This window comes from Mycobacterium sp. (genome assembly GCF_036273375.1).
Classification (GTDB): domain Bacteria; phylum Actinomycetota; class Actinomycetes; order Mycobacteriales; family Mycobacteriaceae; genus Mycobacterium.
Map to the genome: position 1 here is coordinate 1 of NZ_DASUHS010000002.1, position 57,097 is coordinate 57,097.

58 protein-coding genes and 1 pseudogene (1 of these 59 cut by a window edge) are annotated in these 57,097 nt (G+C 67.5%); 41 read left to right on the forward strand and 18 right to left on the reverse strand.

Annotation, left to right across the window (positions count from 1 at the left end; all coding sequences use genetic code 11):
- On the reverse strand, positions 1-1,623 hold a 1,623-nt coding region (locus VFW69_RS00030; protein WP_526496879.1), incomplete at its 3' end, for an NAD(P)/FAD-dependent oxidoreductase.
- A 254-nt stretch (positions 1,624-1,877) separates the two neighbouring features.
- Between VFW69_RS00030 and infA the strand changes: the two genes are divergently transcribed.
- The 8 genes from infA (at position 1,878) to truA (ending at position 6,538) form a co-directional block, all read left to right on the forward strand.
- Positions 1,878-2,099, forward strand: a complete 222-nt coding sequence (gene infA / locus VFW69_RS00035; protein ID WP_003418601.1) for a translation initiation factor IF-1 — start codon at positions 1,878-1,880, stop codon at positions 2,097-2,099.
- 51 nt (positions 2,100-2,150) lie between these two features.
- The gene (gene rpmJ / locus VFW69_RS00040) at positions 2,151-2,264 is read left to right on the forward strand and encodes a 50S ribosomal protein L36 (protein ID WP_003879483.1); all 114 of its coding nucleotides are present in this window, start codon (positions 2,151-2,153) and stop codon (positions 2,262-2,264) included.
- A 207-nt stretch (positions 2,265-2,471) separates the two neighbouring features.
- Entirely contained in the window at positions 2,472-2,846 is a 375-nt protein-coding gene (gene rpsM, locus VFW69_RS00045) for a 30S ribosomal protein S13 (RefSeq protein ID WP_221044380.1), read from the forward strand.
- 6 nt (positions 2,847-2,852) lie between these two features.
- A complete protein-coding gene (gene rpsK, locus VFW69_RS00050) occupies positions 2,853-3,272 on the forward strand; it encodes a 30S ribosomal protein S11 (protein WP_067101453.1) in 420 nt (139 codons plus the stop codon).
- A gap of 9 nt (positions 3,273-3,281) precedes the next feature.
- The gene (gene rpsD / locus VFW69_RS00055; protein ID WP_526496882.1) at positions 3,282-3,887 is read left to right on the forward strand and encodes a 30S ribosomal protein S4; all 606 of its coding nucleotides are present in this window, start codon (positions 3,282-3,284) and stop codon (positions 3,885-3,887) included.
- Between the two features lie 74 nt (positions 3,888-3,961).
- Positions 3,962-5,005 (forward strand): DNA-directed RNA polymerase subunit alpha, encoded by a 1,044-nt coding sequence (locus VFW69_RS00060; RefSeq protein ID WP_526496884.1) that lies wholly within the window; start codon positions 3,962-3,964, stop codon positions 5,003-5,005.
- Positions 5,006-5,064: 59 nt separating this feature from the next.
- Positions 5,065-5,697, forward strand: coding sequence for a 50S ribosomal protein L17 (gene rplQ / locus VFW69_RS00065; protein ID WP_526496886.1), 633 nt, complete (start codon positions 5,065-5,067; stop codon positions 5,695-5,697).
- Entirely contained in the window at positions 5,684-6,538 is an 855-nt protein-coding gene (truA, locus tag VFW69_RS00070) for a tRNA pseudouridine(38-40) synthase TruA (protein WP_526496983.1), read from the forward strand. Before rplQ ends, truA begins: the two co-directional genes overlap by 14 nt.
- 4 nt (positions 6,539-6,542) lie before the next feature.
- Here the strand turns inward: truA and VFW69_RS00075 are convergent, their stop codons facing one another.
- The 3 genes from VFW69_RS00075 to VFW69_RS00085 are packed head-to-tail and all read right to left on the reverse strand — an operon-like array spanning position 6,543 to position 8,742.
- Positions 6,543-7,193, reverse strand: coding sequence for a cutinase family protein (locus VFW69_RS00075; RefSeq protein ID WP_526496888.1), 651 nt, complete (start codon positions 7,191-7,193; stop codon positions 6,543-6,545).
- Between the two features lies 1 nt (position 7,194).
- Positions 7,195-7,830 (reverse strand): cutinase family protein, encoded by a 636-nt coding sequence (locus VFW69_RS00080; RefSeq protein ID WP_526496890.1) that lies wholly within the window; start codon positions 7,828-7,830, stop codon positions 7,195-7,197.
- A gap of 42 nt (positions 7,831-7,872) precedes the next feature.
- Positions 7,873-8,742: a cutinase family protein gene (locus tag VFW69_RS00085; protein WP_526496985.1), complete on the reverse strand. Its 870-nt coding sequence runs from the start codon at positions 8,740-8,742 to the stop codon at positions 7,873-7,875.
- Between the two features lie 196 nt (positions 8,743-8,938).
- Between VFW69_RS00085 and eccB the strand changes: the two genes are divergently transcribed.
- Positions 8,939-10,315 (forward strand): type VII secretion protein EccB, encoded by a 1,377-nt coding sequence (gene eccB, locus VFW69_RS00090; RefSeq protein ID WP_526496892.1) that lies wholly within the window; start codon positions 8,939-8,941, stop codon positions 10,313-10,315.
- On the opposite strand, the gene mycP is transcribed toward eccB, so the two are convergent.
- Together mycP and eccD are read right to left on the reverse strand one after the other, a co-directional pair.
- Positions 10,280-11,593, reverse strand: coding sequence for a type VII secretion-associated serine protease mycosin (mycP, locus tag VFW69_RS00095; protein WP_526496894.1), 1,314 nt, complete (start codon positions 11,591-11,593; stop codon positions 10,280-10,282). The genes eccB and mycP overlap by 36 nt on opposite strands.
- Positions 11,590-12,975, reverse strand: a complete 1,386-nt coding sequence (gene eccD / locus VFW69_RS00100; RefSeq protein ID WP_526496896.1) for a type VII secretion integral membrane protein EccD — start codon at positions 12,973-12,975, stop codon at positions 11,590-11,592. Before eccD ends, mycP begins: the two co-directional genes overlap by 4 nt.
- Positions 12,976-13,118: 143 nt before the next feature.
- Between eccD and eccCb the strand changes: the two genes are divergently transcribed.
- The 9 genes from eccCb to VFW69_RS00145 all read left to right on the forward strand — a co-directional run bounded on the left by eccCb (position 13,119) and on the right by VFW69_RS00145 (position 23,231).
- Positions 13,119-16,793 (forward strand): type VII secretion protein EccCb, encoded by a 3,675-nt coding sequence (gene eccCb, locus VFW69_RS00105; protein WP_526496987.1) that lies wholly within the window; start codon positions 13,119-13,121, stop codon positions 16,791-16,793.
- Entirely contained in the window at positions 16,790-18,031 is a 1,242-nt protein-coding gene (locus tag VFW69_RS00110; protein WP_526496898.1) for a type VII secretion-associated protein, read from the forward strand. Before eccCb ends, VFW69_RS00110 begins: the two co-directional genes overlap by 4 nt.
- A 43-nt stretch (positions 18,032-18,074) precedes the next feature.
- The gene (locus VFW69_RS00115; protein WP_526496900.1) at positions 18,075-18,392 is read left to right on the forward strand and encodes a WXG100 family type VII secretion target; all 318 of its coding nucleotides are present in this window, start codon (positions 18,075-18,077) and stop codon (positions 18,390-18,392) included.
- A gap of 14 nt (positions 18,393-18,406) precedes the next feature.
- Positions 18,407-18,703, forward strand: a complete 297-nt coding sequence (locus VFW69_RS00120; RefSeq protein ID WP_526496903.1) for a WXG100 family type VII secretion target — start codon at positions 18,407-18,409, stop codon at positions 18,701-18,703.
- Positions 18,704-18,965: 262 nt separating this feature from the next.
- Entirely contained in the window at positions 18,966-19,409 is a 444-nt protein-coding gene (gene rplM / locus VFW69_RS00125; RefSeq protein WP_526496905.1) for a 50S ribosomal protein L13, read from the forward strand.
- Positions 19,406-19,984, forward strand: a complete 579-nt coding sequence (gene rpsI / locus VFW69_RS00130) for a 30S ribosomal protein S9 (RefSeq protein ID WP_526496907.1) — start codon at positions 19,406-19,408, stop codon at positions 19,982-19,984. The genes rplM and rpsI overlap by 4 nt, the downstream gene beginning before the upstream one ends.
- Positions 19,985-20,133: 149 nt before the next feature.
- Entirely contained in the window at positions 20,134-21,471 is a 1,338-nt protein-coding gene (gene glmM / locus VFW69_RS00135) for a phosphoglucosamine mutase (protein WP_526496909.1), read from the forward strand.
- Between the two features lie 42 nt (positions 21,472-21,513).
- The gene (locus tag VFW69_RS00140) at positions 21,514-21,843 is read left to right on the forward strand and encodes a type VII secretion target (protein ID WP_526496911.1); all 330 of its coding nucleotides are present in this window, start codon (positions 21,514-21,516) and stop codon (positions 21,841-21,843) included.
- Positions 21,844-21,845: 2 nt separating this feature from the next.
- Positions 21,846-23,231: a hypothetical protein gene (locus VFW69_RS00145; protein WP_526496913.1), complete on the forward strand. Its 1,386-nt coding sequence runs from the start codon at positions 21,846-21,848 to the stop codon at positions 23,229-23,231.
- Positions 23,232-23,235: 4 nt separating this feature from the next.
- Here the strand turns inward: VFW69_RS00145 and VFW69_RS00150 are convergent, their stop codons facing one another.
- The 3 genes from VFW69_RS00150 to VFW69_RS00160 form a co-directional block, all read right to left on the reverse strand.
- Positions 23,236-24,276, reverse strand: a complete 1,041-nt coding sequence (locus tag VFW69_RS00150; protein ID WP_526496915.1) for an LLM class F420-dependent oxidoreductase — start codon at positions 24,274-24,276, stop codon at positions 23,236-23,238.
- 31 nt (positions 24,277-24,307) lie between these two features.
- Entirely contained in the window at positions 24,308-25,147 is an 840-nt protein-coding gene (locus VFW69_RS00155; protein ID WP_526496917.1) for a dienelactone hydrolase family protein, read from the reverse strand.
- An 82-nt stretch (positions 25,148-25,229) separates the two neighbouring features.
- Positions 25,230-25,427 carry an Rv1535 family protein gene (locus tag VFW69_RS00160; RefSeq protein ID WP_526496919.1) on the reverse strand — a complete coding sequence of 66 codons (198 nt, stop codon included), beginning with the start codon at positions 25,425-25,427 and terminating at the stop codon, positions 25,230-25,232.
- 591 nt (positions 25,428-26,018) lie between these two features.
- Between VFW69_RS00160 and glmS the strand changes: the two genes are divergently transcribed.
- The 11 genes and pseudogenes from glmS (at position 26,019) to tsaD (ending at position 37,847) form a co-directional block, all read left to right on the forward strand.
- Complete coding sequence (gene glmS / locus VFW69_RS00165; protein ID WP_526496921.1) at positions 26,019-27,893, forward strand: glutamine--fructose-6-phosphate transaminase (isomerizing); 1,875 nt, start codon at positions 26,019-26,021, stop codon at positions 27,891-27,893.
- Positions 27,894-28,012: 119 nt separating this feature from the next.
- The gene (locus VFW69_RS00170; protein WP_526496923.1) at positions 28,013-28,921 is read left to right on the forward strand and encodes a DUF4436 domain-containing protein; all 909 of its coding nucleotides are present in this window, start codon (positions 28,013-28,015) and stop codon (positions 28,919-28,921) included.
- 69 nt (positions 28,922-28,990) lie between these two features.
- Positions 28,991-29,707 carry a rhomboid-like protein gene (locus tag VFW69_RS00175; RefSeq protein ID WP_526496925.1) on the forward strand — a complete coding sequence of 239 codons (717 nt, stop codon included), beginning with the start codon at positions 28,991-28,993 and terminating at the stop codon, positions 29,705-29,707.
- A gap of 126 nt (positions 29,708-29,833) precedes the next feature.
- Positions 29,834-31,255 carry an NAD(P)H-hydrate dehydratase gene (locus VFW69_RS00180; protein ID WP_526496927.1) on the forward strand — a complete coding sequence of 474 codons (1,422 nt, stop codon included), beginning with the start codon at positions 29,834-29,836 and terminating at the stop codon, positions 31,253-31,255.
- A 40-nt stretch (positions 31,256-31,295) separates the two neighbouring features.
- Entirely contained in the window at positions 31,296-32,660 is a 1,365-nt protein-coding gene (gene gad / locus VFW69_RS00185; RefSeq protein WP_526496989.1) for a glutamate decarboxylase, read from the forward strand.
- A 194-nt stretch (positions 32,661-32,854) separates the two neighbouring features.
- Positions 32,855-34,021: pseudogene (alr, locus tag VFW69_RS00190) on the forward strand (alanine racemase).
- Positions 34,022-34,073: 52 nt separating this feature from the next.
- Entirely contained in the window at positions 34,074-35,123 is a 1,050-nt protein-coding gene (locus VFW69_RS00195) for an alpha/beta fold hydrolase (protein ID WP_526496991.1), read from the forward strand.
- 40 nt (positions 35,124-35,163) lie between these two features.
- The gene (gene tsaE / locus VFW69_RS00200) at positions 35,164-35,664 is read left to right on the forward strand and encodes a tRNA (adenosine(37)-N6)-threonylcarbamoyltransferase complex ATPase subunit type 1 TsaE (RefSeq protein ID WP_526496993.1); all 501 of its coding nucleotides are present in this window, start codon (positions 35,164-35,166) and stop codon (positions 35,662-35,664) included.
- Positions 35,661-36,284: a tRNA (adenosine(37)-N6)-threonylcarbamoyltransferase complex dimerization subunit type 1 TsaB gene (gene tsaB, locus VFW69_RS00205; RefSeq protein ID WP_526496929.1), complete on the forward strand. Its 624-nt coding sequence runs from the start codon at positions 35,661-35,663 to the stop codon at positions 36,282-36,284. The genes tsaE and tsaB overlap by 4 nt, the downstream gene beginning before the upstream one ends.
- The gene (gene rimI / locus VFW69_RS00210) at positions 36,281-36,748 is read left to right on the forward strand and encodes a ribosomal protein S18-alanine N-acetyltransferase (protein WP_526496931.1); all 468 of its coding nucleotides are present in this window, start codon (positions 36,281-36,283) and stop codon (positions 36,746-36,748) included. Before tsaB ends, rimI begins: the two co-directional genes overlap by 4 nt.
- 73 nt (positions 36,749-36,821) lie before the next feature.
- On the forward strand, positions 36,822-37,847 hold the full coding sequence (tsaD, locus tag VFW69_RS00215; protein WP_526496933.1) for a tRNA (adenosine(37)-N6)-threonylcarbamoyltransferase complex transferase subunit TsaD: 1,026 nt from the start codon (positions 36,822-36,824) through the stop codon (positions 37,845-37,847).
- Here the strand turns inward: tsaD and VFW69_RS00220 are convergent.
- Entirely contained in the window at positions 37,844-38,446 is a 603-nt protein-coding gene (locus tag VFW69_RS00220) for a C39 family peptidase (protein ID WP_526496935.1), read from the reverse strand. The genes tsaD and VFW69_RS00220 overlap by 4 nt on opposite strands.
- A 318-nt stretch (positions 38,447-38,764) precedes the next feature.
- Between VFW69_RS00220 and groES the strand changes: the two genes are divergently transcribed.
- The 4 genes from groES to VFW69_RS00240 all read left to right on the forward strand — a co-directional run bounded on the left by groES (position 38,765) and on the right by VFW69_RS00240 (position 43,065).
- The gene (groES, locus tag VFW69_RS00225) at positions 38,765-39,067 is read left to right on the forward strand and encodes a co-chaperone GroES (protein WP_007773431.1); all 303 of its coding nucleotides are present in this window, start codon (positions 38,765-38,767) and stop codon (positions 39,065-39,067) included.
- 80 nt (positions 39,068-39,147) lie between these two features.
- Complete coding sequence (groL, locus tag VFW69_RS00230; RefSeq protein WP_526496938.1) at positions 39,148-40,773, forward strand: chaperonin GroEL; 1,626 nt, start codon at positions 39,148-39,150, stop codon at positions 40,771-40,773.
- 94 nt (positions 40,774-40,867) lie between these two features.
- Positions 40,868-41,290 (forward strand): Rid family hydrolase, encoded by a 423-nt coding sequence (locus VFW69_RS00235; RefSeq protein ID WP_526496940.1) that lies wholly within the window; start codon positions 40,868-40,870, stop codon positions 41,288-41,290.
- Between the two features lie 254 nt (positions 41,291-41,544).
- Entirely contained in the window at positions 41,545-43,065 is a 1,521-nt protein-coding gene (locus VFW69_RS00240; RefSeq protein WP_526496942.1) for an adenylate/guanylate cyclase domain-containing protein, read from the forward strand.
- Between the two features lie 34 nt (positions 43,066-43,099).
- Here VFW69_RS00240 and VFW69_RS00245 read toward each other — a convergent pair whose 3' ends face one another.
- Positions 43,100-43,933: a mycofactocin-coupled SDR family oxidoreductase gene (locus VFW69_RS00245; RefSeq protein WP_526496944.1), complete on the reverse strand. Its 834-nt coding sequence runs from the start codon at positions 43,931-43,933 to the stop codon at positions 43,100-43,102.
- A 143-nt stretch (positions 43,934-44,076) separates the two neighbouring features.
- On the opposite strand from VFW69_RS00245, the gene VFW69_RS00250 reads away from it, so the two are divergent.
- Both VFW69_RS00250 and VFW69_RS00255 read left to right on the forward strand, forming a co-directional pair.
- A complete protein-coding gene (locus tag VFW69_RS00250; protein ID WP_526496946.1) occupies positions 44,077-45,600 on the forward strand; it encodes an adenylate/guanylate cyclase domain-containing protein in 1,524 nt (507 codons plus the stop codon).
- Positions 45,601-45,694: 94 nt separating this feature from the next.
- Complete coding sequence (locus tag VFW69_RS00255) at positions 45,695-46,903, forward strand: FAD-dependent oxidoreductase (RefSeq protein ID WP_526496948.1); 1,209 nt, start codon at positions 45,695-45,697, stop codon at positions 46,901-46,903.
- 7 nt (positions 46,904-46,910) lie between these two features.
- On the opposite strand, the gene VFW69_RS00260 is transcribed toward VFW69_RS00255, so the two are convergent.
- The 6 genes from VFW69_RS00260 to VFW69_RS00285 all read right to left on the reverse strand — a co-directional run bounded on the left by VFW69_RS00260 (position 46,911) and on the right by VFW69_RS00285 (position 50,260).
- Complete coding sequence (locus VFW69_RS00260) at positions 46,911-47,312, reverse strand: styrene oxide isomerase (RefSeq protein ID WP_526496950.1); 402 nt, start codon at positions 47,310-47,312, stop codon at positions 46,911-46,913.
- A gap of 13 nt (positions 47,313-47,325) precedes the next feature.
- Positions 47,326-48,087: a superoxide dismutase family protein gene (locus VFW69_RS00265; RefSeq protein WP_526496952.1), complete on the reverse strand. Its 762-nt coding sequence runs from the start codon at positions 48,085-48,087 to the stop codon at positions 47,326-47,328.
- A gap of 38 nt (positions 48,088-48,125) precedes the next feature.
- Positions 48,126-48,263 carry a hypothetical protein gene (locus VFW69_RS00270; RefSeq protein ID WP_526496954.1) on the reverse strand — a complete coding sequence of 46 codons (138 nt, stop codon included), beginning with the start codon at positions 48,261-48,263 and terminating at the stop codon, positions 48,126-48,128.
- Between the two features lie 129 nt (positions 48,264-48,392).
- Positions 48,393-48,878, reverse strand: coding sequence for a hemerythrin domain-containing protein (locus tag VFW69_RS00275; protein ID WP_526496956.1), 486 nt, complete (start codon positions 48,876-48,878; stop codon positions 48,393-48,395).
- Positions 48,875-49,792 carry a Rieske (2Fe-2S) protein gene (locus VFW69_RS00280; RefSeq protein ID WP_526496958.1) on the reverse strand — a complete coding sequence of 306 codons (918 nt, stop codon included), beginning with the start codon at positions 49,790-49,792 and terminating at the stop codon, positions 48,875-48,877. Before VFW69_RS00280 ends, VFW69_RS00275 begins: the two co-directional genes overlap by 4 nt.
- A gap of 159 nt (positions 49,793-49,951) precedes the next feature.
- Complete coding sequence (locus tag VFW69_RS00285) at positions 49,952-50,260, reverse strand: WhiB family transcriptional regulator (protein WP_526496960.1); 309 nt, start codon at positions 50,258-50,260, stop codon at positions 49,952-49,954.
- Positions 50,261-50,621: 361 nt separating this feature from the next.
- Between VFW69_RS00285 and VFW69_RS00290 the strand changes: the two genes are divergently transcribed.
- From VFW69_RS00290 to VFW69_RS00300, 3 genes are all read left to right on the forward strand, one after another.
- The gene (locus VFW69_RS00290) at positions 50,622-51,446 is read left to right on the forward strand and encodes a hypothetical protein (protein ID WP_526496962.1); all 825 of its coding nucleotides are present in this window, start codon (positions 50,622-50,624) and stop codon (positions 51,444-51,446) included.
- Positions 51,447-51,536: 90 nt separating this feature from the next.
- On the forward strand, positions 51,537-52,115 hold the full coding sequence (locus VFW69_RS00295) for an RNA polymerase sigma factor (protein WP_526496964.1): 579 nt from the start codon (positions 51,537-51,539) through the stop codon (positions 52,113-52,115).
- Positions 52,102-52,899, forward strand: coding sequence for an anti-sigma-D factor RsdA (locus VFW69_RS00300; protein ID WP_526496966.1), 798 nt, complete (start codon positions 52,102-52,104; stop codon positions 52,897-52,899). The genes VFW69_RS00295 and VFW69_RS00300 overlap by 14 nt, the downstream gene beginning before the upstream one ends.
- 7 nt (positions 52,900-52,906) lie before the next feature.
- Here the strand turns inward: VFW69_RS00300 and VFW69_RS00305 are convergent, their stop codons facing one another.
- Positions 52,907-53,320, reverse strand: coding sequence for a DUF5319 domain-containing protein (locus VFW69_RS00305; protein WP_067101334.1), 414 nt, complete (start codon positions 53,318-53,320; stop codon positions 52,907-52,909).
- 216 nt (positions 53,321-53,536) lie between these two features.
- Between VFW69_RS00305 and guaB the strand changes: the two genes are divergently transcribed.
- The 3 genes in view from guaB to VFW69_RS00320 are tightly spaced (at most 51 nt apart) and all read left to right on the forward strand, a layout consistent with a single transcriptional unit that may run on beyond the window.
- Entirely contained in the window at positions 53,537-55,132 is a 1,596-nt protein-coding gene (gene guaB / locus VFW69_RS00310) for an IMP dehydrogenase (protein ID WP_526496969.1), read from the forward strand.
- A gap of 8 nt (positions 55,133-55,140) precedes the next feature.
- Positions 55,141-56,268: a GuaB3 family IMP dehydrogenase-related protein gene (locus VFW69_RS00315; RefSeq protein ID WP_526496971.1), complete on the forward strand. Its 1,128-nt coding sequence runs from the start codon at positions 55,141-55,143 to the stop codon at positions 56,266-56,268.
- A gap of 51 nt (positions 56,269-56,319) precedes the next feature.
- A protein-coding gene (locus VFW69_RS00320; RefSeq protein ID WP_526496973.1) for a GMC family oxidoreductase N-terminal domain-containing protein crosses the window boundary here: on the forward strand, positions 56,320-57,097 show its 5' portion. The gene runs 959 nt beyond the window's last position; the window shows 778 of its 1,737 coding nt (coding positions 1-778); it begins with the start codon at positions 56,320-56,322; its stop codon lies off the right edge, out of view.

The window sequence follows — 57,097 nt, forward strand, 5'->3', positions numbered from 1 at the left end:
CGTCGAGCGGACGTCGCCGGTGGCGAACACCCCGGGCACGCTGGTCTCGAGGTGATGCGGCGGCCGTTCCAGCGTCCAGCCGCACACGTTGCGCAGGTCTGGACCGGTCAGGATGAAGCCGTGGTCGTCGCGTGCCAGCACCCCGTCGAGCCAGTCGGTGCGCGGGGCGGCGCCGATGAAGATGAACATCCGGCCGCAGGTGACGTCTTCGGTTTCGCCGGTGCGGTTGTTGACCAGGGACAGCTGCTCCAGGTGGCCGGCGCCGCTGGCGCTCTGCACCTCGGTGCAGGTCAGCACGTTGATTTTGGGGTTCGCCTCGATCTGCTGGATGAGGTAGTAGGACATCGACGCCTCCAGCGAGGGGGCGCGCACCACGATGTTGACCGTCTTGGCGCTCCGCGACAGATACATGGCGGCCTGGCCGGCCGAGTTGGCCCCGCCGATCACGTAGACCTCTTCGTCTTCGCACTCCGAGGCGACGGAGACGGCCGCGCCGTAATAGATGCCGCAGCCCGTCAGCTCGGTGCAGCCCTCGGCCTGCAGCTGGCGGTAGGCGACGCCGGTGGCCAGGATGACCGCGTGCGCGTCGATCGAGCCGCCGTCGGCGAACCGCACGGTGCGCTTGGACCCGTTCACCTCGAGGGCGATGGCCTTGCGGGCGGTGATCAGTTCGGCGCCGAATTTCTCCGCCTGCCGGCGGGCGCGGTCGGCGAGCTGGCCACCGGACACCCCGTCCGGGAAGCCCAGGTAGTTCTCGATGCGCGAGCTCTGCCCGGCCTGACCGCCGGTGGCGGTGTGCTCGATGAGCACGGTGCGCAGCCCCTCGGACGCGCCGTACACGGCCGCGGCCAGGCCCGCGGGCCCGCCGCCGACCACGATCAGGTCGTAGAACTCCTGCGACGGCGTGGTGGTCAGGCCCAGGGTCTCGGCCAGCTGCGCGTCGGTGGGTTCGACCAGGGTGTCGCCGCGCTGGGTGACCACCACCGGCAGCCGCAGGCCGTTCTCGCCGGCCGCGGTGAGCAGCCGCTCGCCGGCGGGTTCGTCGGCCATGAACCAGGTGTAGTACAGGCCGTTGCGGGCCAAAAAGTCGCGGACCTGCCAGGACCGCGCCGACCAGCGGTGGCCGATCACCTTGGTGTGCGGGATGGGGTGCTCGGGTGCGGCCCGCCAGGCGTCCAGCAGCCCGTCGATGACGGGGTAGAACTTCTCCTCCGGGGGGTCCCACGGCTTGAGCAGGTAATGGTCCAGGTCGACGACGTTGATCGCGTCGATGGCGGCGTGGGTGTCGGCGTAGGCGGTCAGCAGCACGCGACGCGCCGCCGGATACAGGTCCATCGCCTGCTCGAGGAACTCGATGCCGCTCATCTGCGGCATCCGGTAGTCGGCGATGAGCACCGCCACGGTCTCGCCGCGCAGTTTGAGCTCCTTGAGCGTGCCCAGAGCGTCGGGCCCGGATTCCGCGCGCACGATCCGGTGGTCCTCGCCGTAGTGGCGGCGCAGGTCCCGGGCGACGGCGCGAGAAACCGAGGGATCGTCGTCTACGGTCAGCATGACGGGCTTGCGCTGTTGCGCTGCGGCGCCGCCGGCGTCTGCGGGGCTCGAGGTGCCGGAAGGGTTGGTCATCGGCGTTAAGTATGCGCTCGTCAGCGGCCATGTGGGAGGTCGAGGAGGCGGGGCCGCGTTCCGCCGACAGCGATTTTGGTGGAGCGGAATAACCAGGTATCGTGGAACAACGGTGCGGCATCCGCGCCGACTTTTTGTGTGCCAAGTCCCTAGGAATTTCCTGTCACCGGCTCACGTTCCAAGTCGGTGGGCAATGTCGCGTCGACCAGGCGCAGACGATTACGAAACTATACGGCGAGGATTCTTAATTAGTTATGGCCAAGAAGGACGGCGCCATCGAGGTGGAAGGCCGGGTGGTCGAGCCTCTGCCCAATGCGATGTTCCGCATTGAGCTGGAGAACGGTCACAAGGTGCTTGCGCACATCAGCGGCAAGATGCGGCAGCACTACATTCGCATCCTGCCCGAGGACCGGGTGGTGGTGGAGTTGTCTCCCTACGACCTGTCCCGTGGCCGCATCGTGTACCGGTACAAGTAACGCGCCCGATCTCCAACAACCTACGAATAGACAGAACAGGATCGAACAGCCGTGAAGGTGAACCCGAGCGTCAAGCCAATCTGTGACAAGTGCAGGGTGATCCGTCGGCATGGGCGGGTCATGGTGATCTGCTCCGATCCGCGCCACAAGCAGCGCCAGGGCTAACCCCTCAGGGCGTAGGCGGCCCCGCAGTACCAACACAACTGAATGCAGACCTCCCAGCACCAGTGAGCGGCTGGCATCTACTAGAGATGGGCTAGCTCATCCACGCCCGGACGGAGGCCGGGCCCCGCGAGATATAACCACCCCTACCGGGGTTGCGGGAACGGGCTGGGAACAGACCTCCGCCTAGAAAAAGAGGAAACGCCACCTATGGCTCGACTAGTAGGCGTCGATCTGCCGCGTGACAAGCGGATGGAGATCGCGCTGACCTACATCTTCGGCGTCGGCCGCACCCGGTCGAACGAGATCCTGGCAGCTACCGGCATTGACCGGAACCTGCGCACCCGGGATCTGACCGATGACCAGCTGACCCACCTGCGTGACTACATCGAGGCAAACCTCAAGGTCGAGGGTGACCTCCGCCGCGAGACGCAGGCCGACATCCGCCGCAAGATCGAGATCGGCTGCTACCAGGGCCTGCGGCACCGCCGCGGCCTGCCGGTGCGCGGCCAGCGGACCAAGACCAACGCGCGCACCCGCAAGGGCCCCAAGCGCACCATCGCCGGCAAGAAGAAGGCCAGGTAACCCCCGATGCCACCAGCAAAGAAGGCAGGCGCGGCGGCGCCCAAGAAGGGCCAGAAGACCCGCCGGCGGGAAAAGAAGAACATCCCGCATGGTGCCGCCCACATCAAGAGCACCTTCAACAACACGATCGTCACGATCACTGACCCCCAGGGCAACGTCATCGCCTGGGCGTCGTCGGGTCACGTGGGCTTCAAGGGGTCCCGGAAATCAACCCCGTTCGCAGCCCAGCTGGCCGCCGAGAACGCCGCGCGCAAGGCGCAGGAACACGGCGTCAAGAAGGTCGACGTGTTCGTGAAGGGCCCGGGTTCGGGCCGGGAGACCGCGATCCGGTCGCTGCAGGCCGCCGGCCTGGAGGTCGGCGCGATCTCCGACGTCACCCCCCAGCCGCACAATGGCTGCCGCCCGCCGAAGCGCAGAAGGGTCTAGGAGACAACCATGGCTCGTTACACCGGACCCATCACTCGCAAGTCGCGCCGGCTGCGCACCGACCTCGTCGGTGGCGACCAGGCCTTCGAGAAGCGTCCCTATCCGCCCGGCCAGCACGGTCGCGCGCGGATCAAGGAAAGCGAATACCTGCTGCAGCTGCAGGAGAAGCAGAAGGCCCGCTTCACCTATGGCGTGATGGAAAAGCAGTTCCGCCGCTACTACGCAGAGGCCTCCCGGCAATCCGGCAAGACCGGTGAAGAGCTGCTGCGCATCCTGGAAAGCCGGCTGGACAACGTCGTGTACCGGGCCGGGCTGGCCCGCACTCGCCGGATGGCCCGCCAGCTGGTCAGCCACGGACACTTCAGCGTCAACGGCGTGCACGTCAACGTCCCCAGTTACCGGGTGTCGCAACACGACATCATCGATGTGCGGGACAGCTCGCTGAACACCGTGCCGTTCCAGATCGCGCGGGAGACGGCGGGCGACCGTCCGATCCCGAGCTGGCTGCAGGTGGTGGGGGAGCGTCAGCGCATCCTCATCCACCAGCTGCCCGAGCGGGCGCAGATCGACGTGCCGCTCAGCGAGCAGCTCATCGTCGAGTTCTACTCGAAGTAAAGACCCCCTGCATCCAACCCGGTGCAGGTCTTAACGGCATCAAATAGCGGGTGCCGAGAAGGAGAAGAAACACCATGCTGATCTCTCAGCGACCCACACTGTCGGAGGAAGTCCTCACCGACGACCGGTCCCAGTTCGTCATCGAGCCGCTGGAGCCGGGATTCGGTTACACGCTTGGTAATTCGCTGCGGCGCACGCTGCTGTCCTCGATTCCGGGCGCGGCCGTCACCAGCATCCGGATCGACGGCGTGCTGCACGAGTTCACCACCGTGCCGGGCGTCAAGGAAGACGTCACCGCGATCATCTTGAACCTCAAGAGCCTGGTGGTGTCCTCCGAGGAGGACGAGCCGGTCACCATGTACCTGCGCAAGCAGGGTCCGGGTGAGGTCACCGCGGGTGACATCGTGCCGCCCGCCGGTGTCACCGTGCACAACCCCGACCTGCACATCGCGACGCTGAACGACAAGGGCAAGCTCGAAGTCGAGCTGGTCGTCGAGCGCGGCCGTGGTTACGTGCCTGCCGTGCAGAACCGCGCCTCCGGCGCCGAAATCGGCCGTATCCCAGTCGATTCCATTTACTCGCCGGTGCTCAAGGTCACCTACAAGGTGGACGCCACACGTGTCGAGCAGCGCACCGACTTCGACAAGCTGATCCTGGACGTCGAGACCAAGAGCTCGATCAACCCCCGCGATGCGCTGGCGTCGGCGGGTAAGACCCTGGTCGAATTGTTCGGTCTGGCACGCGAACTCAACGTCGAGGCCGAGGGCATCGAGATCGGGCCGTCGCCGGCCGAGGCCGACCACATCGCGTCGTTCGCCTTGCCGATCGACGACCTGGATCTGACGGTGCGGTCCTACAACTGCCTCAAGCGCGAGGGTGTGCACACCGTCGGCGAGCTGGTGTCGCGCACCGAGTCCGACCTGCTCGATATCCGCAACTTCGGTCAGAAGTCCATCGACGAGGTCAAGGTCAAGCTGCACCAGCTGGGCCTGTCGCTCAAGGACAGCCCGCCGAGCTTCGACCCCTCGCAGGTCGCGGGTTACGACGTCGCCACCGGCACCTGGTCCAGCGAGGCGTCCTACGACGACCAGGACTACGCGGAAACCGAACAGCTGTAAAGAATTCCGTCCCGGTCCTACCTAATACGGGGACCGGCCCCAATTAGGAGATAGTCGCAATGCCCAAGCCCACCAAGGGACCTCGCCTCGGCGGGTCGTCTTCGCACCAGAAGGCCCTGCTGGCCAACCTGGCCACGTCGCTGTTCGAGCACGGCCGGATCAAGACGACCGAGCCCAAGGCGCGCGCGCTGCGGCCCTATGCGGAAAAGCTGATCACGCACGCGAAAAAGGGCTCGCTGCACAACCGTCGAGAGGTGCTGAAGAAGATCCGGGACAAGGACGTGGTGCACGCCTTGTTCGAGGAGATCGGGCCGTTCTTCGCCGACCGCAACGGCGGCTACACCCGCATCATCAAGGTCGAGCCGCGCAAGGGCGACAACGCGCCCATGGCCGTGATCGAGCTGGTGCGGGAGAAGACGGTCACCTCCGAGGCCGACCGGGCTCGCCGGGTGAAGGCGTCCAAGAAGACTGACGCTCCTGTCGCGGCAGCGGCGGCACCTCAGGCGGCTGTCGAGCCGCAGGAAGCCGTCGGCCCGACGGCCGAGGAAGCCACGGCCGAGGTCGAGGAGACCACGACGGAGGCCGAGCCGACCAAGGCCCAGGCCGAAGCCGAGGAAAAGGCCGACAAGGCCGTCGCCGCCAGGGCCGAAGCCGAAGCCGAAGAGGCGAACGACGAGGCTGACGAGAGTTAGCGAGGACGTCCGTCTGCGGCTTGATATCGCCTACGACGGAACAGGTTTCGCGGGCTGGGCCACTCAGGCCGGCCAGCGGACCGTGGCCGGAATTCTCGACGAGGCGCTGACGACCGTTTTTCGCACGCCGGTGCGGCTGCGCGCGGCGGGACGCACCGACGCCGGAGTGCATGCCACCGGGCAGGTGGCCCACGTCGACGTTCCGCTGGACGCGCTGCCGAACGCCTATCCGCGTGCACCGCACATCGGTGAACCCGAATTTCTGCCGCTGCTGCGCCGGCTGGGCCGGTTCCTGCCCACCGATGTCCGGGTCGTCGATATCACCCGCGCGCCTGCGGGTTTCGACGCCCGGTTCTCGGCGCTGCGGCGTCACTATGTATATCGCATCTCGACGGCGCCCTGGGGTGTGCAGCCGCTGCAGGCCCGCTACGTCACCGCCTGGCCGCGCCCGCTGGACGTCGAGGCGATGACCGCCGCGTCGCGAGACCTGCTGGGATTGCACGATTTTGCCGCCTTCTGCCGTCACCGCGAGAACGCCACCACCATTCGCGACCTGCAGCGACTGGACTGGACCCGCGACGGTGAGCTGATCACCGCGCGGGTCAGCGCCGACGCGTTCTGCTGGTCGATGGTGCGCTCACTGGTCGGCGCGCTGCTGGCCGTCGGCGAACACCGCCGTCCGGTCTCCTACTGTCGCGAATTGCTCAGTGCCACAGAGCGATCCAGTGACTTCGCCGCCGCGCCCCCACACGGCCTGTCGCTGGTCGGTGTCGACTACCCGCCCGACGGCCAGCTGGCCGCGCGCAACCTGATCACCCGGGACCTGCGCTCGCGCGACTGAGCGGTCACAGCCTGGCCGCGACGAATCCGGCGGCCTGATCCACCAGCCCGGAGTCGATGTAAGAGGGCTGCAGATGCGAAGGCCAATTCAGGCCACCCGCCGAGCAGATCGGGTCGCCGTTCGCGCACACGTCGATGGTCTTGGCGGCGAAGGCCGGGCTGAAATCGGGAACCGGGCCAAGGACTTTGCGGGTGCCGTTGCCGAACAACGCGACCGCCGCCACCTGCTGATCCAATACCGCCGGCAGCGGATTGGTGAATCCGAACGCCGGTTGGGTGACGGCGACAACCAGATCGGCGGAAACGGCACCCAGCGAATAGCCGCCGAGAATTTCGCGTGTGCCCGGGCAGCTTCGCGCCATCTGTTGGACGTGCGCGCTCATGTCGTTGGCGCCCTTGGCCGGGCTGACATCGGCGGGATAGTTGACGCCGTAGGCACCTACCGGCATCCGCACCTTGGCGCGCAGGGCATTGACGAATGCAGCGCCGACGTAACCGACACCGGCTGGTTCCTCCCGGCCGCGGGCGAAAACCACCTCGGCGCCAGGACACTCCGCCGATGCCGCCGGCACGGGGAGCGTGGTGACCGCCAGGGCAAGCAGCGATGCCACGGCGATGGAAGCGGCGCACGCCGCGCCGTACCGGCGGTGCCTCAAGTTAGATCCTGCCCGCGACGAAATTCGCGGCCCTGTTGGTCAATCCGGGCACGTAGCTCAGGTGCGAACTCCACTGCGAGCCCCCCGAGCAGATCGGGTCGCCCGGGTTGCACAGGTCGATGGTCTTGCCCTCGAAATTCGGGGATAAGGCACTCATCAGCTGACCCGCCCGGCCGGATGGATTGCCGAACAGCGCGACGGCAGCGACGTGGTCGGCGACCTGGTACGGCAACGGCTGGCGGTAGCCAAGACCGGATACCGGTGCGGCCGTGACGATGTCGACGACGGCGGCGCCCTGGGAATAACCGCCCAGCACCAGTTTGGTGCCGGGGCAGTTGACGGCCATTTGCTGAAGGTGGGTGCTGGCGTCGTTGGCGCCGTTGGTGGCGGCCAGGAAGTCTTTGTTGGCAGGGTAGTTCACCCCGTATGCGCCAACGCTTTTGCTGGTCTGCTCACGCAACGCGCTGACGAAGGCACCGCCCACCTTGCCGACACCGGGCGGCTCGTCGGTGCCCCGGGCGAACACCACTTCAATGCCGGGACACGATGCCGACGCATGCGGAACCAATTGGGGAGCAATCAATAACGCGCCCGTTGCGCCAATTCCGATGCCCAGCCCTAACGGGATAAGCCTCACACAGCGATGTTAAGGGGGCGTTGATAACCCGACGGTAACGATTTAGACGAGAGGTGCTTGCGGTACGTCCGTAGCCGGCGCGGGCACCGACGGCGCGGGAGCCGGAGCCGTGCCGGGACCGCCATGGATGGACGGGCCCGACCCGGGCGGGTTCTGCCCGTAGACCGGCGACTGTGGGCCATATCCGGGCTGCTGCGGACCGTAGCCGGGTGAGGTCTGCGGACCGGTGCCCGGCATCGACGGTCCGTACCCGGGCATCGACTGACCGGCGCCGACCAGTTTCTGCGCGACGAACGCCGCGGCCTGGGTGGTGTAGACGGGGACGTAGCCCTCGGTGTGCCCACTCCACTCGTTGCCGGGCCCGGCGTGGCAGATCGGGTCGTTGGGGTTGCACAGGTCGATGGCCTTGGAGCCCAGCATCGAGCTCTGGCTGGGCAGGGTGCCGCCAGCGCGGTCGGCCACGTCACCGAAGGTGGCGACGGCGGCGATGTTGTTGGCGTACTGCGCCGGTAGCGTGCTGCCCCAGCTGATGCCGCCGATCGGGACGCCGGCGACGATGTCCATCACCGAGGCGCCCTGAGAGTAGCCGCCCAGCACGATTTTGGTGTTGGGGCACTTCTCCACGCTCTTCTTCACGCGGTCGATCGTGTCGTTGGCGCCGTCGCCGCCGTGTAGCTGCAGCTTGCTGGCGGCGTAGTTCACGCCGTAGGGCAGGATGTTGAGGCCATTGGTCTGCTGGCGCAGCGAGTCCACGAACGCGTCGCCGACCCGGCCCAGGCCGGGTGGCTCGTTGGTGCCGCGGGCGAAGATGACCTCGACGTCCGGGCAGTCATCGGCGGAGGCTTTCGGCGCCGCGGCGGGGGTCGCGAGCAGGCCAGCAGCAATAACCAGGGCAGAAGCACCCAGGCCGATCAAGCGGCCTGCTGACCGCGCGGTGCCCGCCCAACGGGTACGTACACGGTGAGTTTGCGCCGGGTGAGTTTGCACTGGGCGATTTTACCCAATTCGAACCGTGTGGGAACTCTTTCGACCTGTGGATAACTGCTCTGACGGCCCGAAATGGCGGCTTACCGTGGCCGTTGACGGAATCTCGGAGTCAGGAGATCAGGTGCCGCCTCAGCCGGTCACGTGGCTGCACGTCAGTGCTTACCGGTATTTGCTGCGGCGCATCGAAAGCGCGTTGCTGGGAGAGAACGTCCGGGCCGGGTTTCGCTCGAGCGCGCATCCGGTGGCGTTCGGGTGTCTGATCACCGCCGTTGCCGTGGCCGGCTGCGCGCTTCTCGCCGTGCTGCGGCCTCATGTCGCACTGGATCGCGCGCAGATCGTGGTGAGCCGGGAGTCAGGCGCCCTATTCGTTCGAGTGGGCGACGCCTGGCATCCGGTGCTCAACCTGGCCTCTGCCCGGCTCATCGCCGCGACGGCCGCCAACCCGCAGCCGGTCACCGAATCCGACCTGAACACCACCAAACGTGGTCCGCTGCTGGGCATTCCGGGTGCACCGGAGTTTCTCGGCAGGCCGTTGTCTTCAGAGGATGTGAGTTGGTTGATATGCGCTAGCACCGCCGCTAGCACCACGACGGTCATCATCGGCCGCCGCTCCGAGGCGCCGACGGTGCACCGCGTTCCCACCGGGCAAGCGATCCTGGTGACCCCTGCTTCCGGTTCGCCTGCCTACCTGCTCTACGACGGCCACCGGGCGACGGTGGACCTCGCTGATGCTGCCGTGGTGCGCGCGCTGCGCCTCGAGGGCAGAACGCCGCTGCTCGTCTCGCAGGCATTGCTGAATGCCGTGCCGGAAGCGCCGCCGATCGCACCACCACGGATTCACGGTCGGGGCGCCACGCCGCCAGGATTGCCCGGATTCGCGGTCGGCAGTGTGCTTCGCATCACACGCACCGACGGCGACGAGTATTACGCGGTCTTAGCCGACGGAGTGCAGCGCATCGGCCAGGTGGCCGCTGACCTGCTGCGGTTCAACAACCCGCAGGGAACGGTCAACCCTGTCGCCGTCGCGCCCGACGCGATCCGGGCCGCTCCCGTCGTCGACGAGCTGCCGGTTGCGCTCTTTCCTGACCGGGCGCCAGCGCTGTCAGAGCCGGCCGGCACGTTGTGCGCCGGCTGGGAGGAGACGCGATCCGGCCACGCAGACGCCGCGTTCCTGGCCGAAAGCCGGCTGCCGATCCCGTCTGGCCGGGCGCCAGTGGCGTTGGCGCAAGCCGACGGCCCCGGCCCTGCGCTGGACGCCGTGTACGTGCCGCCAGGCGCAAGCGCCTACGTGCGGGCGGGTGACGACGCCGGCACCCGCTACCTGATCAGCGACACCGGTGTCCGGTTCGCCATTCACGACGACGACGCCGCACACGACCTCGGTCTTGACGACGCGGGCCCGGCACCGTGGCCGCTTCTCACGCTGTTGCCGTCCGGACCCGAGCTGAGCCGACAGAACGCATCAATCGCACGCGATGCGGTCGCGGGCTCGCCGTAGGCCACCTCTGATCGCCCCGGTGGCCAAAGCGAGAGTCAGCGCAAGCAGGCAGATCGCGGCTCCACGGAGCGCGGTGTTCCGCGCGCGAGAATCGCGCGGTTGCATCGGCGGCGACGCGGTGATCGGCACCGGTGCCGGCGATGGGCCGGGACTGCTGCGGGCGGGACCCGTGCCCGTGCTGACCGCGGCGAGCGGGTCAATGGTGCCGTTGCCGACGAGGGGATCCCATCCGGTGGGTGGATGATGCGCCGTCGTCTCGATGCGCTGCATCACCTGGCGGGCGGTCAACGCAGGGAAGCGGGCCCGGATCAGCGCGGCCAATCCGCTGACCACCGGGGCGGCATAGCTCGTGCCGGATACCGGCTCCGGCGCGAGTGACGTCACCGCCTCACCGGGCGCCGCTACATCCACCCAGGGGCCGGCAAGGGTGAATGTCGACGGCGCTCCACGGACATTCACCGAGCCGACGGTCAGTACGTAGTCGTCGTACCATGCCGGACTGACGGCGACCGTGATGGTCTGCCAGGTGGCGTTCACCCGCTGCGGCGGACACTGTTCCGCGCCGCCGGTATTGCCGGCCGCGGCCACGATGACGGCATTTTTGACGTCGACGGCGTAGGCCAGTGCCGCACCCAGCGCGCGGTCGTCGAGCGCCGAAGCCACCGGTGCGCACGCAACCGACGAAATGTTGATCACCGAGGCTCCCAGATCGGCTGCCGTCCGAACGGCTTTCGCCAGCGTGTCGACGTCACCGACTCCGGTGTGCGACCGGTCGGCGGTGGGGGCGAATTTCGCGCTGGACTGACGAATGCTGATCAACGTAGACTCCGGTGCCATCCCGCTGAAGCCGTCGGCCTTGGAATCCGCTGCGGCCGCGATGATTCCAGCCACCAGCGTGCCGTGCGCGTCGCAATCCTGCGTGCCGTCGCCCGTGGACACGTAGTCGCCACCCGGCACTACATCGGGCAGCCGAAGGTGTCGTGAGATCCCGGTGTCAATGACCGCGACCCGTTGGCCGGTGCCGCGGCTGAGTTGCCAGACCGCCGATAGGTCGCCCAAGGGCGGGGGGTGATTGCGGCCCGGTCCCGAGTCGACCGTCATCGTCGCGCAAATCTCGCGTTGCACGGTCGGCCGCGGGGGAGCCGGCAAGGCAGGCTTGGGCAACCACCTCTCATCGACGTCCGGCGGTGAAACCGCCCGCGCCGTCGGAGTTCCCAACGCGGTCGCCAGCGTCAGCGCCGACACCGCCAGCAGGCGGCCTGCGCACGAACTCATCATGTCAGGTTCAATCCCCGGACGGCACCGTAGAGTCCACATATCCAGCAGGTCAACGGAACCATCGCGGCCAGCGCCAATGCCTCCAGCAGCCCGATGCCTCGGTGTAGGACGGGCGAAGCGGGCCGAGCCGGGCCGACGAAGCCCAGGTACATCGCCCCAGCGACCGCCAATGTCGTTGCCGTCACGATCCAGGGGCCGGGCACCGGTGCGCGCCAGGCCGCAACACCGAAGGTCGTTGCGGTAATGAGGATTCCGCTGATCGCAAACACCAGCATCCTTCTCGTGTGGGTGGATCGGGAGCGCAGCAGCAGTAGCGCACCGGTGAGCGTGCCGAACGCGGTGCACGACAGTAGTGGTGCGCCGGCAAGCACGGTGACGACCGCGCCCAGCGTGGCCGATACCGACAATCCGGAAAGCAGGCTTGTCAACCACCTGTCGGCGCAAACCGCTTGGGAATGCGTTCTCGCGTCGCTCGGTTCAATCTCCGCCGCGTCCGGTGTCCCCAATCGGGGTGACAACCCGGCTAACGCGATCGATGCGCGCGCTGCCGCTGGAAGCAGGCCGACGGATAGCAGCGCAGCCGCCGAAGCGATGATGCGCAGCGGCGCCGCGCTTACCACGCTCACCAGCCCAGCCACCGCGGTGACCGCGGCGCAGCTCGAGACGGCGGTCAATGTGACCACACCGCAACCCGATACGCGCATCGCGACAACCGCGGTGACGCCGGCCGCCGCCGTGGCCAGCAACACGTTCGGCATGCCTGGCGTGCCGGGCACCGCCACAAACCCGGCAACCGCCGCGAACGTCGTAGCGATGAGGCTCAGCGCCAGCCCGGCGGCCTGGTCCTGATAGCCACGGTGCGCAATGGCCGCCAGCCCGACGGCCAGGCCGCCGGATGCCACCAACGCGGTGACCGTCGTGGCGACATCCCGGTTATCGTTGAGGCGCAATGCGTTGCGCACGATGGCCAGCCCTCCGACGCCGGCCAGAACGATCGCCGCCGCCACCCCGATGAGTCGGACCGCGCGCGCATGTGCAGCGCCGCTGCGCGGCTCGGTCGCCGCGTCGAGCGCCGCCGACACGCCCTCCGCCACATCGAAGTAGCGGGGAGCGGGCAATGGCGCAGTGCTCCGGCTCAGCACCAGGATCGCACCGTCTCCGATGCCGTGCTGTGCCAGCGTCATCGACGGGTCCAACCCGGATGCGCCGGGCACCGATAAGCGGTAGCGCCAGGCCTCGTTGTCGAGATGGTCAGCTCTGAGGATGTCGACGACTGACGGAATCAGCACGGCGACAGGGATTCCTGCGGGCAAAGTGACATCGACGACGGCAGCGTCCCAATGCACTGAGACGCGTCGCAGCCCGGTATCGGATGCAGGCAACAGCGAACCCTTCCGTCGGATTGGAAGGAAACATAGCCAGGTCTGCACGACCCGGTATCCGGTTGTGCACAGGTGACTTGCCGCCGATGTCGGAGCTACCTAGCGTCGTCGCACGGGAAGGGGATGAGGTGATTCAGGCTGTCGTGCCGGCGGAACCGCAGAGTCCCGCGGCCGACATCGTTGTCGAGGCGCCGCCAGACCTGCCATCGCCGACGGTGCCGGGCATACTCGCACGGCTGCTGCCGGTTGCGCTTTCTCTGGTGGGCATGGGCGTCATGACCGCGGTGTTCACCGCTGGGACCGGCGTGACCCGCAACCCCATCTTTCTGGCATTCCCGGCGATGATGCTGGTTTCGACCGTGGTGACGGGGCTGACCGGTCGTGCACAAAGGCAAGGCGGTAGCATCGATGCCGACCGCGATCACTATCTCGACTACCTCAGCGAATTGAGTCGGTCCGTGTCCGAAATCGCTGGGGCGCAACACTGGTCAGCGATCAGGCGCCATCCCGATCCCGACACGCTATGGACGCTGATCGGTGGCCCGCGGATGTGGGAGCGGCGGCCGACTGACGCCGACTTCGGCCTCGTCCGTGTGGGCATGGGAACCCAGCCGCTCGCCCGCCGCCTGGTTGCCCCGCAGCTTCCATCGGAGGGGCGTCGGGATCCGGTCACCGCCACGGCACTAACGCGTTTCCTGAATGCGCACTCGACGATCCACGCTCCGGTCACGATCGGCCTGCGGGCGGGGACACGCGTGACGATCGACGGCGATCTGGGCGAGGTGCGCGGGCTGCTGCGCGCGATCCTTTGCCAACTCGCTGTGCTGCACGCACCCGACCAGGTGCTGATCGCGGCGGCTGTCGACGATGAGAATCGCGGTCACTGGGACTGGCTGAAATGGCTTCCGCACAATCAACATCCGGTGGACATCGATGAGGCGGGGCCGGTGCGGATGGTCTATCCGAGCACGGCGGAGGCTCGGCATGCTATCGCCGCAGTCCAAGGACCCGAAGTGGTGGTGGTCACCGACCTGGCCTTGGGCATCGATCCGATCGTCGGCGCAACCACGATCGGGGTCGGCACCAGCTGCGACGGCGCCCCGCTGATAATACGGACGGTCGCTGATCATGGGCCTGGATGGTGTCCCGACCGGATCGCGCCCATCGACGCGATGGTATGTGCGCGCCGGCTTGCCGGGTACCACCCGCGCACGGGCCGCCCGAAAGGCGCTGAGCCCAATTGGACGGAGCTGGCCGGGTTTTCCGATCTGGACCACTTCGACCCGCACGTCCTATGGCGCCGCCGAGACCGCGACCGACTTCGCGTTCCGATCGGAACGACGGTTGGGGGCGCACCACTCGAGCTGGACATCAAAGAGCCGGCCGAAGACGGGATGGGCCCACATGGGCTGTGCATCGGCGCCACCGGGTCCGGCAAGTCAGAGCTGTTGCGCACCATCGCATTGGGCATGATGGCGCACAACTCGCCGGAAACACTCAACCTGCTGCTCATCGACTTCAAGGGCGGCGCAACCTTTCTCGACTATGCGCACGCACCGCACGTGGCCGCGGTGATCACCAACCTGGCCGACGACGCGCCGCTGGTGGCGCGGATGCGCGATGCGCTGGCCGGTGAGATGAACCGACGCCAGCAGCTGCTGCGGACGGCGGGCTGCGTCAGCGTCGCGGCATACGAACACGGGCGCGGTGTTAGAGCGTTGCCCCCGTTGCCAACGCTGTTCATCATCGTCGACGAGTTCTCCGAACTGCTCAGCCAGCATCCGGATTTCGCCGACCTGTTCGGAGCGATCGGCCGCCTCGGCCGGTCGCTGGGCATGCACCTGCTATTGGCCAGCCAGCGTCTCGACGAGGGCCGGCTACGCGGACTGGACGCCCACCTGTCGTATCGAATGTGCCTGAAAACACTGTCGACCAACGAATCCCAGACCGTATTGGGTAGTCTCGACGCATACCGGCTGCCGAGCGCCCCCGGCGCCGGCTTCTTGCGCATCAGTGGTGGCGAACCGATTCGCTTCCAGGCCGCGCTGGTTTCGGCGCCGCTACCAACGAACACGTCGGCCAGCGGACAAGCTGTGGCGACACGAACGGTGCAGGTGTTCGGCACCCGGATAACCGGGGCGGTCAGCCGCGCCGCCCAGGTGAGCGCGGCGCACGAACGGACCATCTCGAGTGCTGTCCTGGACCGGCTGACTGGCCAGGGGCCATCCGCGCATCGGGTGTGGCTGCCTCCGCTGGGGCCGGCACCGGCGTTGCACACCGTCCTGGCCGACGTCGCGTGCGCGCCGGGTGCCCTGGCCGTCCCCATCGGCATTGTCGACCGGCCCCTCGACCAATGCCGGGTACCGCTGGTGGTCGACATGTCCGGAGCGGCGGGCAATCTGGCGGTCATCGGTGCACCCCAATCCGGGAAGTCGACGGCGCTGCGCACACTCACTACGGCCTTGGCGGCTACGCATCGCCCTGACCAGGTGCAGTTCTACTGCCTGGATTTCGGCGGCGGAGTGCTGTCGGCGGTGCACACGCTGCCGCATGTGGGTGCGGTCGCTGGTCGAGCGGAGCCGCGTCTGGTCGGCCGGATAGTCGGCGAATGCGAGTCGGTCGTTCGTCGCCGTGAGGCCTTGTTCCGCGAGCATGGCATCGCGTCGATCGCCGAATACCGACAGCGGCGCGGCGACAGTGATACATCCGGCGATCCGTTCGGTGACGTGTTCCTCGTCATCGACGGCTGGGCGAGCGTGCGCCAAGAATTCGACACGTTGGAGGAGTCGGTCACCGCGCTGGCGGCTCAAGGACTTTCGTACGGCGTGCACGTGGTGTTGTCCGCATCACGGTGGTCCGAGGTGCGGCCCTCACTCAGAGATCAGATCGGCACGCGCATCGAGTTGCGGCTGGGTGATCCCGCCGACTCCGAAATCGACCGCAAGGCGGCGCAGCATGTTCCGCGCGACAGTCCGGGTCGTGGTCTTTCCCGTGAGGGCCTGCACATGATGATCGCCTTGCCCATCGCCGAGGTGCCCGGTGGTGAATCGGTTGCCCCGCCGATACCGCTGCTGCCCGTGCGCGTGGATCGCGACGCTGTGGTGCGCCGGTCGAGCCCCGAGTTGGGTATGCCGATACTGCTCGGTCTACAGGAGCGCGAACTGAGGCCAGCCGCAGTCGATTTCGAATGCTGTTCGCATCTTCTCGTCGTCGGTGACAACGAGTGCGGGAAGACCGCGACGCTCCGGACGTTGTGCCGGGAGATCGTCCGGACGAAGACGCCCGCCCAAGCCCAGCTGTTGATAGTCGACTTTCGGCGCACACTGCTTGGTGTCGTCGAGTCGGAACATCTCAGCGGTTACGCCATGTCGCCCGCCGCCCTGGCCGTGTTGCTGCCCGACCTGCTCGAGGCTCTGCAGGCGCGGATGCCGCCGCCCGACGCCAGCCAGGCTCAGTTGCGCAGTGGCTCTTGGTGGTCTGGACCGGACCTGTACGTCATCGTCGATGACTACGACCTTGTCGCCGGCCCCGCGGGCAATGACCTGACACCGATCGTCGAATTCCTGCCGTATGCGGCAGATCTGGGATTGCATCTGGTCATCGCTCGCCGCAGCGGCGGACTCGAGCGCGCAATGTTCGAGCCGCTGTTGACGAGTCTGCGCGACCTCGGTTGCGCGTCACTGATGATGAGCGGATGTCCAGCGCAGGGCGCATCGTTTGCTTCCACAGCACCGGTGCGATTGCCGCCGGGCCGCGGCGTCCTGGCCACTCGGGCCGGTGACGAGGAACTTGTCCAGGTTGCCTGGAGCCCACCGTGAGCGGGCACCCCGCAGTCGTCGAAGCCGGGCCCGGCACGATCCGGCGGTTATGTTGCGCCACAACCACCGTCGTCGACGACGAGATGGCCGACATCGTTCGGGCGGCGCTTGGTGCGATAGACGACCGGGTGGCGCTGGTAGGGGAGCGTCCGGCGGCGGTCGACGCACTATGGGAAGCCGCGTTGCGATCAGCAACCCGCGGTCACTGCGACGGGATGGTCGTCGTGCACCCGTCGTGGTGGCCGGCGTCGCGCGTGGGCGTGGTACGCAAGGCCGCCGCGGCCGTAGCGGGCCAAACGCGGACGCGATCGTCGGTGCTGAGGCAGGCGTCCCGCGCCGCACCGGATGCGACGGTAGTGGTCGAAATCGCCGAGCGGCTGGTGGCGATCACCGCAAGCGAGATCACGGCTGTACCGCGCACTGCCGAACCGCAGTCCGTCGCCCGCGACGTTGCGGGCGTCGTTGCGGCGATGGCGCCCGAAGCCGTGCTGATCGACACCCCAAGCACCGTCGCGGGTGCGCCGACGGTGGCGGTGCTGATCGCCGACGCGTTACGTGGGGGCGGCCAGAACATCCCGGACATCCTCGAAATCAACGACATTCGGCTGGCCCGCCTCGCGCGGTCGGCCTACCGGGCGACCGGCGAGCCGTCGGGGCCGCCCGCCACCGCACCCGCCGGTCCCGGCCGGCCGCGCGGCCGGACGCTGAGCGGACTCGTGGCGGCCGCGATCGTCGTCGCCGCGGCGGCGCCGACCGCGCTGACGATGGGCCGACCCGGTGTGGTGGCCCCGAAGCCGGTGGAAACCGCGCCCACAACATTTCTGGTGGAAGGCCGGGTGGCGCTGTCGGTGCCGGCGACGTGGGCGGCGCAGCGGGTGGTCAGCGGACCAGGCTCGTCCCGGGTACAAGTCACGTCGCGGGCAAATCCCGACGTGGCCTTGCACATCACGCAGTCACCTGTCGCCGGCGAAACGCTCAGCGGTACCGCCGAGCGGTTGAAGCACGCGATCGATGCCGAGGCCGCCGGGGTGTTCGTCGACTTCAATCCGTCCGGAACCAGCGCCGGCCGCCCGGCGGTGACTTACCGCGAGGTGCGCCCCGGTCATCACGTGCGCTGGACGGTGCTCCTGGACGGCCCGGTTCGGATCAGCATCGGTTGTCAGAGCCGGGCCGGCGATGAAGACGCCGTCCGCGACGCCTGCGATCAGGCGGTGCGATCCGCCCACGCGGTCGGATGAAAATTTATGGAACCGAAGGACCGCGCCGGGGGTCGTAGTTGGTATGGCTGCATCGAACACACTGAGCACCGATCTCGACCTGATGCGGTCGGTGGCGGGTACCACCGACGCCCGCAACGAGGAAATCAGGGCGCTGCTGCAGGCGTTCGTCGGCCGCATGAACGGTGTGCCTCCGTCGGCGTGGGGTGGGCTCGCGGCCGCGCGCTTCAAAGACGTGATGGATCGCTGGAACGCGGAGTCGGTGAGGCTCTATCACGCCCTGAACACGATCGCCGACACCATTCGGCACAACGCAGCCGCGCTGCAGGAGGCCGGCCAAAACCATGCAGACCACATCGCCGCCGCCGGCGGGGACCTGTGACGAGAGAGGATCCCGTGGACCCGGTGCTTTCCTATAACTTCGGCGAAATCGAACACACGGTGCGTCAGGAAATTCACTCCACGTCGGCACACTTCAATGCCGCGCTGGACGAGCTCAGATCCCAAATCGCGCCGCTGCGGCAGCTCTGGACCAGTGAAGCGGCCGCTGCATACCAGGCCGAGCAACTCAAATGGCACCAGTCGGCGACCGCGCTCAATGAGATCCTGGCCGCCCTGGGAAATGCCGTGCGCGACGGTGCGGAAGAGGTGGCCAACGCCGACCGCCGGGCTGCCGGCGTCTGGGCGCGGTAGCGGCCGAATAGACCACCGCGCGGGGGTAGCCGCGCCGTGAGACTGTGTGGTCCTGGCGGGGGAGAGCCGTTGGGACCACACAGTCATTTTGACCTGCGGGGATGGCGGTCGGTAAGCTGCTCCGTTGGCGTGCGGTACGCCGGGGCCTCGGGTCAATGTCGGTCGCCGAGACCAAGCCCTGCCGCGAACGCCCGACCGGCCCCCGGGTCACACCGGGATCACCCCGAGCCAAGAGGCTCGCAAAGAGAAAGTGGTAAGCGCTGTGCCTACGTACACGCCAAAGGCGGGTGACACCACGAGGTCGTGGCACGTCATCGACGCCACGGACGTGGTGCTTGGCCGCCTTGCCGTCGCGGCAGCCACCCTGTTGCGCGGCAAGCACAAGCCGACGTTCACCCCCAATGTCGACGGCGGTGACTTCGTCATCGTCATCAACGCCGACAAGGTCGCCTTCAGCGGCCAGAAGCTGGACAAGAAGCTGGCTTACCGCCACTCCGGCTATCCCGGCGGTCTGAGCAGCCGAACCATTCGCGAGCTGATGGACAAGCACCCCGACCGTGTCGTGGAGGACGCGATCATCGGCATGCTGCCCAAGAACAAGCTGGCCCGGCAGATCGCGCGCAAGCTGCACGTTTACGCCGGTCCGACGCACCCCCACGCCGCACAACAGCCCGTTCCGTACCAGATCAAGCAGGTGGCCCAATGACCGAAACGCCCGAGGCCTTGGAGAACCCGGAGAACCCGGAGAACCCGGAGACCCCAGAAGTCGCGGAGACCGTCGAGGCCGTCGCCGAGGCGACCGAAGCCTCGGTCGAGGCCTCCGAGACTGCCGAAGCCCCGGTCGAGGCCTCCGAGGCTGCCGAAGCCGCCGCGCCCGCCCCGTCCTTCGTGTTCGACCGGCCCATCCAGACCGTCGGCCGCCGCAAGGAGGCCGTGGTGCGGGTGCGCCTGGTGCCCGGCACCGGCAAGTTCAACCTGAACGGCCGCACCCTGGAGGGCTACTTCCCCAATAAGGTGCACCAGCAGCTCATCAAGGCCCCGCTGGTCACCGTCGACCGGGTGGACAGCTTCGACATCTACGCGCTGCTGCACGGCGGCGGCCCCTCGGGACAGGCCGGCGCGCTGCGTCTGGGCATCGCCCGAGCGTTGATCGTCGCCCAGCCCGAGGACCGGCCCCCGCTGAAGAAGGCCGGCTTCCTCACCCGTGACCCGCGTGCCACCGAGCGCAAGAAGTACGGCCTGAAGAAGGCCCGTAAGGCGCCTCAGTACAGCAAGCGCTGATCAGCAGTCGCTATCCGGCCACAACTTGGCATCGTGGTGCACAAGTTGTGGCCGGTTGCGGCGTGTCTGCGCCCGGACGGGGCCCGTTTCGTTCAGAAAGGAACGGGGACGTTAGGTGCTAGCCCGACAACTGTGAGAGGTTTGGTCGCATGGGTCGACTATTCGGCACCGACGGTGTCCGTGGGGTCGCCAATCGCGAGTTGACCGCCGAGCTGGCGCTGGCGCTGGGTTCCGCGGCGGCGCGGCACCTGGCGAGCACACCGGCACCGGGCCGGCGGGTCGCGGTGATCGGTCGCGATCCGCGGGCCAGCGGCGAAATGCTGGAGGCCGCGGTGATCGCGGGGCTGACCAGTCAAGGTGTCGACGCGCTGCGGGTCGGGGTGCTGCCCACCCCCGCGGTGGCCTACCTGACCGGCGCCTATGACGCCGACTTCGGGGTGATGATCTCGGCGTCGCACAACCCGATGCCCGACAACGGCATCAAGATCTTCGGCCCCGGCGGCCACAAGCTCGACGACGGCACCGAGGAACAGATCGAGGCGCTGCTCGACATTGATCCCGAGTTGCGTCCGGTCGGAGCCGGGATCGGGCGGGTCATCGATGCCGAGGACGCGGCCGACCGCTACCTGCGCCACCTGAGCAAGGCCAGCGCGCTGCGCCTCGACGGGTTGACCGTGGTGGTGGATTGCGCACACGGCGCGGCCTCCGCGGTGGCCCCGCGCGCCTACCGCGCGGCCGGTGCCCGGGTGATCGCGATCAACGCCGACCCCAACGGGCTCAACATCAACGACAACTGCGGCTCCACGCATCTGGATTCGCTGCGTGCGGCCGTCGTCGCACACCGCGCCGACCTGGGTCTGGCCCACGACGGGGACGCCGACCGCTGCCTGGCCATCGACGCCAACGGCAACCTGATCGACGGCGACCACATCATGGTGGTGCTCGCGCTCGCGATGCACGAGGCCGACGAACTGGCGTCCGAGACACTGGTGACCACCGTGATGAGCAATCTGGGGCTGCATCTGGCCATGCGCTCGGCCGGAATCACGGTGCGCACCACCGGCGTTGGTGACCGCTACGTCGTGGAGGAACTACGGGCCGGCGACTACAGCCTGGGGGGCGAGCAGTCCGGGCACATCGTGATGCCCGCGTTGGGCTCGACCGGTGACGGCATCGTCACCGGCCTGCGGCTGATGACCCGCGTGGCGCAGACCGGCTCGTCGCTGGCCGAGCTGGCATCTGCGATGAAGACGCTGCCGCAGGTGCTGATCAACGTGACGGTCGCTGACAAGGACACCGCCGCCAGCGCGCCCGCGGTGCAGAGCGCCGTCGGACAGGCCGAAGCCGAACTGGGCGACACCGGCCGAATCCTGTTGCGGCCCTCAGGAACCGAACCGATGATCCGGGTCATGGTGGAAGCACCCGATAAGGACATCGCTCAGCGCGTCGCCACCCGAGTCGCCGAAGCGGTCAGCGGCGCGCTCTGATCTCCCCGGAACCCCGCCGCGCCCACGGGCGTCGGATAAAGCATGAAATCCGTTGGGGGAACACGCTCTGTAGCCATCGCCCGCACGCAGATCGACCTGCCGGCGGCGCGGCGGGTCGCTAACCAATTCGCGATGGCGGCCGAATTCATCGACCGCGCGGTAAGCGACCACTTGTCCAGGCTGGCTTTCGGCGGCGCCAGCGCCGGGCGGACGCACACCGCGCGCGGCGACGCGCTGCGCGTCGAGTCGGAGCGGTTGGTGGCGCAGGTGTCGCAGTGGTCGCGCGCATCGGCGGAGATCGCCGCCGCGCTGCGGTCGAGCGCTGAGCGCTACGCCGACGCCGAACTGTATGCCGCGGCGCGGATCGCTTAGCCGTGGCCGACCGATTGGATGTGGCCGCGCGATTAGCCGAGGGCCGGGCGGCCGTCGAGCACACCCAGACCTTCGTACAGGCCTGTCATACGCTGGGCTACCAAAATCCGGATCTGACAGCGCATCCCGCACAGGTCCGCGAGCGGTATGCGGGCGAGGACGCTCTCGACCTGCGCGCTCTGGACCGCGATTGTGCGGAGTTGCGCGCGGCGGGCGTGGTGGCGGCCGAAGCGTTGCGGATGCAGCGCGCCCAGGTGGCCGAGCTGGCCGCGGCGTGGACTGGTCCGGGCGGCGACGCCGCGGTGCAGCTGCTGCAGCGGCATTGCGACACCGGGGACGCCGTTGTCACGGAACTGCGAGCGGCGGCCCAACGATGCGAGTCGCTGCGCGACAACCTGTGGTATCTGGTCGATTCGGAGGTGGCGACCGCCATTGCCGTCGACGACCGCGTGCGCTTTCAACGGCCGGCATGGCTGGCCGCCGCTGCCGCGGTGTTGGCAGGGGACCGGGACGGCGCGGCCGACGTGGTGCGCCAGCAGGTTATGCCGTACGTGGACAACGATATTCGCAACGACTGGTTGACGGCGATGCGGTCCGCCTCGGACGGGGTCGAGACGTCCTACGCCATGGTCATCGACAAGATGGCCGCCGTCCCGACGGCGCGCTTCGAATTCCCTGGCGATCTCGGGACGGGAGTTGCGCCGGTGCAGCTCGCCCCGCCGGTGGCCGCCGCCCCCGTCCCGGCCGCGGATCCCGCACCGACGTTGACGGCTGCTGTGTCCGATCCGGTCAGTGCCGCACCGGAGTCGGTGACTCCGGCACCGCCGCCGGTCGCTGCCGCGCCGCCAGGGGACTGGGGAGCCGCGCTGGGCGATGGCCTGGGCATGCCGGCGGGCGGTCTGGGTGGGCTCGGCGGGGGCGATCTCGGTGGTGGGCTCGGCGGCGGCGGTGGCCTTCTCGGGCTGGCCGGCCGGATCGTCGACGCGGTGGGCGGGCTGATCGGATCGCCCGGCGACGGGCTGGATGGTGCGGATCCCTTGAACGACAGCGGGGACGCTTTCGATGAAAACCCTTTTCAGAAAAGCGATCCCGAGGACACGAGCGAGGGCGACGACATGACCGTCGACGACAAGGCCGCCGACGACAAGGCCGCCGACGACAAGGCCGCCGACGATCCCGCCGAAACCAACCAGCCCGTCGACGAACCTCAACCCGAGCCCTACGACACAATCCAACCGGTCGAGGCCCCACCGCCGGCCGGCACACCGGCACCGGACACGCCGCCCGCACCTGCGGCCGCTCCCGTCGTCGAACCGGCACCCGCGGCTGACCAGGGATCGACGCCGTGCGAGATTGCCGCCGACCAGCTTCCGCAGGCGGGGCAGTGACCGCTCAGGGCTGCAGCTTCAGGGCTTCGGTGACAAAGCGCACGGATTCGGTGTGGTCGGCGGCGAGCGGGTTCACCAACAGCGTGGTCACACCCGCCTCGGCGAAGGCGGCCATGCGTTCGGCGACGTATCCTGTCGGGCCGATCAGCGACATGCCGCGCACCAGCTCGTCGGGCACCGCGTCGATAGCCTCCTGCTTGCGGCCGGACAGGTATAGCTCCTGGATTCGGTCGGCGACCTCCCCGAATCCATACCGCGTCGCCAGATTGTGGTAGAAATTGCGGCCTTTCGCGCCCATCCCGCCGATGTAGAGGCCCAGCTGCGGCTTGACCCACGCCAGCCGATCGTCGACGTTGTCCCCGATCGCCAACGACGCGTGCACCATGACATCGAGCGGCCCCAACACGGGATCGCGCTTGGCGGCACCGGCCGCCAGCGACTCTCCCCAGATCGACGCGGCCTTGTCAGGCAGATAGAAGACGGGCTGCCAGCCCTCGGCGATCTCGGCGGTGAGCTCGACATTCTTGGGGCCCAACGCGGCGATGCTGACCGGAATACGTTCGCGCACCGGGTGATTGATGAGCTGCAGCGACTTGCCCAAACCCGTTCCGCGATCAGCGGGCAACGGTAACTGGTAATGCTTGCCGTCGTATTGCACGCGTTCGCGGCGCCACACCTTGCGGCAGATCTCCACGATCTCGCGGGTGCGGCCGATCGGGGCGTCGAACGGAACCCCGTGGAATCCCTCGATCACCTGCGGCCCGGAGGTGCCGATGCCGAGGCGGAATCGCCCGTCGGACACGTAATCCAGCCCCGCGGCGGTCATCGCCAGCAGCGACGGCGTGCGGATGTAGATGGGCAGCACCCCGGACGCCAGCTCGACGGTGGTCGTCTTGGCGGCCAGATAGCCCAGTTGGCTGATGGCGTCGAAGGCATACGCCTCGGCCACCACCACGACTTCGATACCGGATTTTTCGAGTTCGACCACGCGGTCCACGGCGTCGTGAAAGCCACCCGAGTAATTCAGAGCGATCCCGATTCGCATCAATGACACTTACCCCGTCAGCCATGCGGTCTCACTTCAGCAGCGCGACGATCTTCTCTTCCAGCGGAATCGCTTCGGCCTCGGGGTCGATCGCAGCCGTGCCCGGCAGATGCACCTGCGGATCGGAGAAATCGCGATACTTCTTGTCCCCGCCCAGGGTGTAGAGCAGGTAACCGGTCAGCAACGCCCGAACCGACCGCTGGGTGCGCCGGTGCGCGCCGGCCAGCCCCAGCATCTTGGTCAGTCGGCGGCCCTCGACCAGCCCACCGGATTCGGCCTTGCTGACGATGCGCAGCGTCGCCGCCTCCCACGCGTCGGCCAGCGCCAATGCGTTGGAGTTCAGCGTTTTCGGATCGCCGGGCGCGGTGAAGATCACCCCGGGAACCTGCAGCGTCGCGGCCGGCTGCTGGGCCGGCGGGCTGGTGACGCTGGGGAAAATCGCCGCCACTGCGGCGGGCTTGGCCGGCATCCCGGCAGCGGCGAACACCGCTGCCGAGCCGCCGAAGCCGTGACCGACCACGCCGAGCTTGGCCGGGTGCACGCTGATCTTGCCGGGGCCCAGGCGCACGCCCGACACGATGTCCAGGACGGTGCCGAGATCGAAGGCGAGGTTCAGCACCGAGGGAGCCAGGCCGCGCTGGGTGTCGGGAGCGCCGGCCACGATGCCCCACGACGCCAGATGCTCGAGCAAGTTCGAATACCGGGCCGCGCCCGTGAGCCAGTCGTGGCCGAACGCCACGCCGGGCAGATTCAGCCCCTCCTCGGGGGTGTACACCACGCCCGGCAGGCCGGCAAAGGCCAGGTCACCACGCAAAACCCGATGGGGGCCACGGCGGCTGAGAGCTGCGACGAGCTTGCGGATGCGGGCCACGCGTTGACGTTAGCGCATCGCAACCGGGCGCCGAGGGAGAAGGAAGGCCGCCCGGTCTGCCCGGCCGGTGCGCGGGGTCTTTCTAGTCCCTGACCTCGACGACACCCATCCGCCACAGCGCCGCGTAAAGCTGGCGCAGCGGGACGGACAGCAGTTTGGTGGTCATGTCCATCAGGGGGTTGCCGGAGTCGGCCGACGCCTGCGGGCGCGGCGTGGGCGTCTGCTGGGGCGCCGGCGCCATGGGGGCGGGCACCGCGTCGTCGTAGCGAACTGCCGTCATGATTGCCTCCTCATGGCGCCCGGCGGGCGGTCGGGGAAAGTTACGCATCTCAATACGACCCATTGCACAATTCCCGGTTAACAACCACTGACGATTGAATTCATGGCTCGGCTAAAAGCGTGGTCCCAGGTAGCCAGAATATCTGGCCCAGGCCTGATACCAGTCTGACTGCAAGTCGATGCCCACAGTTTCGTAGTTGTCACGCTGCGTAATCGTGATCGGGCGGGATCCAGGCAGCTCGTCCTTCCGAAGGCTTGAGGCTCTTTCCGGTCTTTGCTGATATTTCAATGTTAGGGCGATGAATCCCGTGGACGTTCATGCGAAACGAAAACGTTGCGAATACATCAGGTGAAAAACATTTCCGCCGTTTATGACCAGTGAGTGAATAATGTCAGCGCTGGGCGCGGGATACGCGGCGCCGGGTGGGGTCGGGGCATCGCCGGTCCAGGCGACCGCACCGATGTGCTCGGTGAGCGGCAGGGAGAACTGGCGGTAGGGGTCGGGTCAAAACGGGCCTTTCGTGCAGGTGGGCGGCCTAACCATAATCGCGGAATGCGGGGTTGGCGCTCCACCTGCACTACCCTGTTCAGAATGTGCGGAATTGTCGGCTATGTCGGGCAGCAGCCCGCCTGTGAGGTCGTCATGTCCGCGCTGCGCCGGATGGAGTACCGCGGCTACGACTCGTCGGGCGTCGCCTTGGCCAACGGCGACGGCACCCTGACGGTCAGCCGTCGTGCCGGCCGGCTGGCCAACCTGGAAGCGGCGGTCGCCGAAATGCCGGCGTCGTCGCTGACCGGAACCACCGGCCTCGGTCACACCCGGTGGGCCACCCACGGGCGCCCCACGGACCGCAACGCGCACCCGCATCGCGACGCCGCCGGCAAGATCGCCGTGGTCCACAACGGCATCATCGAGAACTACGCCAACCTGCGCCACGAGCTGGAGGCCCAGGGCGTGGAATTCGCCAGCGACACCGACACCGAGGTGGCGGTGCATCTGGTGGCGCAGGCATACCGGCACGGCCCTACCGCAGGCGATTTCGCCGCATCGGTGCTCGCCGTGCTGCGCCGCCTGGACGGCCACTTCACGTTGGTGTTCGCCAACGCTGACGACCCCGGCACCATCGTCGCCGCCCGCCGCTCCACCCCGCTGGTGATCGGCATCGGCGACGGCGAGATGTTCGTCGGCTCCGACGTGGCGGCCTTCATCCCGCACACCCGCAACGCCATCGAACTCGGCCAGGACCAGGCCGTGGTGATCACCGCCAACGGCTACCGGATCACCGACTTCGACGGCAACGACGACCTGGGATCCGGGGCATACCGCGAGTTCCATATCGATTGGGATCTGGCCGCCGCCGAAAAGGGCGGCTACGAGTACTTCATGCTCAAGGAGATCGCCGAGCAGCCCGCCGCCGTGGCCGACACCCTGCTGGGACACTTCGTCAACGGCCGGATCGTCCTCGACGAACAGCGGCTGTCCGATCAGGAACTCCGCGAGATCGACAAGGTGTTCGTGGTGGCCTGCGGCACCGCGTATCACTCCGGCCTGCTGGCGAAGTACGCGATCGAGCACTGGACGCGGCTGCCGGTCGAGGTCGAGCTGGCCAGCGAATTCCGGTACCGCGACCCTGTTCTGGACCGCAGCACCCTGGTGGTCGCCATCTCGCAGTCCGGCGAGACCGCGGACACCCTGGAAGCTGTCCGGCACGCCAAGGAGCAGAAGGCCAAGGTCTTGGCGATCTGCAATACCAACGGCTCGCAGATTCCCCGCGAGTGCGACGCTGTGCTCTACACCCGCGCCGGCCCGGAGATCGGGGTGGCCTCGACCAAGACGTTCCTGGCACAGATCACCGCCAACTATCTGGTCGGGTTGGCGCTGGCGCAGGCCCGCGGGACCAAGTACCCCGACGAGGTGCAGCGCGAGTACCACGAGCTGGAAGCGATGCCGGACCTTGTAGCGCGGGTCATCGCGACGATCAAGCCGGTGGCCGCCTTGGCCTATCAATTCGCCCAGTCGACGACGGTGCTGTTCCTGGGCCGCCACGTCGGATACCCGGTGGCGCTGGAAGGCGCGCTGAAACTCAAGGAATTGGCGTACATGCACGCCGAGGGATTCGCCGCCGGCGAACTAAAGCACGGCCCGATCGCGCTGATCGAAGACGATCTGCCGGTCATCGTCGTCATGCCGTCCCCCAAGGGGTCGGCCGTGCTGCACGCCAAGTTGTTGTCCAACATCCGCGAGATCCAGGCCCGCGGCGCGATAACCATCGTGATCGCCGAGGAAGGCGATGACACCGTGCGCCCGTACGCCGACCACCTGATCGAAATTCCCTCTGTATCAACCCTTCTGCAGCCGCTGCTGTCGACCATCCCGCTGCAGGTGTTCGCCGCGTCGGTGGCACAGGCCCGCGGCTACGACGTCGACAAGCCGCGAAACCTGGCCAAGTCCGTCACGGTTGAATAGGCGGACCTAGCTCGCACGGCTTCGCCCGTATCACCGGCGGACACCCGGCCGATCCATTACATTGCCCTGGGGCAGCATTTGTGGCAGGTGGGTTGGGTTACGTCCGTCCGGGAGGAAGTATGCGATCGGCCGGCATGAAGTATGGCGTGGTAGGTCTTATCGTCCTCACCCTCGCGGCTTACGCGGTGGCGGTCGCGATGTATGCGCAGAGTGGAACCGGCCGGCATCTGGATGTGACCGCCCCGGCGGTCGACGGTGACAAGCCGTCGGCAACCATCAACGTGGAAGACATTCAGTCCAACAACAGCGTGCTTGCCATCAACCTGGCTTTCAATCCCGGATCGGCCTTGCTGGATCCGAAGACCCACCACCTCAAGGACGATCTCAGCCTGCGCGTCAGGTCCGCCGCGATGCCTTCCCGCCACACCTGGACCAAGGGGATGCTGCCCGGCCTGATGGCGGTCCCGCTGACCATCGCCGGCGAGATCGAGCGCTGGCCCTTCGACCAATACCGCTCGGGGCCGATCGAGGTCGAAATCTTCTATGGGCCCGACACCGACCGGGCACCCGACCATGTGCCGGTCAGCTTCGTCGATCACCTGTCGGGGTGGCGGCTGTCCGCCACCAGGCCCCAGGCGGACAATACCTACCGACTGAATGTGCGGCGCTCGCTCGGCACCGCGGCGTTCGCCGTCGTCATCCTCGGCGTGCTCATCACGATCGCCAGTCTGGCTCTGGTCGTGGCGATTCAGACGGCGCGGGACCGGCGGCCGTTTCAGCCACCGATGACGACCTGGTACGCGGCCATGCTGTTCGCGGTGGTGCCACTGCGCAACGCGCTACCCGGCTCGCCGCCATTCGGCAGCTGGGTCGATATCACCGTCGTCATCTGGGTGTTGGTCGCGTTGGCGGTCTCGATGATTCTCTACATCGGCTGCTGGTGGCGGCATCTGAAACCGCCGCCCGCACCCGCACCGGCGGAACCCGCCCCCGCGCCGGCGGATCCGGCCCCGGCGACGGCGAGGTAGCCGATCGCCGGCGGCGTGTTTGCCGCGGAAGTCGTCCGGCGCCCCGCCCCGCGTGCGAAGGTTGATGCCGTGGCGCATCCATCGGTTCGCAGTCGAGTGCGCAGCATGACGCTGGTGGTCTGGCATTTCGTCACCAGCGCTCCGCTGACCTACGGCTGGCTGGTGGTGCTGATGATCACGACGTTCATCCAGACCCATCTCACCGGCCGGGAGCTGCACTCCGTACTGCTGCACCGCTCCACCAACATTCACGAGTTGGGCAGCGACCCGCTCGGCGTCCTGTTCTCCAGCCTGCTGTGGATCGACGGCAAAAACTTCGAGCCGTACCTGCTGCTGTTCACTCTGTTTCTCGCGCCGGCCGAACACTGGCTCGGCCAGCTGCGCTGGCTCACTGTGGGATTGAGCTCGCACATCCTTGCCACCTACATCAGCGAAGGCATCCTCTACTTCGCGATCGAGGATCACGACGCCCCGCAACGGCTGGTGCACGCGCGCGACATCGGGGTCAGCTATTTCCTCGTCGGCGTGATGGCCGTGCTGAGCTACCACATCGTCCGGCCGTGGCGCTGGGGATATCTCGGGGTGTTGTTCATCATCTTCGGTTTCCCGCTGATCACGATGGGCAGCGAACTGAACTTCACCGCCATCGGGCACTTCACCTCGATCTTCATCGGCTTGTGCTTCTACCCGATGACTCGCACGCGTTCCAAACGCAGCAGCCCGTTGAGTCCCGCGCGCCTGCGGGCCATGGCGCGCCGCAACGCGCCACCGGAGACCTCGACCTGATGCCGGCACCGGCCGGCACCGAAAGACTCTGGGCGCCAAGCCACTCCGAAGCGGTGGCGGCCGCCGAATGCGCCGGCGATCCGAGCGGGGCCGTCCGCCGCGACGGTGACACGTAATCTGACTCTGATGCGGCATTACTACTCCGTAGACGCGATCCGCCAGGCCGAGGCGCCACTGCTGGCCAGCCTGCCCGACGGTGCGCTGATGCGGCGCGCGGCCTACGGGCTGGCCACCGAGATCATCGGCGAGTTAGCCGCCCGCACCGGCGGGGTAACCGGGCGACGTGTGTGCGCGGTCGTCGGCTCCGGAGACAACGGCGGTGACGCGCTGTGGGCGGCCACCTTCCTGCGCCGTCGCGGCGCGGCCGCCGACGCGATCCTGCTCAACCCCGAGCGCACCCATCGCAAGGGCCTGGCCGCGTTTCGGCGGGCCGGCGGCCGCATCGTCGAAAGCATCTCGCCGACAACCGATCTCGTCATCGACGGCGTGGTGGGGATCTCCGGCTCCGGAGCGCTGCGGCCCGCCGCGGCCGAGGTGTTCACCGTCGTCGATGACGCGAGAATCCCGGTGATCGCCGTCGACATCCCCAGCGGCGTCGACGCCGCGACCGGGGCGATCAGCGGCCCCGCGGTGCACGCCGTGCTGACCGTCACCTTCGGCGGGCTCAAATACGTGCACGCACTCGCCGACTGCGGGCGGGTGCGGCTGATCGACATCGGGCTCGATCTTCCCGACACCGACGTGCTGGGCTTCGAGGCCGCCGACGTGGCCGCCCGCTGGCCGGTGCCCGGGCCCCACGACGACAAGTACACCCAGGGCGTCACCGGCGTGACGGCTGGCTCGTCAACCTATCCGGGCGCCGCCGTGCTGTGCACCGGCGCCGCCGTCGCGGCGACCTCCGGCATGGTCCGCTACGCCGGCAGCGCGCACCGCGAGGTGCTCGCGCACTGGCCCGAGGTGATCGCCTCGCCCACCCCCGCGTCGGCCGGACGGGTGCAGTCCTGGGTCGTCGGGCCGGGATTGGGCACCGACGACGTCGGGGCCGCGGCGCTGTGGTTCGCGCTGGAAACAGACCTGCCGGTGATCGTGGACGCCGACGGGCTGACCATCCTGGCGGCCCACCCCGAGCTGGTGGCCAGCCGCACCGCGCCGACGGTGCTGACTCCGCACGCGGGTGAGTTCGCCCGGCTGGCGGGTAACCCACCCGGTGATGACCGGGTGGGCGCGTGCCGCAAGCTGGCCGACGCGTTCGGCGCCACGGTGCTGCTCAAGGGCAACGTGACGGTCATCGCCGATCCGGGCGGCCCGGTCTACCTCAATCCGGCCGGGCAGTCGTGGGCGTCCACCGCAGGCTCCGGTGACGTGTTGTCCGGCATGATCGGCGCGCTGCTGGCGTCGGGGTTGCCGCCGGCCGAGGCGGCGGCCGCCGCGGCCTTCGTGCACGCGCGCGCGGCGGCGCTGTCGGCAGCCGACCCGGGGCCCGGCGAAGCGCCCACGTCGGCATCGCGCATGGTGCCACACATCCGAGCCGCCCTGGCCGCCCTGTAGCTGCAGTAGAAAGGATTTCGTTGTGCCCCAACACCCTTCCATGCCCGCGCACTCCATCGCCCCGGCCTATACAGGTCGCCTGTTCACCGCGCCGGTGCCGGCGCTGCGGATGCCCGACGAGTCGATGGATCCCGAGGCGGCCTATCGCTTCATCCACGACGAGCTGATGCTCGACGGCAGCTCGCGGCTGAACCTGGCCACCTTCGTCACCACCTGGATGGACCCCCAGGCCGGGCGGCTGATGGCCGAGACGTTCGATAAGAACATGATCGACAAGGACGAATACCCGGCGACCGCGGCCATCGAGCAGCGCTGCGTGTGCATGGTGGCCGATCTGTTCCACGCCGACGGCTTGCGCGACGACGACCCGTCCAGCGCTGTCGGGGTGTCGACGATCGGGTCCAGCGAGGCCGTGATGCTGGGCGGTCTGGCGATGAAGTGGCGGTGGCGCGCGAAGGTCGGCAAGGACTGGAAGGGCCGCACCCCGAACATGGTGATGGGCTCCAACGTCCAGGTGGTCTGGGAGAAGTTCTGCCGCTACTTCGACGTCGAACCGCGCTACCTGCCGATGGAGGAGGGGCGCTACGTCATCACGCCGGAGCAGGTCGTCGATGCCGTCGACGAGGACACCATCGGTGTGGTGGCGATCCTGGGCACCACCTACACCGGTGAGCTGGAGCCCATCGCCGAGATCTGTGCGGCGTTGGACAAACTGGCGGCCGGTGGCGGGGTGGATGTTCCGGTCCACGTCGACGCCGCCAGCGGGGGGTTCGTGGTGCCCTTCCTGCACCCCGAGGTGAAGTGGGACTTCCGGCTGCCCCGGGTGGTCTCGATCAACGTCAGCGGCCACAAGTACGGGCTGACCTACCCGGGCGTCGGGTTCGTGGTGTGGCGCAGCAAGGAGTACCTGCCCGAGGATCTGGTGTTCCACGTGAATTATCTGGGCGGCGACATGCCGACCTTCACGCTGAACTTTTCCCGGCCCGGCAACCAGGTCGTCGGCCAGTACTACAACTTCCTGCGGTTGGGCCGAGAGGGCTACACGCAAGTCATGCAGACGCTGTCGTCGACTGCGCGGTGGCTGGGTGAGCAGCTGCGCGTCGGAGAACATTGCGAGTTGATCTCCGACGGTTCGGCGATCCCGGTGGTCAGCTTCAGCCTTGCGAAGGGCCGCGGGTACACCGAGTTCGACGTCTCCCACGAGCTGCGGACCTTCGGTTGGCAGGTGCCCGCCTACACCATGCCCGACAATGCCACCAACGTATCGGTGCTGCGCATCGTGGTTCGCGAGGGCCTTTCCGCCGACCTGGCGAGGGCCTTGCACGACGATGCGCGTACCGCGCTGGCCTCCCTCGACAAGATCAAGCCCGGCGGGCACTACGACGCTCAGCACTTCGCGCACTGAGTCCCGGCTTGTCACATCGGAAGCGCCACACCTGCCACAGTGGCCCCGGCAGGGGCGCATGTGGTGCCTGTGACCATTGCGACGAAGCCACCCGGTCGGCTGCGGTCTGCTCCCGTCGGCGGCCGATGTGTTCGGCCCGTTCTGGGACAATGGCTGCTGCGAACTGACAGACAGACGAGTGGAGCGCGACTTCTTTGGCCGTTACGCCGATATCCCTGACACCGGGCGTCCTCGCCGAGGCCCTGGTGGACCTGGGCGCGATTGAGCACAACGTGCGGCTGCTGTGCGAGCAGGCCGGCGACGCGCAGGTGATGGCCGTGGTCAAGGCCGACGGCTACGGCCACGGAGCCCCCCAGACGGCGCGCGCCGCCGTTGCCGCGGGGGCCACCGAGTTGGGTGTCGCCACTGTCGCCGAGGGTCTGGCGCTGCGCGCGGCCGGGATCACCGCACCGGTGTAGGCCTGGCTGCACCCGCCCGGTATCGACTTCGGGCCCGCGCTGCTGGCCGACATTCAGATCTCCGTGTCGTCGGAGCGCCAGCTCGACGAGCTACTGGACGCGGCGCGCCGCACCGGCCGGACCGCGACGGTGACCGTCAAGGTCGACACCGGGCTGAACCGCAATGGGGTACCTCCGGGGCAATACCCCTCGATACTGACCGCGCTGCGCCGGGCCGTCGCCGAGGAGGCTATCGCGCTGCGGGGGCTGATGTCGCACATGGTCTATGCCGACCAGCCCGACAATCCCATGAATAACCTTCAGGCCCAACGGTTCAGCGACATGCTGGCCCAGGCGCGCGATCAGGGTGTGCGGTTCGACATGGCGCACCTGTCGAATTCGTCGGCCACGATGTCGCGTCCCGACCTGGCCTTCGACATGGTGCGCCCCGGCATCGCGATATACGGGTTGAGCCCGGTGCCCGAGCGCGGCGACATGGGTCTGGTGCCGGCGATGACGGTGAAATGCACTGTGGCCCTGGTGAAGTCGATCAACGCGGGGGAGAGCGTGTCCTACGGCCACACCTGGACCGCGCAGCGCGACACCAACCTCGCGCTGATTCCGGTCGGTTATGCCGACGGCGTCTTCCGGTCGCTGGGCGGACGGCTGGAGGTGTTGATCAACGGCAGGCGGCGACCGGGCGTCGGGCGGATCTGCATGGACCAGTTCGTGGTCGACCTCGGCCCGGGACGCACCGACGTGGCCGAAGGCGACGAGGCGATCCTGTTCGGGCCGGGCGTCAGTGGTGAACCCACCGCGCAGGACTGGGCCGATCTGCTCGGCACTATCCACTACGAAGTGGTGACCAGCCCCCGCGGGCGGATCACCAGGACCTACCGCGAGGCGCGAACCGTTGAGCCGTGAGGAATCCCGCAGGCGCCGCAAGGCCGGGGCCTGGCTTGCGGGAGGCGCGGGGGTGACGGCCGTCGCCACCATCATCGGAGCCTCGGCCCGCCGATCGATGACCCAGCGCGCCACGTTCGAAGACCCGTACGCCCATGAGGATTTCAACAGGGTCGAGGACGACACCAGATCAGTGGTGACCACTCCCGACGGTATACCGCTGGCGGTCCGCGAAGCCGGTCCGGCCGATGCACCGCTGACCCTGGTGTTCGTCCACGGATTCTGTTTGCAGATGGGCGCCTTTCATTTTCAGCGCACGCGGCTGCCCGATCAGTTGGACCCCGACATGCGGATGGTCTTCTACGACCAGCGCGGGCACGGCAGATCCAGCGAGGCCGATCCCGAGACCTACACGCTGACCCAACTCGGCCGGGACCTGCAGACCGTGCTGGACGTGATGGCACCGCGTGGAATGATCGTGCTGGTGGGCCACTCGATGGGCGGCATGACGGTGTTGTCGCATGCGCGCCAGTTCCCCGAGCAGTACGGGCGCCGGATTGTGGGCGCCGCCCTGATTTCCTCGGCGGCCGAGGGCGTTTCGAGGTCACCGTTGGGTGAGATACTCAAAAACCCTGCGCTGGAAGCGGTCCGGGTTGCCGCGCGGTCGGCGCCGAAGTTGATGCACCGCGGCCGCAACGTGTCCCGGTCGTTGATCGGCCCGGTGCTGCGGGCCGCCTCCTACAGCGACCTGCAGGTGAGCCGGAGCCTGGACGCGTTCTCCCAGCGCATGATGAACAGCACCCCGATCCCAACGATGGTGGGCTTCCTGGATGCGTTGGAAAAGCACGACGAGACGGCCGGGCTGTGGACGCTGCTGCGCATCCCGACCCTTATCGCATGCGGCGACCACGACCTGCTCACCCCGGACGAGTATTCGCGAAAAATGGCCGCCAGCCTGCCGCAGTCCGAACTGGTCATCGTCGCCGGGGCCAGCCATCTGGCGCTGCTGGACAAGCCCGACGCCATCAACGATGGGCTGGTCCGATTGGTCAGGCGGGCCACCCCGAGCAAGGCGGCGCTGCGGATGCGACGGATGCGAGAGAGGTTGCGGCGCCGTGGCTGAGTTTGATGGCGGCGACCCGCCGCGCCCGGCTGCGCCGCGCTTGCGATCGCCGCGGGGGGAGGGCACCGCGACGCTGGAGCGCGTCGAGGACACCATGGCGCTGGGCTCGCGGCTGGGGCAACAACTGCGCGCGGGCGACGTAGTGGTGCTCTCCGGCCCGCTCGGCGCGGGAAAGACGGTGCTGGCCAAGGGAATTGCCGCGACAATGGACGTCGACGGGCCGGTCACCTCACCGTCCTACGTGCTGGCGCGGGTGCATCCGCCGCGACGTCGGGGCGCCCCGACCATGATTCACGTCGACATGTACCGGCTGCTCGACCACGCCGGCCATCAGGGCGCCGACCTGCTCGGCGAACTCGATTCTCTGGACTTGGACAGTGATCTCGACGACGCTGTCGTCGTCGTGGAATGGGGCGAGGGCCTGGTCGAGCGGCTGGCCGAGCGTCATCTCGACATCCGGCTGGAGCGCATCACCGGATCCGACGTGCGGATCGCCACCTGGCGGTGGGCCGTTAATGCCGACAACGAGGGTGATTTATGAGCATCGTCCTTGCCTTGGACACCTCCACCCCTGCCGTGACGGCGGGCCTTGTGCGCCGTGAAGACCTGTGCGTGCTTGCCGAGCGGGTCACCGTCGACGCGCGGGCCCATGCCGAACGGCTCACCCCGAATGTCGTTGCGGCCGTGGCCGATGCGGGACTGACGATGGCCGACCTGGATGCCGTCGTGGTGGGCTGTGGCCCGGGGCCTTTCACCGGTCTGCGGGCCGGGATGGCCACCGCCGCCGCCTACGGGCACGCGCTGGATATCCCGGTACGCGGTGTGTGCAGCCTGGACGCCATCGGCGTGCGAACCCGCGGGGACGCGTTGGTGGTCACCGACGCCCGCCGACGCGAGGTTTACTGGGCCCGCTACCGCAACGGCGTACGCACCCACGGACCCGCGGTCAACGCCGCGGCCGACGTCGACCCGGGTACTGCTGCGGCCGTCGCCGGCTCACCCGAACATGCCGGCCTGTTCAATTTGCCGGTGTGCGACCCCAGCTGCCCGACGCCGACCGGATTGGTTGCGGCGGTAGCCGATTGGTCCGCCGACCCGGAGCCGCTGGTGGCCCTGTATCTGCGTCGGCCCGACGCCAAACCGTTGGCGACACGCCAATGACCGCCCACAGCGAAGCCGTGACGGTCGGCGGCCTGACCCGGGCCGACGCGCGGCGCTGCGCCGAGCTTGAGGCGCAGCTCTTCGACGGCGACGATCCCTGGCCCGCGGCGGCGTTTCGCCGCGAATTGGCCAGTGCCCACAACCATTACGTGGGCGCGCGGATCGGCGAGACGCTGGTCGGCTACGCCGGGATCTCGCGGCTGGGCCGCACCCCGCCCTACGAGTACGAGGTGCACACCATCGGCGTGGATCCCGCATACCAGGGCCGCGGGATTGGCCGACGGCTGCTCGACGAGCTGCTGATCTTCGCCGACGGCGGAGCCGTGTACCTGGAAGTCCGCACCGACAACGAGGCGGCCATCGGGCTGTACACCAGCTTCGGGTTCGAGCAGATCGGCTTGCGCCGCCGCTACTACCGGGTCAGCGGCGCCGACGCGTACACGATGCGCAGGGAGGCCTTGTGACACGCGTCGACGACGATGCACAGCGAAGCGATGAGGTGGGGGCACCTCCCGCTTGCGGGGGAGAGCGGCGCACATGACAAATATCCTCGCGATCGAAACCTCTTGCGATGAAACGGGAGTCGGCATCGCGCGGCTGGACGCCGACGGCACCGTGACGCTGCTGGCCGACGAGGTGGCATCCAGCGTTGACGAACACGTGCGGTTCGGCGGCGTGGTCCCCGAGATCGCCTCGCGCGCGCACCTGGAGGCGCTGGGACCCGCCATGCGCCGCGCGCTGTCGACCGCCGGCCTGGACAAGCCCGATGTCGTCGCGGCCACCATCGGGCCCGGACTGGCCGGCGCCCTGCTGGTGGGAGTCGCGGCGGCCAAAGCATATTCGGCCGCGTGGGGAGTGCCCTTCTACGCGGTGAACCACCTGGGCGGACACCTGGCCGCCGACGTCTACGAGCACGGGCCGCTGCCCGAGTGTGTGGCGCTGCTGGTCTCCGGCGGCCACACCCACCTGTTGCATGTGCGTTCGCTCGGCGACCCGATCGTCGAGCTGGGCAGCACCGTCGACGACGCCGCCGGCGAGGCCTACGACAAGGTGGCGCGGCTGCTGGGGCTGGGTTACCCGGGCGGCAGGGTCCTCGACGAGCTGGCCCGTACCGGTGATCGCGACGCCATCGCCTTCCCGCGCGGTATGACCGGGCCGCGCGACGACCGGTACGCGTTCAGCTTCTCCGGGCTCAAGACGGCCGTCGCGCGCTACCTGGAAAGCCACCCGGACGCGGTTAACGCCGATATCGCCGCTGGATTCCAGGAGGCGGTCGCCGACGTGCTGACCCGCAAGGCGGTGCGTGCGGCCTCGGATCTCGGGGTCTCGACATTGCTGATCGCGGGCGGAGTGGCCGCGAATTCGCGGTTGCGCGAGCTCGCGGAGCAGCGCAGCGTGGCGGCCGGGCTGACCCTACGGATTCCCAAGCCGGGCCTGTGCACCGACAACGGGGCGATGATCGCGTCCTTCGCCGCGCACCTGGTGGCGGCCGGGGCGACGCAGTCACCGTTGGACGTACCCAGCGATCCCGGGCTGCCGGTGGTCCGCGGGCAGGTGGCCTAGGCGACGATGAGCAGGTTGGTGCTCGTAGCCCAGGCCTGGGTGAAGGTGGCCAACGGAATCTGCTCGTTGCGGCCGCTGGGTGTGCCGCTGTCGTTGAGGTGAACGATGTTGTTGCGGGTGTCGACGCCGGTGACGACGACGGCGTGGTCGGCCTGGGTCCGCTGTCCCTGGCCCTGCCGGTAGTTCCAGATGGTTTCGGCGTTGATCGCCGCGATCACCTTGCGCCCGCCGGCCAAATCCTGCTCCATTCCTTGCAGGGTGTTGCCCGTCGTCAGCTGGGACTGGACGCCGTACTTGCTCAGCAGTAGCACCATGTCCTGCGGAGAGGTGCCATCAAAACGGTAGACGCCGCCGTGGTGGACTTCGCTTCTGGTGAACACGCCGCGTAGCTCGATGCCGACCTGGCTGGGTTCTTTGCCGGTGACTTGGCCGACCACGTCGGCGACGGCCATCAAGCCGCAGTCTTCGCCGATTTGATAGCGCCAGTAGGGCGCGGCGGCTTGAGGGTTGCCGTACATCTGGCCGTTCGGGTCGGCGTGGGCTATCCCGGTCAACCCGGTGCAGACCGCCAACAGCACCATGGTGTTCGCTATAGCCACGGCGGCGCCATTGGCACGCCCGATGCCCGAGTGCACAGTTTGATTATTCACTTTGGCCGATTTGTGCAAAGTGAATCGCCGGGACGACCGCAGCTCTCATGGGAAGCACTAGGGCGCCCTTGAGTGCTAGCACTCCCATGTATAGAGTGCTAGGTGGCAATCGGCCAAGCCCTGTGTCGGCACCCGCGACGACGGCGCTCGGGCACGGACGGATGCCAAACACCTGATAACTCGGAAGGTTCGGGGTCAACCCGTACCAGCCGTCAACTCCGGTCCGGGGACTCCCGGACCCGACCCAAACACTGGAGGGCTCCAATCGTGGCGAAGGTGAAGATCAAGCCACTCGAGGACAAGATTCTCGTGCAGGCCAACGAGGCCGAGACCACGACCGCGTCTGGTCTGGTCATTCCTGACACCGCTAAGGAGAAGCCGCAGGAAGGCACCGTCGTCGCAGTCGGCCCCGGCCGATGGGACGAAGACGGCGCGAAGCGCATCCCGCTGGACGTCTCGGAAGGCGACACCGTCATCTACAGCAAGTACGGCGGCACCGAGATCAAGTACGGCGGCGAGGAGTACCTGATCCTGTCGGCACGCGACGTGCTGGCTGTCGTCTCCAAGTAAGAACCGTGTTCCGCCCCGGCGATCCCCGCGTCCTGCGCGGGTGATTTCCGGGGCGGCATGCGTTTGGGTGAAGGAGCCTGATGAGCAAGATCATTGAGTACAACGAGACAGCGCGTCGCGCCATCGAGGCGGGCGTGAACACGCTCGCCGACGCGGTGCGGGTGACGCTCGGGCCGCGCGGCCGGCATGTGGTGCTGGCCAAGGCATTCGGCGGCCCCACCGTCACCAACGACGGTGTGACCGTCGCGCGTGAGATCGACCTGGAAGACCCGTTCGAGAATCTGGGCGCCCAGCTGGTGAAGTCGGTGGCGACCAAGACCAATGACGTCGCGGGCGACGGCACCACGACCGCGACCGTGCTGGCGCAGGCGCTGGTCAAGGGCGGCCTGCGGCTCGTCGCGGCCGGCGCCAACCCCATTGAACTGGGCGCGGGGATCAGCAAGGCCGCCGACGCGGTCTCCGAGGCGCTGCTGGCGTCGGCCACCCCGGTCTCCGGCAAGGCCGCGATCGCGCAGGTGGCGACCGTGTCGTCGCGCGACCAGCTGTTGGGTGAGCTGGTCGGCGAGGCGATGACCAAGGTCGGCACCGACGGCGTGGTGAGCGTCGAAGAATCCTCGACGCTGAGCACCGAGCTCGAGTTCACCGAGGGCGTCGGTTTCGACAAGGGCTTCTTGTCGGCGTATTTCGTCACCGACTTCGATTCCCAACAGGCCGTGCTGGACGACCCGGTGATCCTGTTGCACCAGGACAAGATCAGCTCGCTGCCCGACCTGCTGCCCATGCTCGAGAAGGTCGCCGAATCGGGCAAGCCGCTGCTGATCATCGCCGAGGACATCGAGGGCGAGCCGCTGGCGACCCTGGTCGTCAACTCCATCCGCAAGACGCTCAAGGCCGTCGCGGTCAAGGCGCCGTTCTTCGGTGACCGCCGCAAGGCGTTCCTGGAGGATCTGGCGGTGGTGACCGGCGGCCAGGTGATCAACCCCGACGCGGGCCTGCTCCTGCGTGAGGTCGGCACGGACGTGCTGGGCTCGGCCCGCCGCGTGGTGGTGAGCAAGGACGACACCGTCATCGTCGACGGCGGCGGCCCCAAGGATGCGGTGGCCAACCGGATCAAGCAGCTGCGCGCCGAGATCGAGACGAGCGACTCCGAGTGGGACCGCGAGAAGCTGCAGGAGCGGCTGGCCAAGCTGGCCGGCGGCGTGGCCGTGATCCAGGTGGGAGCGGCCACCGAGACCGCGCTCAAGGAACGCAAGGAAAGCGTCGAGGACGCCGTCGCGGCCGCGAAAGCGGCTGTTGAGGAAGGCATCGTCGCGGGCGGTGGCTCGGCGCTGCTGCAGACCCGCAAGGCGCTGAAAAAGCTCCGCAAATCCCTGACCGGCGATCAGGAACTGGGCGTCGACGTCTTCTCCGAGGCGTTGGCGGCGCCGTTGTACTGGATCGCCACCAACGCCGGGCTCGACGGCGCGGTCGCGGTGCACAAGGTGACCGAGCTGCCCAATGGGCACGGACTGAATGCAGACACGCTGACCTACGGCGACTTGATCGCCGACGGCGTCATCGACCCGGTCAAGGTCACCCGCTCGGCGGTGCTCAATGCGGCGTCGGTGGCCCGGATGGTCCTCACCACCGAAACGGCTATCGTCGACAAGCCGGCGAACGAATCCGATGACCACGGCCACGGTCATCACCACGGCCACGCTCACTAGAAACACTGCAAGCGGAACACCCCCGGGTTATAGGCCCGGGGGTGTTTTGTCACCCTGGATGCCGACGATGCCGCCAGCTATAAAGATGGCACACATGGGTAATCCGATATTTTCCCTCACTCCTGGCTACGGGGAACGCCAGCTGCGTGAATTTCACTACTCACAGCTCGTTCGGTATGGCGACCGGGTAGAGACCGCCGGTCAAGGAGGTTGGGATGACGACTGGTGCTATCCGGAGTCAGTTCGCGACGAAGTCATTCAGGCTTTCGACAACGTCGAGCGGACATTGGCAACAGCGGGAGCATCTTGGCGCCAAGTGATAACCGTGCACTCGTACCACCTGCCGGATGCAGACGGCCGGATCGGGCCTGAGCACCTTGACACTATGGTCGAACAGTTTCGCTTACGCATGGGTGACCGCGCACCGCTGTGGACATGCATCGGCGTCGCCGCGCTGGCGGGTCCAAAGATGCGCGTCGAGATTCAAGTCGCTGCGATCGTTAAGGACGAAGACTGAGCGCGTTGTCTGCGTAGTCAGCTCGAAGCGCTTGAGGGACGACGAGCGCGGAGGGGCTGTAATCCGCGACCACGGAGACGGCTGTCGTCGACAAGCCGGCCCGCGACGAGGACCACGGCCATGGTCACTAGAAACGCACTAACCGACACAGCTCCGGTTCAGCGCTGGGGGTGTGTCGGTTTCCCGGCAGCGCGAGCGCTCAAGCAGGCGGCGAAATCGGCAGCTCGGCGGCAACCGGCGTTTAGTCTCGCCGCATGGAGCGCATCTGGCAGTGGGCGTGGGATCGGTACGGTGCGAGGTATTCGTGGGCGGTCTACGCGGTCGGGATTCCCTTGATGCTGCCGACCTACCTGTTCTGGTTGTTTTTGATTGTTGCCGTGCAGGGATCCGGTCGGTACATCGAGACGGCTGCCGTCGCCGTTGTCGCCGCACCAGTGTCGTGGTACGTGACCGTGCTTCCCGGCGTGGGCCGCGGTCGCCTGGTGGAGCGATGGGCGGCCGGTCGCGATATCAATCAGGCGAGCGCGCTGGACGCCACGTACGCCTGGGCCCGTGAAACGGTCGTTCGGGCGGTGGTGTTCAACGCTGTCTGGACCGGGGCGTTGTCCATCGTTGTCGCCGCGGTTGCCGGGGCGACCTGGTCGCAACTCGCCCAGTACGGGGTCCTGGGCGTCCTGATCGGAATCGCCATTGTGCTAACCGGGGTCCATAGTTTTGCGGAAGCGGCTATACGGCCGGCCAGGGTCGCGATCGTCGGTGCCACAGCGATCGGTGACGACCTGCCCCGCTCACGTCCGACTTTCGCCACGTGGTCAAGCGTGGCCCTATTGGGGAGCTCGTTCCTGTTCGCAGTCGACGGCACCATGCTGGTGGCCATATTCGGCTGGATCCGTGAGGAACCGGTCCTGTTTGCAGTGATCGGGTGCGCGTTGACGATCGGCTTCGGAGTGCCGATGACCGTCGGCGCCGCGCTCGCACCGTCGCTGCGGCCAGTTCGCGACCTGGCCGAAGGCACGAAACGCGTCGCGGCCGGTGACTACAGTCAGCGCCTGCCGGTGGTTCAGGACGACGACCTGGGCGCGCTGGCCGCGTCGTTCAATCGCATGCAGGCGGGATTGGCAGAGCGCCAACGGCTTCAGAGTGCGTTCGGGACTTACGTGGACCCCGCCTTGGCGGCACGGCTGCTCGAGCAGGGTGACGACGTGTTCGCCGGTGAGCGCCGGGAGGTGACGGTGATGTTCGTCGACATCCGCGACTTCACCCCGTTCGCCGAGGCCAACAGCGCCGAAGACAGCGTCGCCCGGCTCAATGCGCTGTTCGAAATCGTCGTGCCTGCCGTCGTCGGCGCCCGGGGGCACGTCAACAAGTTCCTCGGCGATGGCGCGCTCGCGGTCTTCGGCGCCCCGAACGATCTTCCGGGTCATGCCGATGCGGCGGTGGACGCCGCTGCGTTGATTCATCGCCTCGTCGGCGAGCGATTTGGTGGGGAGCTTCGGATCGGCATCGGGATCAACACCGGTCTGGTGATCGCCGGCACTATCGGCGGGGGCGGCAAATTGGAGTTCACCTTGATCGGCGACGCGGTCAACGTTGCGGCCCGCGTCGAGCAGCTCACGAAAACCACCGGTGACGCCATCCTTCTCACGCGGCAGTGCGTCGAAGCCTTGGCGTCTGGACCGCCCGGACTCGTCGACCGGGGGTTGCATGCCCTGAAGGGTAAGTCAGCGCAGGTGCAGGTCTTCGGACTCGACCCAGCGGTTCATTATCTGGGCTGAAGGCGTAAGCGCTCACGGGTTACCACGGCCATCACTATTTCACCGAGATTCCGCCGTCCACCGGCAATGTGACTCCGGTGACATAGCGGCCCGAGCGCCCGCAGAGGTAAACCATCGCCTCGCTCACATCCGCGGCTTCGATGAGCTCTACGGGCAACGGCGCCTGCAACGCGGATGCACCTTCGGGATGCTCGGCCATCAATTGGGCGAATGGTTCGTTGACGATCATCGGTGTCGCGACCCCGGTCGGATGCACCGTGTTGACCCGAATGTTCTTCTCCGCCAGAGAGGTTGCGTAGTACCTCATCAGGCCGACCACGCCATGTTTCGCGGCCTGGTATCCGGCCAAGCCGTGGCTCCGACCGCTGAACGTCGGACAAAGGCTGTTCAACCCAGCGGTCGAGCTCGTGATCACGATGGCCCCGCCCTCGCCGTGGTCGAGCATCGCGGGCAGGGCGGCCTCGATCGTGTAGTACACGCCGTTGAGCAACACATTTACCGAATCGACGTAGGCGGCGATGTCATGGCGCTGTTCGCCGACCGCCGGCAGGATCCCGGCGTTGGCGAGTATGAAGTCGACTCTGCCCAACTCGGCCAGGCCATTCGCGACAGCGGTTCTCAGGCTCTGGAAGTCGCGCACGTCGCCTTGCGCCGCGACGATTCGGCGGCCGGTCTTTTCGACCAGGTTGACCGTCTCGTCGAGATCTTCGCGGGTCGTCATCGGGTAGGCGACACTGTCGATCTGACCGCAGAGGTCGAAGGCGATGATGTCCGCGCCCTCCTCGGCGAACCGAATCGCATGCGATCGGCCCTGTCCACGCGCGGCGCCGGTGATGAACGCGACCTTGCCTTCGAATTGGTTCGACATGACGATCTCCCTCCGGGTGTGGGCTCAGTATCCGCCGGGAGCCTGCAGTTCGGCCGGGTAGTCGCCTACTCAATCCTGATATTCACCACCACCGAGACGGGCGTTTTCCTGGCTCGACGGCTTTGCCCGTTTAATCTCGCGCCATGGACCGTATCTGGCAATGGGTGTGGGATCGGCACGGCCCGCACTACTCGTGGGCGATCGGCGCGGTTCTCTTGCCCCTGATGCTGCCGATCTTCCTTCTTCCGTCGTTCTGTGTTGTCGCTCTCGAGGGGTCTGATCGATACGTCGAGACCGTCGCGGTGAACGTTGTCGCCGGGCCGGTGCTGGTATACGTGCTCGTGCTTCCCGGCGTGGGTCTGAGCCGGCGCGCAGATCGTTGGGCGGCGGGTCAGAATATTGATCCGGCCCGGGCGCTGGACTCCACCTATAGGTGGGCTCGCCGCACAATCGCCCGAGCGGTGGTGGGCACCGCTGTCTGGGCTGCCATGTTGTTGGTCGTCGTCGGTGATATCGCCGGGGCGACGGGTTGGCGGCTTGTCCATTACGGGATCATGGGCGCCGCCCTCGGCACTGGCGTGCAACTGATCGGTGTGCACAGTTTCGTGGAAGCGGCGCTTCGGCCGGTCAGGTCCGCTATCGCCGGCGGGACTGGGATCGGTGACTCGCTGCCTCGCTCTCGTCCGAGCTTTGCGTCATGGGCAAAGGCATCGATGCTCGGGGTTGCGTTCGTATTCGCCCTCTCGGGTGCGCTGCTCATGGGGGTTTTCGCGCGGGCTGGATACTTTGCGCTGCTCTCCCTCGTGATCGCGACCGGGATGATCCTTTGTTTCGGCATACCGATCACCGTCGGCGCAGTCTTCGCGCCTTCCCTGCGGCCGATTCGCGACCTGGCCGAAGGAACGGAACGTGTTGCGGTGGGCCGCTATGGCCAGCGCCTGCCGGTCGTTCAGGACGACGACCTTGGCGCGCTGGCCGCGTCGTTCAATCGCATGCAGTCGGGATTGGCTGAGCGGCAACGGCTTCAGAGTGCGTTTGGGACGTATGTCGATCCGGCGTTGGCGGCGCGGTTGCTGCAGCAGGGCGATGACGTGTTCACCGGGGAACGCCGCGAGGTGACGGTGATGTTTGTCGACATCCGTGACTTCACGCCGTTCGCCGAGGCGAATAGCGCGGAGGATACGGTTGCGCGTCTCAACGCCCTGTTCGAGATCGTCGTGCCTGCCGTCGTCGACGCCGGCGGGCATGTGAACAAGTTCCTCGGTGACGGCGCCCTGGCGGTATTCGGCGCCCCGAACGACCTCGCGAATCACGCCGACGCCGCGGTGGCTGCCGCAGCGCTGATTCATCGTCTGGTCGCGGAGCGTTTCGAAGGCGCGCTTAGGATCGGCATCGGCATCAACACCGGCAAGGTGATCGCCGGCACCATCGGCGGCGGAAGCAAGCTGGAGTTCACCCTGATCGGTGACACGGTCAACGTCGCGGCCCGCGTCGAACAGCTCACCAAGATCACCGGTGACGCGATCCTCCTCACCCGGCAGACCGTCGACGCGTTGCCTTCTCGGCCAATCGGACTGACGGACAGGGGCTTTCACGCTCTGAAGGGCAAGTCGGCTGAGGTACAGCTTTTCGGCATCGGCCCTGCGCAACCGCATCGCTTCACCTGAAGCTACGTCGCGACGGCACGCACGAACGCGTCGGCAGGCGGTGTCGATTATGTAGTCTGCAATGTATTTCATACTCCGGAGGAGTGCCAGAACCATGACGCAGGTTATGAATACTCAGGTCTGCGTCGCCGGGGGCGGTCCCGCCGGCATGGTGCACGCCCTGCTGCTGGCGCGTGCCGGAATCCGGGTCGTCGTCTTGGAGAAGCACAACGACTTCCTGCGCGACTTCCGCGGCGACACCGTGCACCCGACCACCCTGCGAATCATGGACGAGCTGGGGTTTATCGACGAGTTCCTGCGGCTACCGCACACCAAGATCGACCGCGTCGCCTTCGACACCGATGGCTCGATTCGTACCTTCGGCAACTTCAAAGTGCTCAAGCGGCTCGGCTTCAGGCAGCCGTATATCGCCATGATGCCGCAGTGGGACTTTCTCGATTTCATCGTTGAAAAGGCTTCCGCCTACCCGGAATTCACCTTGGTCCGCAATGCCGAGGTCACCGGCCTGATCTTCGATGGCGATCGAGTGGTCGGGGCGCGCACGCCGGAGCTGGAGGTGCGGGCCGATCTCGTCATCGCCGCGGACGGGCGCAAGTCCGCGGTGCGCGCTGCCGGCGGGCTACAGACCGCGCAGGCGCACTCCCCGATGGACGTGCTGTGGTTTCGGCTGAAGTGGCGCCCCGGTGACCCTGAGGAACTGTTCGGCGTGGCCCGAAAAGGCCTGATGATGGTCATGATCTACCGGGGCGACTATTGGCAAGTCGCCTATTTGATGCCGAAGGGCTCAAATCCCCGGGGCGGATCATTGGAGGAGTTCAAGGAGCGGATGGTCATCGCGCAGCCGCGGCTGCGTGAGCATGTCGATGACTTGAGCTCCTGGGATGACACCAGCGAGCTCGACGTGCGGGTGGACCGGCTCGACAGGTGGTGGCGTACCGGGTTGCTGTGCATCGGCGATGCCGCGCATGCCATGTCGCCGGCCGGCGGCGTGGGCATCAACCTCGCTGTCGCCGACGCGGTGGCCGCGGCTAACATCTTGTGCGCCCCGCTGCGCCAGGGCCGGTTGACCGACCACGATCTCGCAAAGGTGCAGCGGCGACGCGAGCTGCCCGCTCGAATCGTCCAGGCTTTTCAGGTGCTCGTGCAGGACAACGTGGTCGCGCCGAATTTGAGCGGTGACTTATCCGCGATTCGCGTTCCGAAGATCGTGGGATTCGGCCCGCTGCAGGCGATTCCGCCGATTTTCGTCGGGCGAGGGTTCCGTCCCGAGCATGTGCGCACCCCTGACGTACACGCGCTGTAGCGCGTCGTCAGAGCCCGGCGATCACGATGACGACGCCCGTTACTGTCGCCACGGCGAGTGAGATCAGCAGAACACCGACGATCCCCTCCTTCGCCGGCAAGGTCGCGTGGTCGCCCGCCGCGATCGGCGCGAGTTTGCGGCCGGCACCCCATGCCGCCGCCAGCAGTGTTGCCAACCAGTTGGCGTAGGCGGCGTAGACGATCAGAGCGACTGCCGTGACTCCCCACGCGTGTGGTAAGTGGGTGTGCGGCCAGAGCAGGCCGAGCAGCACGAGAAACATGCCGTTGAGGACGCCCTCGAGGTGGCTCGATAGCGCCATGCGCGGGTTCTTCAATGCGAGGACGGCGAACCCGGTGGGCAATGCGAAACACCCCCGGTCCCTTACGGATCCGGGGGTGTTCCCTTTCATGGTGGCTTGAGCGTCAGCGTCCGGGTGGAGAGTACGACGGAGTCGTCACGGTCGTGGTCGGTGTGGACGTCGTGGTCGGGGTGCTGGTGACCGTCACCGTGCTGGTGCTGGTGCTAGTAGAAGCCGGTGGCACCACGGTGGTGGTGGTGCTCGTCGTGACGCTGGTGGTCGACGACGTCGTCGTCGCGGACGACGCCGCGATCACACCGCAAGCCAGCCGCTTGCCCGATTCACCCGTGGGGGCGGTGGTGCCCAGATTATCCGCGGTCTGGTGGAGGATCAGCGCGGTGCCCGAGCTGTTTCTCAGGTCAGCGGAGGTGAACGCGTTACTGGTGGTGACCAGTTTCGCCGAGCCGTCGGAGCGCACTTGCAAGGCGGTCAGGTCGCCGCTGGCGGGGTAACTCGTGTGATTTGCCGCCTGGTAGACGCTTCCGGCGGAGTCGAAGTCCCCGCTCGATCCTCCGTTCGGGGCGGCCGAATTGGCCTCGCATTTGCCCACCGCATGAATTTGCAGCCCGTGGAAACCGGGGCTGAGCACTTGGTTGGGCCCGGCTTCCACGGTCACTGTCGCATAGCCGTTGGCGAACTCGAAGGTGGCGTTGGCAACCGGACTGCCGTCGGCGGTCTTCAGCTGGGTGGTGAGCCTCTCGGCCCCCGGTGTCGAGCTGGTCAGCGGTGACGTGTTGGGCTGGCTGCCTTGCTGGTTTGAGCATGCGGCGAGCGGTGCGATGGTCGCGGTGAGCGCCGCGACCGCAAAGCATGCGGCCTGGTTCATTTGCGGTGCCTACCCACATTGGCCCGCGCCGAAACGGCCTACTCGGTGGGCTTGCGCACCTCGTTGGCCAGGTCGCGGTAGTCCCAGACCAGGTCCACCACCTCTTGCGCGGCCCGCCCCGCCGCTCCGGCGACCAGGCCCACGATGCGCCCGAGGTGCGTCGCCGTCGTGTTCACGGCCTCAAAAACGTTGTTAATAGCGCGATCTGACACCGTGTCGGGCATCTGCGTTTCCCCTCCGGTTGCGTGTCCACGTTCGGTCAACACTCTGTCGACAGTACCGTTCAAACCACGGCCCCGCCGCGCCTACGTCCTAAGGGAGCTCAGCAGCGCCTTGCGGCTTCGGACGCGGAACTTGTTGATGGGGGATCGGTGTAACCGAACGATGCGCTCGGCCATTCGGTTTCCCAGCGCGTCGAGCATGTCCTCACTCAAATCTATTGGGGCCGGGCATAAATCACGCTCTTCTTCGCTGGCATGGGCGTCCAGAACCGTGACGAACGAACGCCATTCTTCCGCGTACTCCGCCGCCGCGGGCGACGTGCGCAGCAGCACCGCCAGCTGATCCCAAACCTGCCTGTGCTCCGCATGGGCGATGGCGACCAATGCGCTGGCCTCCGATACCGCCGGGTAGAACAAGTCGTCCTCGATGCGCATGTGGATGTCCAGCTCGATCAGCAGTTCATCGAGCGCGTCTTGCCGCTCGCCGCTATCCGCCGGTATATCGGTGATCTTGGCGCAGAGCTCGCGTAGAACTTTGTGATGCTCGAAAAGCACCTCGTAGGCATTCATTTCGCCACTCCGAGGACTTCGACGAACCCGTCGCGAATCCGCACCGGGTAGTTCGGCAGCGCCGCTGTTGCCGGTCCGCGCAGCACGTCGCCCGATCCGCACGCGAATCTGGAACCATGCCACGGGCATACGATTCGGCCGCGTTCGATCCACCCGTCACTCATCGGTGCGCCGAGGTGCGGACAGCGCTCACCGACCGCGATCACCTGGCCGTCGGTGCGATACAGAACCACGCCAACGCCGCCTACCGCTACCCGCCGCGGCTGGCCGTCGAGCGCGGCGGCGGGCAGCACCGGCATCCAGCGGTCGCCTCCCAGTCGGGCGCCGGACCGGTCCACGCCGGTGCCCGCGCCGAACACCAAAGCCCCGCCAAGGTAGCCGCTGGCGAGGGTAAGGCCATAGCCCAGCGCGCTGCTTGCCATCCCGCGCCGGTTGCGGCCGCGGCGGCGATCCCACCACGACGCCGCATAGAGCGCGGTTGCGACTGCGTTGAGCCCGCCATGGACCAGGCCGATGCGGCGCGATCGCTCATGGGTGTGCTGCCAGTCCGTCACGCCGGTCGCAGCGGCGCCGACGCTTCCCACGAGTGCGACACCCAACGCGAACCTCGACCCGTCACGCAGTCGGGCGGCACTCCCAGGCAGCACGCTGGCCGCATCCATGACGAGCGTCGTCGCCACCGCGCCGGTCGGCACCGACGTCAGCGCCGGGTGCAGCGGATGGCCGAGCCAGGTGCCGTGCAATGCGTTGCTGACTCGATCGCGGTTGCGGCCCAGGGCCGCGAACAAGAACGTCAAGGCGTGCTCGAGGCGATAGCTCGGCCGATCCAGCCAGGCCTGTCGCCCCAGGGTTGTCAGCACGGTAGGCCCGGTACTGCGGACCCGATTTTCGAAATGTTGCCACCGATTCGCCATGGCCCCTCCGGCGTATGCGGGAGCCGGCGTGACGCAATGGGCTCGACGCCGCGTCGACTAGGACCCCGACCGGGCCGGTCTAGTCCATGACTAAGACACGGATCGGCGCCGTGGATCGTTCACCCGCGACGAGGGCGGGTCGAATCAGGGGTCAGGCGACTAGGCCGAGCGGCGGATGGTGCGCCCGCGCCCGATGTCGCCCTTGAGCAACAGGTCGCGCTCGGACTCCGACAGACCGCCCCAAACCCCGTAGGGCTCACCGACTTCGAGGGCGTGCGAGCGGCACTCCTGGATCACCGGGCACTGCCGGCACATTTCCTTCGCGCGCTGCTCGCGTTGCATGCGCGCCCGGCCACGCTCGCCGTCGGGGTGGAAGAACATCGATGAGTCAACGCCGCGGCACATGCCCTGCAGTTGCCAATTCCAGATGTCGGCGTTGGGTCCGGGTAGCTGCTCCGGCTGTGGCATTGGTTCGTTCCCTCTCTGCACCGCCCGCTCGAGGTCAGGTTCGTGAAAGCGATTGGATGCAACTTAAATTAAGTGGAGTGGGGGGTCACCGATGACTACCCGTCATGCGTAGACGTTAGGGGCGACGGTGAATTTCCGTCAATAGCCACTTAGCCCGGCAAAGTATGTACCTGTTGGAGCAGAATTAACTTTGCGTTCATCTCGATTGAAAATGCGAAACCCGCGCCGTGCTACCAGGCAGTTGACCGAAACGCGATTTCCCAGCTCAGCACGCACGAGAGGGATAAGCCGAATTTATCCATGGGCTATAGTGATTAACGGTTCGGTAACATGAAGACCACAAACTGTTTACTACATCATTGTGATTGAAACTCGTCACACTTCCTTGATTGGACGGCAGTTGGCCGACGCCGCCTTCGGGGACCGGCCCGGTAGCTGGCCGCTGCCCACGGCGACGACGCCGACTCAACTGTGGCTGCGCGCGGTCGCGGCCGGGGGACAGGGGCGCTACGGCGCCGCCTTCCGCGACCTCGCGGTGCTGCGGCGCAGCGCGCCGGCCGGGCGGCTGGTGTCGTTGGCCCTGAGCACGCAGGGGTCGTTCCTGCGCCAACTCGGTTGGCACACCGTGGCCCGGGGCTGGGATGGGCGCGCCCTCGCGCTGGCCGCCGGCGATCCCGAGGCGGGCGCCGACGCCCTCATCGGGCTGGCCGCCGACGCGTTGGGCGTCGGGCGCTTCGCGGCCGCGGAGACGCTGCTGGCGCGCGCCGAGCCGCTGCTGGCGTCGCCCAACTCTGCGGTGCCCGACCGGTTGCCCGTGCGTCGACGGTGGGTGGCCGCCGAGCTGGCGATGGCCCGCGGCGAGGGCGCCGCCGCCGTCCGTCATGCCGGCGAAGGGGTGGAGCTGGCGGTGGGCATGGCCGTCGCGTCGCCGCGGCACCGGGCCAAAAGCGACGTGGTGCTGGCCGCCGCGCTGTGTTGCGCGGGCAATCTCGACCGCGCCCGCACGGTCGCCGACGCCGCGCTGGAGACCACCGGCCAATTAGGGCTGCTACCACTTCGTTGGGCGCTGGCTTGCTTGCTGATAGATATCGAAAGTGTCACGTTTTCAGCACATCAGCTGCGCGAAATTCGAGATGTCTGCGCAGGCCAGGTGCGGCGCGCCGGTGGGACGTGGCGTTCCGCTTGAAACGGCTCTCCGCCCGTTATCGTCATTTCGTAAGTTAGCCCGATTGGGCCGCGATGTGTCCGCTTCGTAACGTTGGAGATATCACCGTCGATGACAATTCCAGCAGGGGAACGTCTCGACGCTGTGGTCGCCCAGGCCGTAACCGGAGACCACAACGCATTGAGGGAGGTGCTGGAGACCATCCGTCCGATCGTCGTGCGATATTGCCGAGCGCGTGTCGGCACGGTCGATCGCGGTGGCCTGTCAGCGGATGACGTGGCACAGGAGGTGTGCTTGGCGACTATCACGGCACTGCCGCGTTATCGCGATCGCGGACGTCCATTCCTGGCCTTTTTGTATGGCATCGCGGCCCACAAGGTCGCCGATGCACACCGGGCCGCGGGCCGCGACCTCGCCTATCCCACCGACACGATTCCCGAGCGGTGGTCGAACGACGTAGGACCCGAACAGCTTGCGATCGAAGCCGATTCGGCGAGCCGGATGAGCGAGATGCTCGAGATCCTGCCCGCCAAGCAGCGCGAGATCCTGATCCTGCGTGTCGTCGTCGGGCTGTCCGCCGAGGAGACGGCCGCCGCGGTCGGCAGTACTACCGGGGCGGTCCGAGTTGCCCAGCACCGCGCACTGTCGCGGTTGAAGTCCGAAATGATCGCGGCAGGTGACTGTGCCTGAATCCCTGGATGAATTCGCCCGCACCGACCTGCTGCTCGATGCGCTCGCCCAGCGCCGGCCGGTGGATGTCGACGATCCCGATGTCGACGTGCTGACCACCTTGCTGGAGGACTGGCGCGACAACCTGAGGTGGCCGCCGGCCAGCGCGCTGGTGACGCCCGAAGAGGCGGTCAATGCGTTGCGCACCGGATTGGCCGAGCGCCGGCGGGGCCATCGTGGCCTGGCGGTCGTCGGGTCGGTCGCCACGGCGCTGATAGTGCTCAGTGGTTTGGGCGCCATGGTGGTCGAGGCCCGGCCCGGCGGCACCCTGTACGGGTTACATGCGATGTTCTTCGACGAGCCCCAGGTGCACGGAAATCAAGAAATGCTGGCCGCCAAGGACGACCTGGCGAAGGTCCAGGAATCGATCGACCGGGGTCAGTGGGACCAGGCCAAGAATCAACTGACCGAGGTGAGCAGCCTGGTGCAGTCGATCAACGACCCGGCCAGCAAACAAGATCTGACGAACCAGCTGAAGCTGTTGAACGCCAAGGTCGATGCGCGCGACCCGAACGCCACGCTGCCGGTCGCCTCGCCCCCGGCGGCGCCACCCGGGCCGGCCACTGCGATTCCGGCGGCGCCGCCCGCCGCCTCGGTCGCACCGCCCGCCGCCTCGGTCGCACCGACGAAGGCGGCACCGCCCGCGCCGCTCAGCCCGCCGAGCGCGTCGCCAAGTCCATCAGTGGGCAAGCACCACCATCACGGCCAGACGCCACCCCCGGTGGCCCCGCTAACTCCGAATTAGTGAGCGATCAGTGCCGGCGGTGGAAACCGTCGGCGTCTGACGTCGCTTCGTTGAGCGACGCGTCGGCGTAGCCCCGGCAGTAATCCCACGTGACGTAGGCATCCGGCTCGGGGTCGTAGGCGGGCTCGTGCGGACGCACGGTTCCGTCGATCAGCAGCTGCAGCAGGTTGGCGCGCAACATGTCCCAGTCGTGGTAGTGATCTTGCTGACATTCGTCGCAGCACACCACGAGTCCGCGAATACCCTTGTGCGCCAGCAGGGCTTCGTACACGGCCAGATCGGCGAGGTCGGCCTCGACGGCCATCCGCTCTTGGGAATCCAGGGGCTGGCCCGGCTCAACGGCTTCCAGCGCAGCCGACGGATCACAAGGGTCGTCGGCGAAAGGGTCGGGCGGCAAACCCGGTGGGAGGTGGTCGCGCACGCCTCTAGCCTACGCAGCCCGCCCGGGATAACGCCAGCAGGGAGCCCGCCCGCCATTCCCTGCCTTTTGGTGCGTGCGGCGCGCCCGAGCAAGCGAGCTACGGCTGCGTCCGATCGCCCGGTTTCTCCTCGCGCCGCCACGGCGCGCATCGTCACCGGGCGAAAGCGAGCCGATAGGATGGGTCTCTCACGCCGCATCGTATGGAGGGCGCAGGAGATGACCCGTGGCACGTCCCACCTGGAAGACAGCTCTGACCTCGTCGGCAGTGCTTATGTACGGGTAGGTGGCCTGGTCGATGACCCGGTGCCCACCGGAGGCGACAACCCGCACAAGATCGCCATGCTCGGGCTGACGTTCGACGACGTGTTGCTGCTGCCCGCGGCCTCCGACGTCGTTCCCGCTACCGCGGACACTTCCAGCCAGCTCACCAAGAAGATCAGGCTCAAAGTGCCGCTGGTGAGTTCGGCGATGGACACGGTCACCGAGTCGCGGATGGCCATCGCGATGGCCCGGGCCGGCGGCATGGGTGTGCTGCACCGCAACCTGCCGGTGGCCGAGCAGGCCGGCCAGGTCGAGATGGTCAAACGTTCGGAAGCCGGCATGGTCACCGATCCCGTCACCTGCCGCCCGGACAACACCCTGGCCCAGGTCGACGCGATGTGCGCGCGGTTCCGGATCTCCGGGCTGCCGGTGGTCGACGAGTCGGGCGCACTAGTCGGCATCATCACCAACCGCGATATGCGGTTCGAGGTCGACCAGACCAAGAAGGTCGCCGAGGTGATGACCAAGGCGCCGCTGATCACCGCGCAGGAGGGCGTGTCCGCCGACGCTGCGCTGGGTCTGTTGCGGCGCCACAAGATCGAGAAGCTGCCCATCGTCGACGGCCACGGCCGGCTGACCGGTCTGATCACCGTCAAGGACTTCGTCAAGACCGAACAACACCCGCTGGCCACCAAGGACAGTGACGGCAGGCTGCTGGTAGGCGCCGCCGTAGGCGTCGGCGGCGACGCCTGGGTGCGCGCGATGATGCTGGTCGACGCCGGGGTTGACGTGCTGATCGTGGACACCGCGCACGCGCACAACCGGCTGGTGCTCGACATGGTCGGCAAGCTCAAGGCCGAGGTGGGCGAGAAGGTCGAGGTGATCGGCGGCAACGTCGCCACCCGCTCGGCGGCCGCGGCCCTGGTCGCCGCCGGCGCCGACGCGGTGAAGGTGGGCGTGGGACCCGGCTCGATCTGCACCACCAGGGTGGTGGCCGGTGTCGGCGCACCACAGATCACGGCGATTCTGGAAGCGGTCGCGGCCTGCGGCCCGGCGGGCGTTCCGGTGATCGCCGACGGCGGACTGCAGTACTCCGGCGACATCGCCAAGGCGCTGGCCGCCGGCGCGTCGACGGCCATGCTGGGCTCGCTGCTGGCGGGCACCGCCGAAGCCCCCGGCGAGCTGATCTTCGTTAACGGCAAGCAGTTCAAGAGCTACCGCGGGATGGGGTCGTTGGGCGCCATGGCGGGCCGGGGTTCGGGCAGCGGAAAGTCGTACTCCAAGGACCGCTACTTCGCCGACGACGCGCTCTCCGAAGACAAGCTGGTGCCGGAGGGAATCGAGGGCCGGGTGCCCTTCCGCGGCCCGCTGTCCTCGGTGATCCACCAGCTGACCGGCGGCCTGCGCGCGGCGATGGGCTACACCGGCTCGCCGAGCATCGAGGCGCTGCAACATGCGCAGTTCGTCCGGATCACGGCGGCGGGCTTGAGGGAAAGCCACCCGCACGACGTCGCCATGACGGTCGAAGCCCCCAACTACTACGCACGCTGAGGCCGGAGATGGTCGAGATCGGGATGGGCCGCGTCGCCCGTCGCAGCTATGAACTGAGCGAAGTCAGCATCGTGGCCTCCCGGCGCACCCGCTCATCGCAGGACGTGTCGACCGCCTGGCAGCTGGACGCCTACCGGTTCGAGATTCCGGTGCTGGCCCATCCGACCGATGCGCTGGTGTCGCCGGAGTTCGCGATCGAGCTCGGCAAGCTCGGCGGTCTGGGCGTGCTCAACGGCGAGGGACTGATCGGGCGGCACGCCGACGTCGAAGCCAAGATCGCGCAGCTGGTCGAGGCCGCCAGCAAGGAGCCGGAACCCTCGGCGGCGATCCGGCTGCTGCAGGAATTGCACGCGGCGCCACTCAACCCGGACCTGCTGGGCTCCGCGGTCGCCCGGATCCGGGAGGCCGGTGTCACGACCGCGGTGCGGGTCAGCCCACAGAGTGCGCAGGCGCTGACGCCGGTGCTGGTGCAGGCCGGCATCGACCTACTGGTCATCCAGGGCACCATCGTCTCGGCGGAACGCGTCGCCAGCGACGGCGAACCGCTGAACCTCAAGACCTTCATCTCCGAGCTCGACATCCCGGTGGTCGCCGGCGGCGTGCAAGACCACCGCACCGCGCTGCACCTGATGCGCACCGGCGCCGCCGGCGTCATCGTCGGCTACGGCGCGACCAGGGGAGTGACCACCAGCGACGAGGTGCTGGGAATCAGCGTGCCGATGGCCACCGCGATTGCCGACGCCGCCGCCGCGCGACGCGAGTATCTCGACGAGACCGGCGGGCGCTACGTGCACGTGCTGGCCGACGGTGACATTCACACCTCGGGCGAGTTGGCGAAGGCGATCGCCTGCGGGGCCGACGCGGTGGTGCTGGGCACGCCGCTCGCCGAGTCCGCCGAGGCGCTGGGCGAGGGATGGTTCTGGCCGGCCGCCGCGGCGCACCCGTCGCTGCCGCGCGGGGCGCTGCTGCAGATCGCCGTCGGCGAGCGCCCGCCGTTGCATCAGGTGCTCAACGGGCCGTCCGACGACCCGTTCGGCAGCCTCAACCTGGTCGGTGGGCTGCGCAGGTCGATGGCCAAGGCCGGCTATTGCGACCTCAAGGAGTTCCAGAAAGTCGGCCTGACGGTCGTTAGCTGAGCCCGCGAGGGGCGCTGGCTTGTTACCCGCTGGTAAGGCCATACTGGTGCGATGAAGCCGGATTACGACGTACTGATCATCGGTTCGGGTTTTGGGGGCAGCGTCAGCGCGTTGCGACTGACCGAAAAGGGCTACCGCGTCGGCGTCTTGGAGGCCGGGCGCCGGTACTCCGACGAGGATTTCGCCGAGACGTCCTGGGATCTGCGTAAGTTTTTGTGGGCGCCGAAGCTGGGTTGCTACGGGATTCAGCGCATCCACCCGCTCAAGAATGTGTTGATCCTGGCCGGCGCCGGGGTGGGCGGCGGCTCGCTGAACTACGCCAACACCCTGTATGTGCCGCCGGAGCAGTTCTTTAACGATCCGCAGTGGAAACACATCACCGACTGGCGCGACGAGCTGATGCCGCACTACGACCAGGCGCGGCGGATGCTGGGCGTGGTGGAGAATCCGACCTTCACCGACGCCGACCGGGTTGTCAAACAGGTCGCGGACGATATGGGCTGTGGCGACACGTTCGTTCCGACGCCGGTCGGCGTGTTCTTCGGCCCCGACGGCACCAAGGCCCCGGGCAAGACCGTGCCGGACCCGTACTTCGGCGGCGCGGGACCGGAGCGCACCGGGTGCCTGGAGTGTGGTTGCTGCATGACCGGCTGCCGCTACGGCGCCAAGAACACCCTGGTGAAGAACTACCTCGCTCTCGCGGAATCTGCTGGGGCGCAAGTTATTCCGATGACAACAGTGAAGCGCTTCGAGCAGCGTCCCGATGGGCTGTGGGAGGTCCGCACCGTACGCACCGGAAGTTGGCTGCGCCGCGACCGGCGCACTTACA

Bases quoted from the DNA above. Each gene is read 5' to 3' on its own strand.
- infA (WP_003418601.1), top strand. From the start codon at position 1,878: ATGGCCAAGAAGGACGGCGCCATCGAGGTGGAAGGCCGGGTGGTCGAG.
- rpsM (WP_221044380.1), top strand. From the start codon at position 2,472: ATGGCTCGACTAGTAGGCGTCGATCTGCCGCGTGACAAGCGGATGGAG.
- rpsK (WP_067101453.1), top strand. From the start codon at position 2,853: ATGCCACCAGCAAAGAAGGCAGGCGCGGCGGCGCCCAAGAAGGGCCAG.
- rpsD (WP_526496882.1), top strand. From the start codon at position 3,282: ATGGCTCGTTACACCGGACCCATCACTCGCAAGTCGCGCCGGCTGCGC.
- VFW69_RS00060 (WP_526496884.1), top strand. From the start codon at position 3,962: ATGCTGATCTCTCAGCGACCCACACTGTCGGAGGAAGTCCTCACCGAC.
- rplQ (WP_526496886.1), top strand. From the start codon at position 5,065: ATGCCCAAGCCCACCAAGGGACCTCGCCTCGGCGGGTCGTCTTCGCAC.
- mycP (WP_526496894.1), bottom strand. From the start codon at position 11,593: ATGATGAGTTCGTGCGCAGGCCGCCTGCTGGCGGTGTCGGCGCTGACG.
- VFW69_RS00115 (WP_526496900.1), top strand. From the start codon at position 18,075: ATGGCTGCATCGAACACACTGAGCACCGATCTCGACCTGATGCGGTCG.
- rpsI (WP_526496907.1), top strand. From the start codon at position 19,406: ATGACCGAAACGCCCGAGGCCTTGGAGAACCCGGAGAACCCGGAGAAC.
- glmM (WP_526496909.1), top strand. From the start codon at position 20,134: ATGGGTCGACTATTCGGCACCGACGGTGTCCGTGGGGTCGCCAATCGC.
- VFW69_RS00140 (WP_526496911.1), top strand. From the start codon at position 21,514: ATGAAATCCGTTGGGGGAACACGCTCTGTAGCCATCGCCCGCACGCAG.
- VFW69_RS00150 (WP_526496915.1), bottom strand. From the start codon at position 24,276: ATGCGAATCGGGATCGCTCTGAATTACTCGGGTGGCTTTCACGACGCC.
- VFW69_RS00160 (WP_526496919.1), bottom strand. From the start codon at position 25,427: ATGACGGCAGTTCGCTACGACGACGCGGTGCCCGCCCCCATGGCGCCG.
- glmS (WP_526496921.1), top strand. From the start codon at position 26,019: ATGTGCGGAATTGTCGGCTATGTCGGGCAGCAGCCCGCCTGTGAGGTC.
- VFW69_RS00170 (WP_526496923.1), top strand. From the start codon at position 28,013: ATGCGATCGGCCGGCATGAAGTATGGCGTGGTAGGTCTTATCGTCCTC.
- VFW69_RS00180 (WP_526496927.1), top strand. From the start codon at position 29,834: ATGCGGCATTACTACTCCGTAGACGCGATCCGCCAGGCCGAGGCGCCA.
- gad (WP_526496989.1), top strand. From the start codon at position 31,296: ATGCCCGCGCACTCCATCGCCCCGGCCTATACAGGTCGCCTGTTCACC.
- tsaB (WP_526496929.1), top strand. From the start codon at position 35,661: ATGAGCATCGTCCTTGCCTTGGACACCTCCACCCCTGCCGTGACGGCG.
- rimI (WP_526496931.1), top strand. From the start codon at position 36,281: ATGACCGCCCACAGCGAAGCCGTGACGGTCGGCGGCCTGACCCGGGCC.
- tsaD (WP_526496933.1), top strand. From the start codon at position 36,822: ATGACAAATATCCTCGCGATCGAAACCTCTTGCGATGAAACGGGAGTC.
- groL (WP_526496938.1), top strand. From the start codon at position 39,148: ATGAGCAAGATCATTGAGTACAACGAGACAGCGCGTCGCGCCATCGAG.
- VFW69_RS00235 (WP_526496940.1), top strand. From the start codon at position 40,868: ATGGGTAATCCGATATTTTCCCTCACTCCTGGCTACGGGGAACGCCAG.
- VFW69_RS00240 (WP_526496942.1), top strand. From the start codon at position 41,545: ATGGAGCGCATCTGGCAGTGGGCGTGGGATCGGTACGGTGCGAGGTAT.
- VFW69_RS00245 (WP_526496944.1), bottom strand. From the start codon at position 43,933: ATGTCGAACCAATTCGAAGGCAAGGTCGCGTTCATCACCGGCGCCGCG.
- VFW69_RS00250 (WP_526496946.1), top strand. From the start codon at position 44,077: ATGGACCGTATCTGGCAATGGGTGTGGGATCGGCACGGCCCGCACTAC.
- VFW69_RS00255 (WP_526496948.1), top strand. From the start codon at position 45,695: ATGACGCAGGTTATGAATACTCAGGTCTGCGTCGCCGGGGGCGGTCCC.
- VFW69_RS00260 (WP_526496950.1), bottom strand. From the start codon at position 47,312: ATGAAAGGGAACACCCCCGGATCCGTAAGGGACCGGGGGTGTTTCGCA.
- VFW69_RS00265 (WP_526496952.1), bottom strand. From the start codon at position 48,087: ATGAACCAGGCCGCATGCTTTGCGGTCGCGGCGCTCACCGCGACCATC.
- VFW69_RS00275 (WP_526496956.1), bottom strand. From the start codon at position 48,878: ATGAATGCCTACGAGGTGCTTTTCGAGCATCACAAAGTTCTACGCGAG.
- VFW69_RS00280 (WP_526496958.1), bottom strand. From the start codon at position 49,792: ATGGCGAATCGGTGGCAACATTTCGAAAATCGGGTCCGCAGTACCGGG.
- VFW69_RS00285 (WP_526496960.1), bottom strand. From the start codon at position 50,260: ATGCCACAGCCGGAGCAGCTACCCGGACCCAACGCCGACATCTGGAAT.
- VFW69_RS00295 (WP_526496964.1), top strand. From the start codon at position 51,537: ATGACAATTCCAGCAGGGGAACGTCTCGACGCTGTGGTCGCCCAGGCC.
- guaB (WP_526496969.1), top strand. From the start codon at position 53,537: ATGACCCGTGGCACGTCCCACCTGGAAGACAGCTCTGACCTCGTCGGC.
- VFW69_RS00315 (WP_526496971.1), top strand. From the start codon at position 55,141: ATGGTCGAGATCGGGATGGGCCGCGTCGCCCGTCGCAGCTATGAACTG.